The organism is Micromonospora sp. BL4 (assembly GCF_003667505.1).
Taxonomy (GTDB): Bacteria; Actinomycetota; Actinomycetes; order Mycobacteriales; family Micromonosporaceae; genus Micromonospora.
This window is the reverse complement of record NZ_RCVJ01000105.1, coordinates 112,842-158,883: the sequence shown is the minus strand read 5'-3', so window position 1 is coordinate 158,883 and position 46,042 is coordinate 112,842. Positions and strand designations below refer to the sequence as shown.

The window sequence follows — 46,042 nt, the reverse complement described above, 5'->3', positions numbered from 1 at the left end:
GACTCCTGATTGTCGGATGTCGGCCCCAGGTCGCCGATCGCCGGGAACGACGTTTCCGGCGCCCGGTCCGTCCAGACCGGCGGAAGCATGGCACCAGATTCGGCGGGTAGGCGGGGTGCGTCCCGGGTCGCTGGCACGCGGCTCCGGGCCGACGGAGGGAGCGGGCTATGACGGGTAACAACCCGAGCCGGCCACCACAGGGTGCGACCGGCACCGCACAGCAGGCTCGGCAGGAGGCGTCCCGGGTCGGACAGCAGGCCGCGCAGGCCGGTGGACAGGTGGCCCACACTGCCGCCGAGCAGGGCGGGCAGGTGGCCGCGGAAGCGCGCCAGCAGGCCCGGAACCTGACCGGGGAGGCCACCGGCCAGCTCCGTGAGCAGGCCCGGTCGCAACAGCAGCGGGCTGTCGACGGGCTGCGCGACCTGGGCCAGGGGCTCAACTCGATGGCCGAGCGGGACGGTGACTCCGGGCTGGCCGGCCAGGCGGTCCGCCGGGCGGGGGACGCCGCGCAACGGGCCGCCGGCTGGCTGGACGGACGGGAGCCGGGGGACGTCCTGGACGAGGTACGCACGTACGCCCGACGCAACCCGGGGGTGTTCCTGGCCGGCGCGGCGGTTGCCGGACTGCTGGTCGGGCGACTCACCCGTGGTCTGACCAGCGGCGGCGGCGCAGGGATGTCCGGCGGCCAGGCGGGCGAGTACGAGCATCCGGACGGGGGTGGACCGCGGCCGTACGACCGTGCACTCGACGAGCGGTACCAGCCTGATCAGCCGTACATGGGTACGGCTCGGGCGCAGAACCTCTCGCCGGCCGATCGGCCGCAGCGGGACCTGCCAGGCGGGGTGGCGCCATGAGTGCCCCCGAGAAGGAGCGGGCCCAGGCCTCGGTCGGCGACCTGCTGGGTGACGTCACCCGGGACCTCTCCACGCTGATGCGCAAGGAGGTCGAGCTGGCCAAGGCCGAACTCCGCGAGGAGGCGAGTCAGGCCGGCAAGGCCGGCGGCATGTTCGGTGGGGCCGGGCTGGCCGGGTTCCTCGCCGTCCTGTTCGTGTCGTACGCGGTGTGGTGGGGGCTCTCCAACACGATGGACCAGGGCTGGGCGGCGCTGATCGTCGCCGTGATCTGGGCGGTCGTGGCCGGTGGCCTCTTCATCAACGCCCGGAGCCAGCTCCAGCGGGCACGTGCGGTGCTGCCCCGGACGAAGCAGACCGCCCGGGAGATGCCCGACGCCCTGCGGGGTCGGTGAACGAGTCGGAAGGGAGAGGATCATGTCCAGTGATCCGGATCGGATCCGGCGGGAGATCGAGACCACCCGCGACGAGTTGAGCAATGACGTCGACGCACTGGCCGACAGGGTCAACCCGCGTCGGATCGCGGGCGAGCGCGTCGGGCAGGCCCGCGATGCGGTCACGCGAGCGAAGGAGAAGGTGATGGGTAGCTCGAGCCACATGGGGCAGGAGGCCAGCCAGCGGATGTCGCACGTCGCCGGCTCGGTACGCGACGAGACCCGGTCGCTCGGACAGCAGTCCCGAGGGGCCATGGGCTCCGTGCGGGACGAGGCGCGCTCGCTCGGGCGGCAGTCCCGGGAGCAGACGCAGGGCAACCCGTTGGCCGCCGGCGTGGTCGCCTTCGGCGTCGGGCTGCTGGCCGCCTCGCTGCTTCCGTCGACCGGGCGTGAGCGGCAACTCGCCGGCCGCGCGCGGGGCATGGTGAGTGAGCACTCCGACCAGCTGCGCGGGCAGGCGAGCCAGATCGGCCACCAGATGCAGGACAACCTCCGGGAGCCCGCGCAGCAGGCGGCGCAGTCGGTGCGGTCCACCGCCGAGCAGGGGATGTCCGCGGTACGCGACCAGGGCCGCTCGGCCGCCGGGCAGATGCAGGGGCAGGCGCATGCGGCCGCCGACGACCTCCGGCAGCGCTGACCCGGCCGGGCGGCGGGGCTGGCACCGATGATGCGGGTACGCTCCGCGTCCGTGCCAGCCCCGGGCCGGCTGGTGAACGAGGACCTGGTCTTCCGGTTCGGCCCGCTGGTCGGGGTTCTGGACGGCGCGACCGTGCCGGAGGGCTTCGACACCGGCTGCGTGCACGGGCCGGAGTGGTATGTCCGGCACCTGGCCGCCCGGATCGGCGTGGCCGAGGCGGCACGCCCGTCGGCCAGGCTGACCAGCAACCTGGCCGCGGCCATTCTCGCCGTCCGTGCCGACCACGGCGGGCAGTGCGACCTTGATCATCCCGGCACCCCGTCCAGCACCGTCTGCCTGCTGCGTGAGTGCGGCGACAAGGTGGACTACCTGGTGCTCTGCGACAGCCCGCTGGTGCTGGACACCGGCCAGGTCAGCGTGGTGACCGACGACCGGCTGGAGGCGTCGGTGGCCGAGCTGCGCCGGACGGTCGCCACCGTGCCGGCGGGCGCGGACCCGGTGACCCGCTTCCGGCACGCCGTGGGCGTCCAGCGGGAACGGATGAACCGTACGCACGGCTACTGGGTGGCGGCGGCCGACCCGGACGCGGCCTTCCACGCGGTGACCGGGACGGCGCCCCTGCGGGGGCCGGCTGCGGTGCGCCGGGCGGCGTTGCTCAGCGACGGCGCGTCCAGCGCTGTCGACCAGTTCGGGCTGACCGACTGGGTGGGGCTGCTGGACATGCTGAGCGTCGAGGGCCCCGGCGCGTTGCTCGACCGGGTCCGCGAGGCCGAACGCGACCACCCCGACCGGCTGCGCCGGCACAAGCCCACCGACGACGCCTCGGTGGTCTTCTGCGAGTTCGGGCCGGAGACCTGAGGGCCCGGCGACTCCGCCGGGTAGCAACAGAGCGTGAGGTGGACGGTCGGGCGGTCCGACCGGTCGGTACCGGTAGCCGGACCGCCAGTGGATGCCCAATGGGGTGGACTTCGGCCGATGAGGGCGGCAGACTGCGGCACGTGGCGGGTGCGGTCCGGTTGGAGCCGGTGGATGAGCAGAACCTGGAGCCATTGCTCTCCGTAGCGGCTGCCGAGGCCGAGCCCGGCGATGTGATGCCTCCGGTCGAGGCTCCCGCCGGTTGGTCGCTCGCCCGCCGGGAGGCGTTCCGGGACTTTCACCGGGCGAGCTTCGAGGGCCTGGACGGCCCGACCCGTTCCCAGATGTACGCGATCCTCGTCGGCGGCGAGGTGGTGGGCATGGTCCGGATGACGCGCTGTGACGAGCCCGGCACAGTCGAGGCCGGGATGTGGCTCGGTCGCTCGGCGCGCGGACAGGGGATCGGCGCGAGTGCTCTGCGCGAGTTGCTGAACGCCGCGGCCCGGGCCGGCATGCGGGCCGTGGTGGCGGAGACGACAGCGGACAACGTCGGCGCGGTCGGCGTACTGAAAAAGTGCGGTGCCACCTTGCGCCAGGATGGTGGCAAGGTGCGCGCCGAAATCTGCCTTGATTCGACGCCGCCAGCGCTCTGAAGCGATTCTGCGCGTTCGTCTCCTCTGTCGTTTCTCCTGGTGGTTGCCGCCTGGACGTCCGTTCTGGGGCGTCCATTCCCGCATTTCCTGATGGCGTTCTCCGATACGGACGTAAATTGTCGGAACGGTTTCGGTGGAATGCCGACGGGTACTGCCCGGCGGGTCCGCAGATACGGGACGCCTGATCGAAGGCATGCTTCGCGCTATTCCCCGGTAGCCCTTCTCTGGCCCCCAGTGGCAGGCGTCCGGACCCCCGGGGAAGAAGGAGAACCGATGAAGACCGGAACACGAATCGGGTTGGCGGTGGGCTTCGGCTACCTGCTGGGCCGCCGACGCAAGCTACGTACCGCACTCACCCTCGCCGCCGCGGTGGCCGCCGGCCGCGCCAGCCGGGACCCCGGTGGGCTGCTGAAGCGGGGGAGCGACCTGCTGCACTCGTCCCCCCAGCTGGGCAACCTGGGCCGGCTCGGCGGGCCACTGGTCAACGCCGGCCGATCCGCCGCCACCGCGGCTGCCGGCAGCGGCGTGGACGCGCTCACCGGTCGGCTGCGCGGTTCGGCCGACGCGCTGCGTCGCCGGTCCGGAGGCCAGGGCGGCGCCCGGGACGATGACACGGGCCACGACGACGACACGGGCGGCGACGACGGCACCGACCGCGACACGGCGGACCGGACCGACCGGGACGACGCGTCGGCCGGGCAGCGGCGGGGGCGGTGACCATGGCGAACTCCAATCCGGGTGGGCTCGGTGACAAGGTCCGCGGCCAGTTGGCCGACGAGGTACGCAACCTGGCCGAGGCGATCGGCGAACGGGCGATGACGGCGGTGACCGAACGGATCACCGGCGCGACCGGCCGGCTCAGTGAGTACGCGCGCCAGGGCGGCGGACCCGGCCTGATCGCCGCCGCCACCGGTGCGCAGAAGCTCGCCGAGGGCGGCTCACCGATGAAGGCGATGGTGCATGCCGGGATGGCCGGCGGTAAGGAGAAGGTGATGTCGGCTCTCGGCCGCGCGGGCGGAAAGAGCGGCGGCAAGGGCGGCAAGAAGAAGGTCACCAACATCGTCGAGACGATCGAGGTCGGCGTGCCGGTGCGGGCCGCGTACAACCAGTGGACGCAGTTCGGTGATTTCCCGAGCTTCATGAAGAAGGTCGAGAACGTCGACACCGATTCGGACGAGAAGCTGACCTGGAAGGCGCAGGTCTTCTGGTCGCACCGGACCTGGGAGTCGACCATCGTCCGGCAGGTGCCGGACAAGCTCATCCACTGGCGGTCCAAGGGTGAGAAGGGCTCGGTCGACGGCACCGTCAGCTTCCACGAGATCACCCCGGACCTGACGCGCATCCTGGTGGTGCTGGAGTACCACCCGCAGGGCCTCTTCGAGCACACCGGCAACCTGTGGCGCGCCCAGGGCCGGCGGGTGCGGCTGGAACTGAAGCACTTCGTCCGGCACGTGATGACCGAGGTGGCACTCGACCCGGACCAGGTGGAGGGCTGGCGCGGCGAGATCCGCGACTCCCAGGTGGTCAAGGACCACGAGACGGGCCTGCGCGAGGAGCGCGAACGGGACCAGCGCGGCCCGGAGCGACGCGGCGGGCCCGGCCCCGAGACCGACGAGTTCGCCGAGGAGGAGCCGAGCGGGGAGGAGCCGCCGCGGCGGCGGCCCGCCGGGCGGCTGCGCCAGCGACCACCCCGCCGGCCGGTCGAGCCGGAGTACGACGAGGAGTACGAGGCGTACGAGGACGGCTACGACGAGGGGTACGCGGACGAACCCGACGAGGAGCCGCCGCCGGCGCCGCGTCGCCGCGCTCCCGAGCGGGCACGACGCGCCCAGCCGCGCGAGGAGCCGCAGCGGCCCCGGCCACCGGTGCGACGCGGACCGGAACCGCCGCGCCGGCCCGTGGTGCGCCGCCGCCGGGAGGAGGACGAGTGACGCTCGTATCCGACGAGGGCGGTGCCGGCGGGGCCCTGGAACGCGTGGGCTCCGCCGCCGGCGGGCTCGCCGACGTGGTGGAGACCGTGCTCGACAAGGGCGTGGTGATCGACGCGCAGGTGACCGTCGGCGTCGTCGGCATTCCCCTGGTGGAGATCAACGCCCGGGTGGTGGTGGCGAGCATCGAGACGTACCTGCGGTTCGCCGAAGCGGTCGACCGGCTGGACATCGCCCCGGAGGAGGGTGAGGGACTGGCCGGCCTGGTCGGCGGTGTCACCGGCGCCGTCCGGGACGTCACCGACTCGGTCGGGGAGGTCACCGGCAACGTGCGGGACCTCGGGAGGAGTTGACGTGGCGGACGAGACGGGACTGTTCATCTACGGCCTCGTGCCGGCCGACGTGGAGGCGACGCCCGACGCCGCCGGGGTCGGCGAACCACCCGGCGAGGTGGCGGTGATCCGGCACGGCGACCTCGGAGCCCTGGTCAGTGAGGTGCCGTTGGACGCGCCGCTGGGCCGCTCGGCGGACCTGCGGGCGTACCAGGAGCTGCTGGACGGGACGGCGGCGGTGGCGCCGGTGCTGCCGGTGCGGTTCGGCACCGTGGTCACCGGGCCGGACGCGGTGGTCGACCTGCTCCGGCCGCACCACGACCGGTTCGCCGCCGCGCTCGCCGAGTTGGAGGGCCGGGTGCAGTACGTGGTGCACGGTCGCTTCGACGAGCGGACGCTGCTGCGTGGGGTGCTCGACGAGAATCCGACCGCCGCCGGGCTCGCCGAGCAGGTACGCGGCCGGTCCGAAGCGGCCAGCCGCGAGCCACGGATCCGGCTCGGGGAGCTGATCAGCCAGGCGGTGGAGCTGCGCCGCGAGGCGGAGAACCGGCGCCTGCTCGACGCCACGGCCGAGTACGTCGTGTCCGCCCAACTGCGCCCTCCCAGCCACGAGCTGGACGCGGCGCACCTGGCGCTGCTGGTCGACACGGACCAGGAGGCCGCCCTGGTCGACGCCCTGGAGGAGTACGCGCAGCACCGTCGGGGCCTGCTGCGAATGCGGTTGCTCGGCCCGCTCGCCCCGTACGACTTCGTCAGCGCGCACCAACTGGCGGGCTGACCGGTGGACCTGCTCTGGGCGCTGCTGACCCTGCCGTACGCGCCGGTGCGCGGCCTGACCGCGGTGGTCGGGGTGGTTGCCCGGGAGGCCGAGTCGCGGCAGCGGAACCCGGTGAACGTCCGGCGCGAGCTGGAGGAGTTGGACGCGGCGGCGGCCGCCGGTGAACTGAGCGCCGAGGAACGCGACCGGGCCGAGCAGCGGGTCCTGAACCGGCTGACCGGAGGCGCCGGCCCAGCCGGAGCACGGCCCCGCCCGCCCCGGCGTGGTCCGGCACGCGAGGGAGGTGCGCGCGATGACCGACGAAGGCGTCCGGGCTCGACGGCGTGATCCGGCTGCCGAGGACCATCCCGACGACGAGTACGTCGAGCCGGTGTCGGCGGCCGAGGCGGCTCGGGCGGGGCTGCGGCAGCTGGTCGAGGTGACCGGCCGGGAGCCGTCCGGGACCACGTCGCTGGAGGCCACCGAGGACGGCTGGCTGGTCGGGGTGGAGCTGGTGGAGGCGCACCGGATTCCCGCCTCCGTCGATCTGCTCGGCCTCTACGAGGTGGAGCTGGACATCGAGGGTGGTCTGCTCGGCTACCGGCGGGTGCGGCGCTACCAGCGCGGAAAGGGTGAGGTGGGCTGAAATGACCGCTGCGCAGCCGCCGTCGGTGGTGCAGAACTCCGGCCAGGTCCTGCCCGCCGGCCACGAGCCGGCCAACCTGGGCGACATCCTGGAGCGGGTGCTCGACCGGGGCATCGTGATCGCCGGTGACATCCGGGTCAGCCTGCTCGACATCGAGCTGCTGACGCTGAAACTGCGGCTGGTCATCGCGTCGGTCGACACCGCCCGGCAGATCGGCATCGACTGGTGGGAGCACGACCCGTGGCTCAGCTCGCGGGCTCGGCCCCCGGTGGAGCCGGGACCGCGTGACCCGGAGCAGGTCGAGGCGGAGCGCCGGCCCCGGGTGGCGGCCCGGGCGCGCCGCCGGGACGCCGAGTTGGAGGAGTGGAATGAGTTCGACGGTTGAGGTGGCCGCTGACCGGCCCGCCCCGGTCGCCGGGGCCTGGCTGCACGGCGTGGTCCGGGATGCCGATCCGGCGGCGTTGGCGGTGATCGCCGGGATGGACGGCGCGCCGGTCCGGGCGGTGTCCGCCGCCGGCCTGGTCGCCGTGGTCAGCACCGCGCCGCTGGACGAGTACGGCGAGCAGCCGCTGCGCCGCAACCTGGAGGACCTGGCGTGGCTGGAGCGGGCGGCCCGGGCGCACCACGGCGTGGTCGAGGCGCTGGCCCGTCGGGGGCCGGTGGTGCCGGCCCGGCTCGCCACCGTGCACACCGACGACGAACGCGTGGCCGGGTCACTCGCCGCCCGCCGGGCCGAGTTGGTCGCCACCCTGGACCGTCTCACCGGACGCGGCGAGTGGGGTGTGAAGGGTTACCTGGGGCCGGGCGTGGCCACCGCGAGCGCCGAACCTGTCGGGGCCGGCGGTGTGGGGACGGCGTACCTGCGGCGGCGGCGGGCGCAGTTGACCGCCCGGGAGGAGGGTCAGCAAGCGGCGACCGCGGCGGCGGACGCGGTGCACGCCGCGCTGTGCGAGCTGGCCGTGGCGGGCCGGCGGCACGCGCCGCAGGACCGGCGACTCTCCGGGGCGTCCACCCCGATGGTGCTCAACGGGGCGTACCTGGTGGACCTAGTGGCGCTGTCCGGCTTCACCGACCTCGTCGACGCGTTGGGCGCTCGGCATCCGGAGATCCGGCTGGAGCTGACCGGGCCGTGGCCGGCGTACTCCTTCGTCGCGGAACGGCCGGAGCCGGCGCTCACCGTGCGGGAGCCGTGGTGACGTCCGCGCTCGCACCGAGCAGCGCGGACGATCCGCTGGCCTACCGGCCGGTCGCCCTGGTGGACCTGCTCGACCGGGTGCTCGCCACCGGGGTCGTGATCAGCGGCGACCTCACCCTGGCCATCGCCGACGTGGACCTCGTCCGGATCTCGTTGCGTGCGCTGGTCGCCTCGGTCGGCGCGCTGCCCCCGCCGGAGCACGCCGGATGACCGGGCGGAGCGAGGCGGCGGACCTGGCCGCCGCGCTGGGCGGGGAGTCGTGGCAGCCGCCCCGGGTCACGCCGCTGGACCGTCGGATCGCGGTGGACCGCGACTCGGTTGAGCGCGGGCTGGCCAGCCTGGTGCTCACGATCGTCGAGTTGCTGCGGCAGCTGATGGAGCGGCAGGCGCTGCGCCGGGTCGACCTCGGTGACCTGACCGAGGAGCAGATCGAGCGGATCGGGGTGACGCTGATGGCGTTGGAGGAGCAGATGGCCGGGCTACGCGACCACTTCGGCCTGGCCCCGGAGGACCTCAATCTGGACCTCGGCCCACTCGGTCCGCTGCTCCCGACCGACTGACGGCCGGCGGCAACCCCCGACGGGGTCGCCGCCGACCAGTGGATCAGGCGCGCACCCGGACGATGTCGTAGTCGGTGTCCGGCGTGGACTCCACGTCGAACCGGCCGTTCACCACGTACAACGCCGAACCGAGCAGGTCACCGGTGGCCGGCGACCGCAGCTCCGGGCCGGTGATCTCCCGCTGCACCGCCCCGGCGGTGTACCCACCGTTGAGTCGGACCACCGCGATGACGTTCGTCAGGTTGCGGATCACGTAGAGGGTGTGACCGCGCAGCACCAGGCCGTCGGCCCGCTCCACCGAGTAGCCGCCCAGGTCGACGAGGCGGCTGTGGCCGGTGCGCGGGTCGATGCGTACCAGCCGGCCGGGCAGCATCTGCGCGACCAGCAGGTCCCCGTCCGGCAGTTCCACGATCCCGTTGTGGTAGGCGTCCGGCGTCGCAGCCGGTCCGCTGAGCGACAGCACCCGGAACGCCGTGGCGGCCGGCAGGCGGCCACCGTGGCCGAGCGGCACCACGTACAGCACCTGCTTGCCGGAGTCGGTGAAGTAGACCGCCCGCTTGGTGATCACCAGGTCGTTGACGTAGCTGCCCGGCTCGTCGGCGAACTGGTAGTGGGCCAGCAGCTTGCCGGTCCCGGCGTCGTAGACGCTGGCGCCGCCACCGGAGAAGTCGGCGGTCCACAGCCGGCCCTGCTGGTCGAGCTTCAGGCCGGCCTTGTCCTTGCCCGGCACGGCCGGGATCAGCACCGAGCCACGGCCGGTACGTAAGTCACCGCGCCACACCGCACCATCCAAAATCGAGCTGACGTACACGGTGGTGCCCCGTCCGATCGTCAGCCCTTCGGGGGTGAACCCGTTGGGCAGGGCGATCCGGGCCGGGAACGGCTTCGCCGGATGGGCCGCTGCCGGCGAACCGACCGTGGTGAGGGTGGCCGCCGCCACCAGGGGAACGAGGAGGAGCGAAAGCAGCTTGCGCAAGAAACACCGCCTGACGTCGTTGTGGATAACTCCACTGAGGAATGTGACGTCCTAGGAACACCCTGGGTGCGACGGAAGGTTGACTCGCGGATCAGTTTGGTCCGGTCACCCTCGCTCGGCCGCGTACGCGGCCAGCCAGGCGACCTGGGCCGGGTCCAGCGACGGACGGACCCGGCGTCGCGCCGTGGCGACGTGCGCGGCGGTGACCGTGGCCGCCGCCAACGACTCCCGCATCGCGGCCAGCGCCGCCTCCCGGAGCAGCGCCGCACAGTCGGCCGCGGAGAATCCGTCCAGCTCCCCGCCGAGTGCGGCCAGGTCGACGTCCGGCGCGAGCGGCACGTTCCGGGACGCGGCCCGCAGGATGTCGGCCCGGGCCGCGCCGTCCGGCGGCGGCACGTAGACCAGCCGTTCCAGCCGGCCCGGCCGCAGCAGCGCCGGGTCGACCAGGTCCGGCCGGTTCGTCGCGCCGACCACCACCACGTTGCGCAGCGTCTCCACACCATCCAGCTCGGTGAGCAGCGCCGCGACCACCCGGTCCGTGGTCCCCCCGTCGGTGGCCTGGCCACGGACCGGCGCCAGCGCGTCCACCTCGTCCAGGAAGATCAGCGTCGGGGCCGCCTCCCGGGCCCGGCGGAACAACTCACGGACCGCGCGTTCGCTCTCGCCCACCCACTTGGAGAGCAGCTCCGCGCCCTTCACCGAGAGCACGTTCGCCCGACCCGAGCCGGCCAGCGCGGTGACCAGATACGTCTTGCCGCAGCCCGGCGGCCCGTAGAGCAGCACACCGCGCGGCGGCTGCACGCCGAGCCGGGCGAAGGTGTCCGGGTAGGTCAGCGGCCAGAGCACCGACTCGCTCAGCGTCTGCTTCACCTCGACCAGATCACCCACGTCGTCCAGGGTCACCGAGGCCAGCTCCAGCGTGGACGCGGCCATCGTCGTCGGCCGGACCACCTCCAGAGCGGCCGTGAAGTCGGCCATCGACACGGTCGGCGTCTCGGCCGACTTCTGCCGCAGCGCGGCCCGTACCCCAGCCTCCCGGACCAGCGCCGCCAGGTCCGCCGCGACGAATCCGGGGGTACGCCCGGCCACCTCGTCCAGCCGGACGTCGTCCGCCAGCGGCACCTGCCGGGTCAGCACGGTGAGCTGCTCGCGGCGCAGCGCCGGGTCGGGCAGGGGGATGCTGATCCGCAGGGACAGCAGATCCGGCGCGCGCAGCGCCGGGTCGACCGCCTCCGGCCGGCCGGTGGTGCACACCACGGCGGCACCGGAGCGGACGGTCTCCGCGAGCACCTGGCGGAACACGGTCGCCACCGGGCCGGGCTCGTCCGCCGGGGCGAGGGCCTCCACATCGGTGACCAGCAGCACCGCCGGCCCGCCGGCGCGGACCGCCGCCGCCACGGCACGAAGCCGGTCGGCGGCGGCCTGGTTGGCCAGCGCGGCGACCTCGGGTGCCCAGAGCGGGTGGACGCGGGCGCCGACCCGGGCCGCGACCGCCCGGACCAGGGCCGATTTGCCGGAGCCGGCCGGTCCACCGAGCAGCACTCCCAGCGAGACGGTGGTGCCCAGCCGGCCCAGCACCTCCCGATGGTGGAAGCCGAGGTCGAGCAGCTCGGTCAGCTCCTCGGCCTGGGCCCGCAGCCCGGGCAGCTCGTCGACGTCGGGCGCGTCGTCCTCCTCCAGCGGGTCCACGGCCGCATCGGTCGGAGCCGCAGCCGGCCGGTGCCCGCCGGGGCCCCCGGGGGGCCGTTCCGCCGGGGCGAGCCGGCCGGGAACAGCGCCGTGGGTGACCGGGCCGTGCTCCCAGCCGACCAGCGTGTCCATGGTGACCAGCGCGCCCGCGGCGGGCTCGACCGCGACCACGGTGAGCAGGGTGCTGGTCCAGGCGAACCCGACCGTGTTGGCGAGGCTGCGTCGGGCCGCCTCGATCAGGCTGCGCACCGAGGCGTCCGGCAGCACGTCCTGCGGCAACAGCGAAACGTCGTCGCCGGGCGTGACCACCTTGCCCAGCAGAGCGAGCCGGAGCATCTCCGGGCTGACCGCCGCCACCACCTCCACCGGCCCGGCCAGGGTCACCCGGCTCGCCGGGATCAGCGACGCCGGGATCACCCGTACCTGGCCGCCGTCGTGCAGGCCGAGGTTGCCCAGCGTCAGGTCGTCGGCGTACAGCAGGGCGGCGCCCGCGCCCGGCCCGGCCGCCGCAACGATGCCGGCCGTCTCCCGTCGGCCGACCAGCCGGACCGGGTCGCCGGGGCGCAGCCCCAGCGCGGTCAGCACCTCCGGGTGCAGCCGGACGACGCCGCGCCGGGCGTCCAGCGCCGCCGGCCGCAGGCTCGCCGTGAGAGTCAGGTCGGGTTGGGCCACCGCCCGACCGTAGCCGCCGTCAGCCAGTCCCGCGGTCAGCGCCGGGGATCCAACTCGTCCAGCAGCGACGGGTCCCGCCGGATCAGCTCGGCCAGCCGGGCGGCCGGGTCCGGGGTCAGACCGTTCGGGCCGGGAGCCCAGGCCGGCACCGTCCGGCCGGACAGCGGCCAGGCCGGCGGGGGCTCCACCGGGGCCGCCGAGGGCTCCGGACCGACCGTGACGTGCGGACCGTCCCAGGAGATCAGCAGCGGGTACGTCCGCCCGCCGTGCTCGACACGGACGGTCACCGCCAGCCCCGGGTGAGCGCCGACGACCTGGCGTACCGCCTCGGCCACCTCCTCGACCGGGCCCCAGCCGGAGACCTCGCCGGGGGTGTCCCGCCCCGCGTGCCGCCCCGGCCCGCCGTTTCGGGCGTCGGTGCGGCCACCGCCCGGGTCGGCCGGTCCACCGGCCGGACCCGGCGATGCGTGCTCGTCGCGATCGTGGGCCCGCCGACGCAGCGCCTCCTCGCGCCGGGCCAGCCGGGCCAGCGTCTCGTCCAGGTCGCCCCTCACCAGATCACCCCTTCCCGCCACGGCCGGAGCCGGTCGGCTCAGGCCCTCCTGTCCCGGGTGGCCCGGTCCAGCGCACGGTCCAGGACGACCAGCAGGGCGTCCCGCACCGAGAGCCGGTCCCGAGCGTCGAACTGCACCAGAGGTACATGATCTCCGATGGCCAGCGCCCACCGGATCTCACCCAGCTCCAGGGCCACCCGTCCGTCGAAGGCGTTGACCCCGACCACGAACGGCAGGCCGGCCCGCTCGAAGAAGTCGATCGCCGGGAAGCAGTCGTCCAACCGGGCGCTGTCGACCACCACCAGCGCGCCGAGCGCGCCCCGGGCGAGGTCGTCCCACATGAAGCCGAACCGTGCCTGCCCGGGAGTGCCGAACAGGTACAGCTTCAGGCTTCGGTCGATGGTCACGCAACCGAAGTCCATCGCCACGGTGGTGGTGGTCTTGCTCGACCGGCTGCCCCGGTCGTCCACCCCGATCCCGGCGCTGGTCATCTCGGCCTCGGTGGTCAGCGGCGCGATCTCGGAGATCGCCCCGACCGTGGTGGTCTTGCCGACCCCGAACCCGCCCGCGATCAGGAGCTTGACCGGAACGGGTGGCGCGGCCGGCGGCCGGTGGGCCGGCGGTGGCGTCGCCCCGCTGCTGGCCGGCAGTCGGTACGGGGGAGGTGGCACGGCCGGTGGCGGGCCGGTGCGCCCGAGCACCGGGCCGATGCCCGGCGTGGTGCCGTAGCGGGCGGCGGCGCTGTTGCCGGCGAGTCCCCCGAGCGGGGCGACCGGCCATTCAGGAGATCGCACGGAGTCCATCAATCACTCGCAGGATGAGGTCGGGGTCGTAGGCGTGGTCGGCGTCGGTGACGTGCACGTCCAGGTGTCCGGCGGCACGCAGGTCGCCCACCAGGACCCGGGTCACGCCGAAGTGCAACCGGGTCCGTGCCGAGAGCTCGGCCACCGAGATGGGCTCGGCGCAGAGCGCGATGATCGCCATGAGCTCCGGCGCCAGGGGAGCGGGCGGCGGGGCGGTCCACGGGCCGCTGTCCGGACGGACGGTCACCTGCGTCTCCAGCCCGATCGCCGGGTCCGCGCCCGCCACCCGTCCGGAGGTGAGCACGAACGGCCGGGGACCCGCCGGCCAGCCGGCGCCCACCTCCGTCGCTGGTTCCGCCGACCCGTCGCCCTCGGTCGAGGGCGCCGCGCGCAGGTAGGGACGGATCCGGGCGCCAGGCCCCGGGTCCGGATCCTCACCGGCGACGTCCCGGGTCATTGCTGGACGGCGTTCTTCAGCTCGACGATCAGCCGCGGCGTGAGGGCGCCGCCGGCCCGTCCGGCGAAGAGCGTCATCTCGTACGCGACCGTGCCCAGGTTCGCCGACCGGTCCGCGACCACACCGAGCACGGATCCACTGCTGATCGCGCTGATCAGCAGGTAGCCGTCGGCCATGTCGACGATGACCCGGTTGAGGCCGCCGAGGGCGTACCAACTGGCCGCCCCGCCGGCGAGGCTGGTCATGCCGGAGACCACGGCGGCGAGCCGCTCCGCGTTGGACCGGTCCTTGATCGCCGACATGGCCATCAGCAACCCGTCCGAGGAGACCGCTATCGCCTCCAGCACCCCGGCCGTGCTGGAGGTGAAGGAGTCCAGCAGCCAGTTGAACGTGCGGGCCTCCGGGCTGAGGTCCCCGGCGGCGGCGCCGGACTGGCTCTGGTGGTCGACGTTGTCGTGCAGAAAGGGGCTGGTCACCGTGATGATCCTTCTTCGTTCCGGCGGTCTGGGCTGACTTCGCGAAGAGCGCGGGCGACGCCCGCCTCGAAATCGTTGAGGAGATCGCGGACCTCGGCCGGGTCGCCGAGGTGCGAGCTGGCCGGCTGGGCGGGCGGGGTGGCGGTGACGTTCGCCCCGGGCACCCGCCGGCTCAGCAGGGGCCGGCCCGGCGTCGCCCCGGTCGGGCCGGCGGTGTCGGCGACGGTCCCCGCCGACCAGTGCCCGGCGAGGTCACCGTTGCCGGGGGCAGCGGCGTTCAGCTCGGCCCGTCGTACGCCGGACTGGAACGCCTCGACGAGCGCGCGGGCGGCGGCCGGGTCGGCGCCGGTGGCGTCCACCGGCCCGACCGGCGCGGAGGCGGCGCTCAGGCTGGCCCCGGGCACCCGCTGCCGGACCGGCGGGCCGCTCGGCGTCCCCGATGGTTCCGGGCTTGCCGGGGCCGGACCCGGCACGGTGCGGTTGGGATTGCCGATGCCGGCGCCGGCGATGCCCGCGCCGCCACCTTTCGCCCCGCGCCCCGGTCGTCGGGGCAGGCCCGACTCGGTGAGTGGGAGGTCGACCGGTGCGGGTGGCGTCGTGTCGGCGGCGGCCGGTGCCCCGCTGCCGAACGCGTCCCAGGACGCACCGGACTCCAGGCTGCGGGTGGCCCGGCTGAGCAGATCCGGGTCGAAGCCGGCCGGTGCGGCGGTGGCCGTGAGGGATCGTGCGCCCCGGCCGTGACCGAGCGCGGCCGGCGAACGCCGGTCCCGTTCGGGCACGGCGGCCCGGGCGACGGTGGCCCCGGCCCGGTCGGCGCGTCGGAGCACCAGCGACGCCGGTGGGATCTCCAGCTGGGCCGTTACCCCGCCGCCGTCGGTGGCGGCCAGGCTCACCACCCAGCCGTGGCGGCGGGCCAACCGGCCCACCACGAAGAGGCCGAGCACCTCGGTCGGTGCCAGGTCGAGCCGCTCCCGCCGGGTGAGCCGTGCGTTCTCGTCGGCCAGTCGCTGCTCGCTCATCCCGATGCCGCGGTCCACCACCGTGATCCGGGCACCGAGCCCGGACGCCTCACCGGCCACCAGCACCCGGGTGTGCGGCGGGGAGAAGATGGTGGCGTTCTCCATCAGTTCGGCCAGCGCCAGGATGAGGTCGCCGACCACGGCCGGCGCGGCCGAGATGCCGGCCGGCACCCGCACCTCCACCCGGGTGTAGTCCTCGATCTCGCCGAGCGCCAGCCGGACCACGTCGGCCAGCGGCACCGGCGCGGTGTGCGCGTCCGCCCCGGCCGATCCGGAGAGCACCACCAGGCTGCCGGCGTTGCGCCGCAGCCGGCTGGAGATGTGGTCGAGCCGGTACAGGTGCTCCAGCCGACCCGGGTCGACCTCCTGCTGTTCGAGCCGGTCGATCAGCGCGAGCTGCCGGCCCACCAGGTTCTGGGTGCGGCGCCCGACGTGGCCGAACATCTGCGCCACGTTGCGCCGGCCGGCGACCTGCCGTTCGACCAGCCGGGCCGCGGTGCTCTGCACCCGGTCGAAGGCCCGGGCCAGGTCGCCGATCTCGTCGTTGGCCCGGATGTCCACCGGATCCAGCCGGACCGGCTGGGCGCTCTCCGCCTCGTCGTCGGTGACCCGCACCAGCTCGGCCTCGGCGACCCGCGCGACCCGGTCGGCGGAGCGGGTGAGGCGGGTCAGCGGCCGGGCCACCGTACGGGCGACGGCCGTGCTGAGCAGCACCACCACCGCCAGGATCAGCGCCGCGGCGCCTCCGACGAGGTACGCGGCGGTCAGCGCCCGCCGCTGCTCGGCGGTCACCTCGGCGAGTACGTCGGCGACCAGCTTCTTCTCGATGAACTGGCCGAGCCGGATCATCGACCGGACGGACGGGAACAGCGCGTCCAGTGGGATGTCGCGGATCGCTCCGGCCGGGTCCCGGGCGCTGGTGACCAGGAAGTCGGAGCTGGTACGGGCGGCCACCGCCACGTCGTTGAGCCGGGCCACCGTCAATTGCTCGGGCGTGATCAGACTGCGGAAGCGCTGGCTGTCCACCTGGAGGGCGGCCATGCAGGCCACGTACCCGGCGCTGGCCTGCGCGCTGCCGGTCGCCTTGACCAGCACGATCAGGGTGGCGCAGGCGCCCAGCCCCTCGTCGGCGCGCAGCAGCCCGTCCAGGGCCAGCACCTGGCGGCCCGGCCGGGTGTCGGTGTCCACGCTGAACGGCAGCCGCAGTGAGTCGATCATTCCCCGGTTGACCGGGCCGAACGCGTCCATCACCTGGGTCGGGCTGGCGGCCCGGGCGAGGACGGCGGTCCGCAGGTCGATGAGGCTGGACACGCCGTGCAGGGCGTGGTCGACCTGGTCGGTCAGCGCGTCGCTGCCCCCGGCCCGCAGGTCGGCGACGCGGTCGTCCACGTCGGCGGTCTTGCGGACCAGTTCGGCGCGTTCCACCCGGCCGAGCAGGAAGCCGACCGAGAGGATGCGTTCCTGCTGGAGGTCCTGCACCAGGCTGCCGACGCGGCTGGCGAGTCGCACCCGCTCGGCGATGTCGCTGGCGCGCTGGGCCGCGGCCACCCGGTCGAGCACCACGGGCACGGCGAGGCCGACCATGCTGAGCAGGGGGATGACCACGAGCAGCGCGAGCTTGCCGCGGATCCGGAGCCTACCGAGCAGCATCGGACGGTCCCCACTGGGCGGTTTCCGGGTCGCGGGTCGCGCCGACCGGTTGCAGCGGCCGCGGGTCACCCGGTCGACCGGTGTGGATCGCCGGCTGCCAGGGGTCGCCCGATGGTGGGAGGTCGGGGCTGTCGGCGCGCGTTGCGGGCAGCGTGGCGCGGCGGCGGGCGCGACGGCCGGCGGCGATGAGCAGCGCGGCGAGCCAACCCAGCAGCAGCAGGGCGGTCACCCCGGCCCCGATGGTCTGCCAGCGGTCCCGGTCCAGCGCGTCGATCCGCTCGATCAGCAGGGCGTCCAGCTCACTGAGGATGACCGGCTGGAGCTGGAGGGCGGCCGTGTGCGTGTCGAGTCGGGCGGCGGCCAGCCTGGCCGGGTCCACCGCGCCCGTGGCGGGGGCCGGGGCGGACGACGCGGCCAGCGCCTCGACCGAGCGCTGGTAGGTGTCCAGCGGGGTCAGCACGTTGGCGCCCAGGTCGGTGCTCTCCGAGCTGTCCACCGCGGAGCGCAGGTTGTCGACCAGGTCGGTGGCGGGCGTCAGCGCGGCCACCCGCAGTCCGGTCAGCTCGATCAGGCTGCGGGCCTGCTCGGCGGCCGGCCGGCGAGGGGCGAGGGTGCCCAGGTCGGCGAGCCGGCCGGCGGCCACCAGCGCTTCGGGCAGCTGCTGGCCGGCGCTGTCCTGGAGGAAGAAGGAGTCGGCGCCCGGGTCACGAACCAGCCCGGAGCTTTCCCGGACCTTGCGGTGCAGGGCCAGCAGCAGATCGGTGACCTCGCCGTACGCGGTGTAGGCGGACTCGGGGTCGGTGGGGCTGCGGCCGTTCAGCGCCTCCAGTTTGGTCCGCAGGCCGGCCCAGCGTTCCTGGCTGCGCAGCTCGGTGCCGATCCGGGCATCCACCGCGGCGGCGTCCTCGACCGCGCGGGTCAGCGCCTCGCGGGGGGCGGGGCGACCGTTGACCGCGGCGGACTGGGTCTCGATCAGGGCGTCGGTGACCGGGGCGAGGGCACGGAGGTACTGCACGCCGAGCCGTTCCCGGGCGGCCAGGTCGCGGTTGTCGCCGGTCTGCCGCCAGGTCTGCACCAGGAGCAGGCCGATCGGCGCCAGCAGCGCCGTGACGAGCAGCAGCGGCAGTAGTCGGCCCCACCTGGACGGCCGTCGACGGGCCCGCGGCGCGGGGACTGTCATGTGTGTCTCCTCCGGCTTCGGGCGGGGGGTCGGCGCGGTGGCGGGTTCGCCGACGAGTCCCGTGCACCGGACCGGAAAACTAGCCGAATCGCCCGTGGGCGAACCGGCTGCCGGTGAGTCAGGTTTGCGTCAGTTCGAGCGATGTCACCGTTCGTCCGTGTTGCGGGCACGCTGTGTCCCATCGGCGGGTGTGACATGAAGGGATCGAGGTGGATATCCGCCGAAGATCGGAATTCACGTGATCCGAACTCAACTCACTGTGCCGCCTTCGACGGTGCGCGGTCGCACCTCGTCCGACCGCCGATCGGAGCAACCGGACGGACGTACGGCGGATCTCAGCCAACGCTCAGCCTGTGGCCCGTACCGTGTGCCGCATGAGATCGCCGTCGCCGGCCGCGTGGTTCCGGCGTGCCCTGCCCACCCGCCGCCGAGCGATCGCCGCAGCGGCGGTCGTCGTCCTCCTGGCGGCCGCCGTGACCTGGGCGGTGTGGCCGCAGGGGCCGGGCGTACGCACCGAGAGCGCGATGCTCACGGTCCGTTCCGGACCGTCCGGCGACCAGCCGGTGGACCTGGACACCACCTTCTACCTGCCGACCGACGCCTCGTCCGGTCGCAAGGTGCCGGCGGTGCTGTTGGCGCACGGGTTCGGCGGCACCAAGGAGTCGGTGCGCTCCGACGCGGAGGAGTTCGCCGGGCGCGGCTACGCGGTGCTCACCTGGACCGCGCGGGGCTTCGGCCGCAGCGGCGGCGAGATCCACCTGGACAGTCCGGACCACGAGGTACGCGACGCGCAACGGCTGCTGGACTGGCTGGCCGCCCGCCCGGAGGTGCGCACCGACGGCGCCGGCGATCCGAAGGTCGGCGTGGTCGGCGGCTCGTACGGCGGTGGGCTGGCGCTTCTGCTGGCCGCCCAGGACCGCCGGGTGGACGCGATCGTCCCCATGATCACCTGGAACGACCTGTCCCGGGCGTTCCTGCCGGAGAGCACCGGCGGGGCGCCGACCGAGGGCGTGTTCAAGAAGGGCTGGGCCGGTCTCTTCTTCGGTGGGGGCGGCAACGTGGGCAGCGGCCCGGCCGGGCTCTCCGGCGGGACCGCCGCCCAGCCGGAGGGCGCGCCGGCCTCCGCCGGCCCACCGAGCCCGGGGCCGGGCGCCGGTCCGGGTACCGGTCCGAGTGGCGCCCCGGCGGGTGCCGCCGACCCGTCCTGCGGCCGGTTCGCCGCCGACGTGTGCGCCGCGTACCTGCGGATCGCCACCACCGGTCGGGCCGACCAGGCCGCCGTGGACCTGCTGCGCCGGTCCAGCCCGGCGGGCGTGCTGGACCGGATCAAGGCGCCCACCCTGCTGGTGCAGGGTGAGGCGGACACCCTCTTCCCGCTCGGCGAGGCGGACGCCAACGCCGAGGGCATCGCCGCCGCCGGCACGCCGGTGCGCGTCGCCTGGTTCACCGGTGGGCACGACGGCGGCGCGGGCCCCCGTTCGGACTCGGACCGGGTGAAGTTTCTGACCGTCCAGTGGCTCGACCACTACGTCAAGGGGGAGGGCGACGCGCCCGGCGACGACTTCACCTGGTCGCGGATCGCCGGTTTCGACGCGCTCGACCGGGGCCTGGTCGCCACCGGCTTCCGCCGCGCCGACTACCCGGGCCTGACCGGCACCGCCCGTCGGGAGGTCGTGGTCACCGGCCCGGCGCAACCGATCGCGAACCCGCCGAACGGCAACCCGGCCGCCATCTCCTCGGTCCCGTTCGCGGGCGGGCTCGCCTCGCTGCTGGACGGTGTGGCCGGCGACGTGCCCGGCCAACACGCCCGGTTCGAGTCGGCGCCGCTGACCGACGCGGTCGACGTGGCCGGCGCCCCCACCGTCACCTTGCGGGCCGCCTCACCGACCGGCGAGGCGGTGCTCTTCGTCAAGCTCTACGACGTCGACCCGGAGGGCGGGGCCACCCTGCCGAACGGGCTGGTCGCCCCGATCCGGCTCACCGGTCTGCCGCAGCGGGTGCAGGACGCCCGCCCGGTCACCGTGACGCTGCCCGGGATCGTCCGACGGGTGGAGGCCGGCCACCGGCTGCGCGTCGTGGTGGCCACCTCCGACCAGGCGTACACCACGCCGGCCCAGCCCACCGTCTACACGGTGGCGGCGGACGGCGCGGTCAGCCTGCCCACGGTCGGCGGGGAGCCGATCCCCACCACGGCGACGATCTGGCGCTGGGTGCTCGCCGGCCTGCTCGCCGCCATCGCGATCGGTCTCGTCGTGGTCGTGGCCGTGGTCCGCCGCCGGCACCGCCGCCAGGACCGGTCGGTGCATCCGGAGTACGCGGACACGCCGCTGGCCGTGCGCGCACTGCGCAAGGAGTACGCGGACGGCTTCGTCGCGGTGTCGAACGTGGACTTCGAGGTGCACCCGGGTCAGGTCGTGGGCCTGCTCGGGCCGAACGGCGCCGGTAAGACCACCACGCTGCGGGTGCTGATGGGGCTGACCCAGCCGACCGCCGGGGAGATCTACGTCTTCGGTCGCCGGCTGGTGCCCGGTTCGCCGGTGCTCTCCCGAATCGGCGCGCTGGTGGAGGGGCCGGGCTTCCTGCCGCACCTGTCCGGACTGGACAACCTGAAGGCGTACTGGCGGGCCACCGGGCGGCCGTGGGAGGACGCGCAGTTCGACGCGGCGCTGGAGATCGCCGGCCTGGGCGACTCCGTGCACCGGAAGATCAAGAACTACAGCCACGGGATGCGCCAGCGACTGGCCATCGCCCAGGCCATGCTCGGCCTGCCGGAGCTGCTGGTGCTGGACGAGCCGACCGACGGGCTCGACCCGCCACAGATCGCCGAGATGCGCCGCGTGCTCCAGCGGTACGCCACCGACGGCAGGGCGGTGCTGGTCTCCAGCCACCTGCTGGCCGAGGTGGAGCAGACCTGCACGCACGCCGTCGTGGTGAACAAGGGCCGGATCGTGGCGTCCGGGCCGGTGGAGGAGATCGTGGGCGAGTCGCCGAGCGTCCTCTTCGACGTCACCGACCCGGTGGCGGCGCGGGCGGTCCTGGACCGGCTGCACGGGGTCCGGGTGCTGCCGGAGAGCGATGGTCAGCTGGTGGTCGACACCAACGGCACGGCCCGCAGCGACGTGGTGGCCGAGTTGGTGCGCGCCGGCATCGGTGTGGACCGGGTGGTGCCCCGGCGCCGCCTGGAGGACGCGTTCCTCGCCCTGGTGGGCGAGAACTCTCGGGGAAGCGGTGACCGGTGATGGCTGGCTCTTCCGTCGAGACGCCGATGGGCGTCACCGACCCGGCCGGCGCGGCCCGGGGCTACCGGCCGTCGGCGACGATGCCGTTCGCGGCGGAATTCCGTCGGCAGGCGTCCCGGCGGCGGACCCAGCTGGCGCTCGGCTTCATGGTGCTGCTGCCGCTGATCATCCTGATCGCGTTCCAGTTCGATTCGGGCGGCGACGACGACAACGGCCGCAACGAGTTCTCCAGCCTGGTCGAGCTGGCCACCTCGGGTGGCCTCAACTTCACTCTCTTCTCGATCTTCGTGTCGGCGTCGTTCCTGCTGGTGGTGGTCGTCGCGCTGTTCTGCGGCGACACGGTGGCCAGTGAGGCGAGCTGGGGCAGCCTGCGCTACCTGCTGGCGATCCCGGTGCCCCGGGCCCGGTTGCTGACGGTGAAGCTGGTGGTCGCGCTCGCGTACTCGGGGCTGGCCCTGGTCCTTCTGGCCGGCACCGCGCTGCTGGCTGGCACGCTGCGCTACGGCTGGTCGCCGCTGCGCAGCACGGTCGCCGCCGAGCTGGAACCCACCGAGGGGCTGCTCCGGTTGCTGGCCGTGCTCGGCTACCTGGCGGTCGTCCTGCTGGTGGTGGCCGGGCTGGCGTTCCTGCTGTCGGTGACCACGGACGCCGCGCTGGGCGCGGTGGGCGGCGCGGTGCTGCTCTGGATCCTGTCCAGCATCCTGGACCAGATCACCGCCCTCGGCGCGCTGCGCGATTTCCTGCCCACCCACTTCAGCACCGCCTGGCTGGGGCTGCTCTCCACCCCGGTGCAGACCGACGACGTGGTGCGCGGCAGCATCTCGGCGATCAGCTACGCGACGCTGTTCTGGGGGCTGGCCTTCTGGCGGTTCACCCGCAAGGACATCACGTCATAGCCGGCTGTCGGGCGGGCTCACCGACGACGGCACCGCGCTCGGTGCCGGCGGTGGGGCCGGGCGCGTCGGCACCGGCGTGGGCGGGTCGGCCTTCTTCCAGGCGCTGACGCCGATCCGGCCGGTGTTGCCCAGGTCGACGGGCCCGTCCGGGTCGACCTCCGCGGCCGGCTGCCCGGCAGCGGGCGCCACCGTCAGATACTCCCCGTTGGTGGCCACCACGGTCGGATCGGTGACCAGGTTGCGCCACAGCACCACGGCGGTGGCCCGCTCCTGAGGGGCGAGGGTGACCTTCCGGGGCGGCTGGTCGAAGCCCGAGGTGATCTCCTTGGCGCCGTTGACGACGCGCAGCATGATCGGCTCGCGCTGCTCGTCGAACAGGTGCAGCACCGGGTATCCGTTGAGCTGGTACGGGCGGTCACCGCAGTTGACCAGTTCGAGGCCGAGGGCACGCAGGCCCATCGCGGCGTCCGACCCGGTCGACCGGATCTGGATGCCGGACGCCGGACACTCGGCCATCGGGTCGGGGCTCGTGGACGCTCCGGGCGCGGTGACGCGTCCGGGCGTCGTGCGCGAGCCGTCCCCGGACTGGCCGCGATGATCGGCGGACTGACAGGCGCCGAGCGTGAGCGCCGCCGCGACCGCCGCGACCGTCCGGGTCGCCGTGCCGGCCCGTCGCCGTGTTGCCGTCCTGCGGAAGATCATGAGCCGATCCTCGCGTACGTGGCCGTCCCGCCCGCTGCTGGCTCGGTCGGACCTACTCCTGATGGACCTCTGGGGCTGAATCGTTTGCGACATCGCTCGATACCGTCGAGCCACCGACAGCGGCACCGCGGCCTGCGTAACCCGGTCATCGTTGGGCAGGTCAGCCGCCGCCAGCGCTCTGGCGGCGTGTCGCAGTCCTCGAGCCATGACTGCGGCGAGCGGTATACCTCAGAGTCATAAAAATGACTCTGAGGTATACCGCTCAGCAGTGACCCTGTGCCCGGCGGAGCCCGGGTCGAGGCGAACCGCGCCGCGGCGCGATGAGGCCGGGATCCCACCCCGTGTTCAGGGCAGCTTCACGGGCTGTACGGAGAGCCGCACGGGCTGTACCGTCACTTCGGGAGCGCTCCCATGGGCACCGCGATCGATGCGAGGTGATCCCTGGCACGGGCTGGCCAGGGCTGTTCCTGTCAATGGAGGTATCCATGAACGTCTCTCGGCTCGGCGGGCCGACCCTGTCCCTGTTCCGCATCGTGACCGGACTGCTGTTCACGTTGCACGGCCTGTCCTCGGTCTTCGGGTTGTTCGGCGGCAACCCGATGACCGGCAAGGCGGTACCGCTCGGCACCTGGCCGGGCTGGTGGGCCGCCCTGATCCAGCTCATCTGCGGCGCGCTCGTGCTGTTCGGCCTCTTCACCCGACCCGCCGCGCTGCTCGCGTCCGGCTCGATGGCGTACGCCTACTTCGTCGTGCACCAGCCGGACGGCCTGCTGCCTCTGCACAACGGTGGTGAGCTGGCAGCGCTCTTCTGCTGGTCGTTCCTGCTGGTCGCCGCACTCGGCTCGGGGCCCTGGGCACTCGACCCGCTGCTCTTCCGACGTCGCGCCGACGATCCGTCGCCACCGGTGGCCGAGCCCAGCCCGGTATCCGTCTGACCGCACCCGTGCCGCGCGTGGCCGGAGCCTCGACGAGGTGGCTCCGGCGACGCGCCGGCGCCGGCGGGGCGCCGGCGCCAGCGGGGCGCCGGCGCCAGCGGGGCGCCGGCGAAAGCGGGTGGTGTGGCGTCAGGCCGGCGGGCGGGGGGTGAGAACCGCGTCCAGCAGGCCGGGGTAGAGGCGGTCCAACTCGTCGCGGCGGAGCCGGACGTAGCGGCTGGTGCCGGCGGCGCGGGTGCGGGTCAGGCCGGCCTCGCGCAGCACCTTGAGGTGGTGGCTGCGGGTCGCCTTGGAGACTCCGAATTCGAAGGTGCCGCAGGCGTGCTCGCCGCCCTCGGCGAGCGCCCGCACGATCTGCAACCGCACGTCGTCGGCGAGTGCGGCCAGCACGGCGGTGACCGGTACGGCGGCCAGGTCGGGTTCGTGCGGCTCCATGTGAGCAGTGTAACCCTTGTTCGACAATCGTCGAACATCCTCCTAGGGTCGGTGTCGTTGGTTCGACGATACTCGAACATAGGAGCTGCCGATGCGATCCCGCGCCGCCGCCTACCCGCTACTGGCTGTGCTCAGCTGGGGAGTGATGTTCCCGATCCTGGCCAGTGCGCTTCCCCGGGTCGATCCGCTCAACCTGACCACCGCGCGCTACCTGCTGGCCGCCGTCATCCTGGTCGGCATCCTGCTGCTCCGCGAGGGCGCCGGCGCGCTGCGGCTCGGCGGCCGGGCGGTCGAGGTGGCGGTGCTCGGCGTGGTCGGCTTCGCCGGCTTCAACGTGCTCACCAACCTGGCGCTGGAGCACGCCGCACCGCAGCAGATCGCCCTCTTCGTGGCGACCACCCCCGTCATCACCCAGCTGGTCCGCTGGGTCCGGGACGGCGTACGGCCGAAGCCGCTCCTGCTGGCCCTCTCGCTGGTCGCGCTCCTCGGCGTCGGGCTGGTGATCACGCGCGGCAGCCTGGCCGGCGTCGGTCAGTTCGGTCTCGGCGGTCTGATGATGATCGGCGCGGTGCTCGGCTGGGGCATCTACACCCACGGCGCCGGCCGGTTCGGCGGTTGGTCTCCGCTGCGGTACACCACCCTCACCGCGCTCGCCGGCACGGCCGCCATGCTCGCCGCGAGCGTGCTCGCCGACGGAATCGGCTGGCAGCACGCTCCGGGCGGCGCCGACCTGGTGGCGGTTGCGCCGCAGCTGGCGTACGTCGTGATCCTGGGCGCCGTGGTCGCGGTGCTGGCCTGGAACACCGGCGTGCAGCGGCTCGGCGCCGCCAACGCCGCGCTGTTCATGAACCTGGTCCCGGTGACCACCTTCGCGGTGCAGATCGCCCGCGGCTACCGGCCGGAGCCGGTCGAGCTGGTCGGTGCCGCGATCACCATCGCCGCCCTGGTCGCCGCGAACCTCGTCACCCGGCCCCGCACCGCCTCCGCGTACCAGGCGAACGCCGTCACCGACCCCGTCGCGGTGATCGACCCCGTCGCGGTGGTGCGCGCCCGCTGACCCACTCACTGGGATCTGCGCTGGAGGCTGCGCCCGGCTTTGCCTAGACTCGACGGCACAACTGAATACCTCATCCAGAGGGGCTGAGGGATACGGCCCGACGACGCCCCGGCAACCACCCCGCGCGCTCACCGCTGAGCGACCCGCGGGGCAGGTGCCAATTCCGTCCCCGCCGCACCGTGCGATGCGGGGAAAGATGAGAGGACCCTCGACATGACGTCGACGCTCGCCGCCTCCGGCATCGACACCTCCGCCAGCCCCGCCCGCGCACTGGTCTGCCGTGCCTGCTCGGCGCGTTACCCGCTCGCCGCCCAGCACGCCTGCTACGAGTGTTTCGGCCCGCTGGAGGTCGACTACGACACGGCCGCCCTGGCCACCGTCACCCGTGCGCAGATCGAGTCCGGCCCGAACAGCATCTGGCGGTACGCCGCGCTGCTGCCCGCCGGTCAGGACCCGGCCACCCGGGTCACCCTCGACCCGGGGCTCACCCCGCTGGTGGCGGCCCCCAACCTCGCCGCCGAGCTGGGCATCACCGCGCCGCTCTGGGTCAAGGACGACAGCGCCAACCCGACCCACTCGTTCAAGGACCGGGTGGTCTCGGTGGCGCTCACCGCCGCGAAGGCGCTCGGCTTCACCCGGTTCGCCTGCGCCTCCACCGGCAATCTGGCCAACTCGGTGGCCGCGCACGCCGCCCGCGCCGGGGTGCCCTCGGTGGTCTTCATCCCTAGCGACCTGGAGCAGGGCAAGGTCATCACCACCGCCGTCTACGGCGGCGAGCTGGTCGCCATCGACGGCTCGTACGACGATGTGAACCGGCTCTGCGGGGAGCTGGTGGAGACCGACGAGTTCGAGGACACGGCGTTCGTCAACGTCAACGTCCGGCCGTACTACGCCGAGGGCTCCAAGACGCTCGGCTACGAGGTGGCCGAGCAGCTCGGCTGGCGGATCCCGGCCCAGGTGGTCATCCCGATGGCCAGCGGTGAGCTGCTCACCAAGATCGACAAGGCGTTCTCCGAACTGGTCGAGATCGGTCTGGTCGAGGCGCCGGCCGGCGGCTGGAAGGTCTTCGGCGCCCAGTCCGCCGGCTGCAACCCGATCGCCACCGCCCTGCACGCCGACACCGACACGATCACCCCGGTCAAGCCCACCGGCATCGCCAAGTCGCTCAACATCGGCGACCCGGCCGCCGGCCTCTACGCTTTGGAGGCGGTCCGCCGCACCGACGGCTGGATGGAGTACGCCGACGACGACGAGATCCGCGCCGGCATCCGACAGTTGGCGCGTACCACCGGGGTCTTCGCGGAAACCGCCGGTGGGGTGACCGTGGCGGTGCTGCGCAAGCTGGTCGAGTCCGGTCGGCTCGACCCGACGGCGGAAACCGTCGTCTTCAACACCGGGGAGGGCCTGAAGACCATCGACGCGGTGGCCCACCAGGTCGGTCCGACCCACCACATCAAGCCTTCCCTCCGCGCCGCCCGGGACGCCGGCCTGCTCGGCTGACGTCATCCGCACCGGCTATGTGCGGGCGTGATCGACTCCGTGTCGCCGACCCGGCGGTATCAGGCGACCTGGAAGCCGCAACATCGGCGACACGGAGTGGATCACGCGCTGGGGCTTGCGTGGTTCGGGCGGTTGCGTCCGGTGAGTGGGGGATGGTGGATCGCCCGGATGGGGGACCGGGCCGATCCGCCGGGTAACTGGGTTTTAGCTGTGAGTGTGGAAAACCCGCCGCTCTGGACTTGACGGCAGGAACCGGACGGCGCAAGATGCTCCGTGCGGGAGGGCATTTCGCCGGAGACTTTTGAAGTTCTTGCGACCCAACGCCGGAGGCGTTGTGCGAGTGTCCCTCCCGACCACGTCCGATCAGGCCAGCGAAAATTCGCTGGCCTGATCGCTTTTCCGGGGTGCACGCTCAGCGGCATGACCATCACCATCGCGTCGTTCGACGGCGCCGACCGCGCCGCGGTCGACGAGGCGTACCGGATCGGCGCGGCGGCCAACGAGGTCGACCTGCCGGACTTCCCGCCCTTCTGCCGACGCCGCTTCGACGCGCTGTTCCACACGCCGATGCCCGGTACCGAATCGCTCTGGGCGCTGGCCCGGCTGGACGGCGCTCCGGCCGGCTACCTCCAGCTGGACCTGCCGCAGCTCGACAACACCGACAACGCCACCGCCGAGCTGACGGTGCATCCCGAGCTGCGGCGCCGAGGCGTCGGTCGCGCACTGCACGAGTACGGGGTACGCCTGCTCCGCGAGCACGGCCGCAAGCGGGTCGTCGCGATGACCGTCTCGGCGCTGCCCGACGGGCCGCCGCGATCAGCGGCGGGAGACGCGTTCGCCGCCGCGACCGGAGCCCAGCCCGCGTTGGCCGAGGTGCGTCGCCGCCTCGACGTCGGCCAGATCGACCGGATCGCCCTGCGCGCGGCGCTCGCCGAGGCCCGGCCGCGGGCGGAGGGCTATCAATCCGTCTGCTGGCAGGGCTCCACCCCACAGGAGTACGTGGCGGACATCGCCTACCTGGACGGCCGGCTGCTCATGGATGCCCCCATGGGTGACGTGCAGTGGGAACCGGAGCAGGTGGACGCCGAGCGCATCCGTGGCAACGAGCGGGCCCTGGACGCCCGCGGTCGGCGGCGCTACCACCTCGGGATGCGGCACGAGGCGTCCGGTCGGCTGGCCGCCTGGACCCTGCTGGATGTGAGCGCGTCCGCCGACTGGCACGCCTTCCAGCAGATCACCATCGTCGACCCGGCCCACCGTGGGCACCGGCTCGGCCTCATCGCCAAGGCGGAGAACCTGCACCACCTGCTCACGCACCAGCCGGCGGTACGCGTGATCGACACCTTCAACGCGGCCAGCAACAGCTACATGGTGGCGATCAACGACCGGCTCGGGTTCCGCCCGGTGGACTCCTGGACCGACTGGCAGCTCACCCTCTGATCCGCACGGTCAGCCGTCCGGCCGGTCCAACTGTCCGCCCAGCTCGCGGACAGCAGAGTGGAAGTCCTCGTCGGGGGTGAAACCATGCCCCTGCACGGAGGGCGGCACGGTGTCGGTCGGCGGGATGAGCAACCCCTTGGGATCGCGTACCCGCCGGTCGACCCGCGCCGCCGGATCGTCGGGCATGGCCGGCGTCGGAGCGAACACCGGCCCGGCCACCGGGTCGGTGTACCGCCAGAGGTTGATCCACCGCCACGACAACTGGTCGCCCAGCTTCCGCAACACCTCGTCGTTGACGTACGCCGGAAAGACCCGGCGGTACCGACTCCCCAGGGGAGAGCCGTAGGTGAGCAGGGCGACCCGCCGCCGGCACTCGTCCGGGAGTTGGAGCACGGTCACGGCGATCAGCACGCTGCCGTGGCTCTGGCCGGACAGCACCACACCGTGCCCGTCGGCGGTGAGCTGCCTGACACGGCGGGTCAGCTCCGGAACCGCCCGCTCGACGTAGCAGGGCGGGGCGAGCGGATGCGCGGCGCGCGGCCAGAAGGTGGCCAACTCCCAGAGCACCCCGACCAGCCGGATCGCGCCGGACCGGTAGGCGAACAGTCCCATCCCGGCGAGGACCAGGGCGAACAGGCCGATCAGCAGGGCACCCAGGTCGGTCACGAAGACCACCGGGCGGGCCAGCGGCTCGTCACCGAGCGAGAGAGCGAGCGCACCCGGCCCGAGGCCGGTCACCGACAGTCCGGCCGCCGCCAGGGTGAGCACCGCCAGCACGCCGTACGCGGAGGACAACAGCGGCCCGAGTCGATCCGCCAGCCGGGCGTGCACGATCGCGTCCCGGACGGCTCGGGTCCGTTCCGGTGGCACCCGGGACGCTTCCGGGTAGTCCCGGCGGACCAGATCCTCGGCCGCCCGGCGGCGGCGGCCCCGGCCGATCCGGGGGGCGAGCAGCGCCGCCACGATCACCACGACCACCGCCAGGGAGAAGCCCAGGGTGACCCAGCGGTAGGCGATCGGCGGCGCCAGCGGTGGCGCGTCGGGGGGCAGCGGCCGGGCCGGCGTCGGGCTGGAACCACGGTCCAGGTACTCGGCGAGCCCGTAGGTCAGGCCCGAGGAGTACGCGACGCCCAGCCCGATCGCGACGGAGATCAGCACGGGCGCCCCGACCCCGGTGAGCAGGAAACGCGGCCGTGGTAGGTGACGGCGCTGCACCAGGACCATCAGGCCCAACACCGCGAGCAGGACCATCTGCCCGGCGAACAGCCCGGCCACCACCACGCCGTACCCGGGCAGCGTCCCCTCGGCCGACCACGGCGGCCGGGGCGTCAGCGCGTACCCCAGGGTCAGCGCGGTGAGCGCGACCGCCGCCCACCGGATTGTCGACACGCTGAGCTGGTCCTGCTCGCCGTACCGCTCGATTCGTGGCCGACAGAGCAGCACCACCGCGCCGCCGAGCAGCAGCACGTCCGCGGCCAGCAGCAGCCAACCGGGCAGGGCGGCGTCGTGCGGGGCCAGCGCCAGCAGCAGCGTGACGTTGAGCGTCCCGAGCGCCGCCGCGACGTGGACCGAGCGCAGCCGGCGCAGCAGGGAGCGGGTGTCCCAGAAGGCGGGCGTGTCGAGCCGGTCCGCGCCCACCCCTGGCGTCCGGGCGCTGTCCTCGGGAAGCTGCCAGGTCCGGGCGCCGAGCCGCCAGACCACGGCGATCGCGATGACCGGCAGCACGGCCAGCAACGCGAGGCGCTGACCCGGCGGCACGCCACCCAGCCAGGAGATCTCCCGGCGCCCGTCCAGGCACCTGGGGTAGGCCGCGCACTGCCAGGCGATCAGGTCGAGGGACACCCCGACGGTGGACAGCACGTACATCGCGGTCATCGTCGCGGCCAGCAGGCGGCACACCGCTCGCGCGGCGGCGCCGCTCCGGCCGGGGACCGGCAGCATCCAGACCGCGATGTTGCTGAGCATGAACGGCAGCAGCAGGACCAGGGAGAAGGTCCGCCGCGCGGTGCCACCGGTCAGCCTGCTCCAGCGGTACGCCTCCAGCGTCGCCCCGTCCGGCTCCGCCGGGTCGCCGAATCCGGGCCGGGGTCGGTAGAAACCCGCGTCGTCGTCCCCCGCGACCCGTACCACGATGGGCCGGTCGAGGATCGTCTCCGGACCCTTGTCGGCCACCCCGTGCACCCGGATCTCGGTGATCCCCACCCGTCACCCTTTCCCCTGGCCGGAGCCCGGCGGGTACCCGCTGCCGCCGGGACCAATCCCGGCCCTTCCGCCGGCCTGCTGCGCTGTCGGGCATTGGCGCTTCTGCTCCCCGACGCGGCTGCGGCATGATGGCGGGCATGACGGAGACCCCGCATCCCCTGTACGACAGGCACGCCGACACCCTCAACCGTGCGCTGACCGCGATCACGGAGCGGGGCTACTGGTCCGCCTATCCCGAATCCCCCAGCCCCCGGGTGTACGGCGAAACCGCCGCCGCCGACGGTAAGGCCGCCTTCGAGGCGTACCTCGGTGGCGACTTCCCCCTCGACCAGCCGGGCACCGGCGACCGGGTCGCCACCGAGGCGAGCCCGTTCGGCGTGGAGCTGGCGGTGCGCTACCCGCACGCCGGCCCCGACGAGCTGGTCCGCGCCGCCACCGTCGCGCTGCCGGCGTGGCGCCACGCCGGCCCGCAGGCCCGGGTGGGCGTCTGCCTGGAGATCCTCGACCGGCTGCACAAGCACATCTTCGAGCTGGCCAACGCGGTGCAGTTCACCAGCGGGCAGGCGTTCGTGATGGCCTTCCAGGCCGGCGGCGCGCACGCGCTGGACCGGGCGCTGGAGGCGCTGGCGTACGCGTACGCCGAGATGACCCGACACCCGGGCACCGCCGGCTGGGAGAAGGCCGCCGGCAAGGGCGACCCGCTGCGGATGACCAAGACGTTCCACGTGGTGCCGCGCGGGGTGGCGCTGGTGATCGGCTGCAACACGTTCCCGACCTGGAACTCGTACCCGGGGCTGTTCGCCTCGCTGGTCACCGGCAACCCGGTGATCGTCAAGCCGCACCCGCGCGCGGTGCTGCCGCTGGCCATCACGGTGAAGTACGCCCGGGAGGTGCTCGCCGAGGCGGGCTTCGACCCGAACCTGATCATGCTGGCTGCCGAGGCGCCCGGCGAGAAGCTCGCCAGCGACCTGGCCCTGCACCGGTCCGTGAAGATCGTCGACTTCACCGGCTCCACCGAGTACGGCGACTGGCTGGAGACGCACGCCCGACAGGCGGCGGTCTACACCGAGAAGGCCGGGCTGAACACGGTGGTCATCGACTCCACCGACGACTTCGCCGGCATGTGCCGCAACCTCGGCTTCACGCTGACCCTCTACAGCGGCCAGATGTGCACCACCTCACAGAACATCCTCATCCCGGCCGGCGGCATCGAGACCGACCAGGGGCACAAGAGCTTCGACGAGGTGGCCGGCGGGATCGCCGCGGCGGTCGGCAAGCTGACCGCCGACCCGGCCCGGGGCGTGGAGCTGACCGGCGCCATCGTCAACGACGGGGTGCTGGAGCGCCTGGCCGAGGTGACCAAGGTCGGCGAGCCGGTGCTGGAGTCCAGGGCCGTGGCGCACCCGGCGTACGCCGACGCGGTGGTGCGTACCCCGACGATCGTGAAGCTCGCCGCGGACGACGCGGAGACCTACGGCCGGGAGTGGTTCGGGCCGATCTCGTTCGCGATCGCCACCGAGTCGACCGCGCACAGCCTCGACCTGCTGCGCCGGACGGTCGGCGAGAAGGGCGCGCTGACCGCGGGGGTCTACTCGACCGACGAGGCGGTGCTGGACGCGACCGAGGCGGTGGCGGTCGAGGTCGGGGTGCACCTGTCCTGCAACCTCACCGGCGGGGTCTTCGTGAACCAGTCGGCGGCCTTCTCCGACTTCCACGGCAGCGGCGCCAACGCGGCGGCCAACTCGGCGCTGACGGACGGGGCGTACGTGGCGAACCGGTTCCGGATCGTGCAGTCGCGGCGGCATGTTTGATCTTTAGTTGCGGTTGAGGTTTCCGGGGGGAGCCCACCCGCTCCAGGCGGTCAGGCTTGATCCTTCCGCGGGCGGGCTCCCCCCGGAAACCTCTCGTGGCGCGCTGGTCGGGAGGCCGCCAGACCGTGGGTGGGCATCACCGGGGTCTTGCCTCTTTGATTGTTCTTGGGGTTGGGGTCAGGCTTTGCGGCGCATCTGGAGTTCGGTGAGCGCGGGGATGGTGGGGTGCGGGACGCGCACGCCGGTGTCGACGAAGCCGATTCGCTGGTACGCCCGGTAGGCCCGGTCGTTGCCGACCACCACCTCCAGCATCAGCTCGGGTCGCCCGCACGCCCGTGACCAGGCAGCCACCGCGTCGACCAGTTCCGCGAGCAGCCCGGTGCCCCGCCAGGCGGGGGTGATGTAGACCGCGTAGATGACGGTGAGACCGGATTCGGTCGGGGTGACCGTGCCCCCGGCGTGCCCGACCAGCCGGCCGCCCGGGTCCGCGACGAACTGCGCGGTGTCGGATCCGACCGCGGTGTACGCGATCCGGGCGGCGTAGTCGGCGTGCGGTCGGGCCGCCGCGTCGGCCACGGTCTCCAGGAAGGCCAGCGGCGCGTCGGCGAGCATTTCCAGGCGCAGCGCCCGCATCCGTGCGGCGTCCTCCGGCCGGACCCGGCGAACCTCCGCCTGCGATCGGGCGGCCCCGCGCGGATCGGTCTTCATGCCCGCATGCCTACCACAGCGGCGGACGGCGACTCGGACCGCGCGGTCACCCCCGACCGGGACAATCATCGGCGTGAATCGGGGTGATCGGAAACCGGGTCGACCGCCGCCGCCTGGGATGGCCCCGGCGCGTTCGGAATATGCCCGATTTGCGGTCGTGCGCGGCCGTCACTCCTCGTGTAGCGTGCGATTTCGGTCACCCGTTTCAGCGGCCGTCATCGATCGCCGGAGCGGTGGCCCGGAGGCGCCCGGCCCTGCCGCGCGCCAGGGCAGGCAACGCTGCGCAGAGTGAGGAAGTGCACCGTGGCACAGGGCACCGTTAAGTGGTTCAACTCCGAAAAGGGCTACGGCTTCATCGCCGTCGACGGCGGTCAGGACGTGTTCGTCCACTTCTCGGCGATCGAGATGGACGGCTACAAGGCTCTGGACGACGGCCAGCGGGTGGAGTTCGAAGTCGCCCAGGGACAGAAGGGCCCGCAGGCGGAGCGGGTGCGCGTCATCGCCTGAGTGGGTCGACGCCGGCGGGGCCCTGAGGGCCGGGGCTGCGTCACGCGGCCGCACCCTGGAAGATCGTGAACCATTCCAGCCGTCGCTGAGGAGGGTTCATGTCCGACCAGCCGCCCCCGGCCGTCCCACCCCCGGGTCAGCCCGACCCGTCCGGTCCGGCCGAAGGCCCTCCGCCCGGCACCCCTGCCGGCTGGGATCCGGGCGCGCCGCCCGCCTGGGGGCCGCCACCGGGCGCGCCGCCGCAGGGCTGGGTGTTCCCGCCCACCGGCGGCTACCCGATCGGCGCCGGGCCGTACGGCGGACAGCCCTGGTACCCGGGGCCGCCGGCCGGCGGGTGGTACCCGCCCGGCCTCGATCCGGCCGACCAGCTGGTCACCCCACCGGGGGCCGGGCTCAGCGGTTGGTTCGACCGGTGTGTGGGCGCGGTCCGGCGCGGCTGGCGATTGCTACTGCCCATCCTGCTGCTCACACAGGTGCTGCCGGCGGCGGTGCTGTCGGTGCTCTCGCTCGGGCTGGACCCGAGCGCGAAGTGGGAGACGACCGCCGTCGAGGGGTCGACCTCGCTGCCGGACAACTTCCTCATCGACCTGGCCACCGTGTTCCTGGTGGTCATCGGCGGCAGCCTGCTGATCGGGTTGGTGCAGGCCGTGGGCTGGGCGGCCGGCACCTGGGTGATCACCCGTCAGGCGGTCGGTGAGCCGGTCCGCCTCGGTGACGCGCTGCGCTACGGACTGCGCCGCGCGCTCGGCCTCTGGGGCTGGACGCTGCTGATCAGCGTGATCGTCGGCCTGGGCATCTGCTTCTGCGTCCTCCCCGGGGTCTACCTCGCCTTCGCGCTCAGCATGGCCGGGCCGGTCTACCTCTTCGAGCGGCAGAACCCGATCGGCCGGTCGTTCCGGATGTTCCACGACCGGCTCGGGCTGCTGCTGGGGCGGGTGGCGCTGGTGGCGGCGGTGGTGATCGTCGGCACTCTGGTCGCCAGCGTGCTGGAGGGGGTCGGCAGCGCCCCGTTCGGGGTCGACCCGCTCGCCACCCCGGGTTCCGCGATCGGCGTGGTGCTGGTGACCGCCGTCGGCGCGCTGCTGGCCCTCCCCGCGCACTTCGCGCAACTGGTGGGGCTGCTGGTGACGTACGCCGAGCAGCGGGCCCATGAGCGGCCGGTGAACGCCGCCGGACTGGCCGGGGAACTCGGCTGACCGAGGCCGTCGTGCTTGCACTCGGCAGGGGAGAGTGCTAAACAAGGTGTTGGCACTCGCATACCGCGAGTGCCAATGGTCGGGACGGTGGGGCCAGTTGCGCCGGCGTGGAGACGCCGGGGTGACATGGCCGGTCGTCGCGGGCTATCCGGCCCGGCCGAAGGACGTCGTCGTCGCCAGGTGGCGACGTCCCAAGGTGCGTACACCAGGCGGCCCATCCGGGGCACACAACTCGGGTGGCCCGTGAGTGTCCAGGAGGACAACGCCGTATGGCCAAGATGATCGCGTTCGACGAAGAGGCTCGCCGCGGCCTCGAGCGAGGCATGAACCAGCTCGCTGACGCCGTGAAGGTGACCCTCGGCCCCAAGGGCCGCAACGTCGTGCTCGAGAAGAAGTGGGGTGCCCCCACCATCACGAACGATGGTGTGAGCATCGCCAAGGAGATCGAGCTCGAGGACCCGTACGAGAAGATCGGCGCCGAGCTGGTCAAGGAGGTCGCCAAGAAGACCGACGACGTTGCCGGTGACGGCACGACGACGGCGACCGTCCTGGCCCAGGCCCTGGTTCGCGAGGGCCTGCGCAACGTGGCCGCCGGCGCCAACCCGATGGCCCTGAAGCGGGGCATCGAGGCCGCGGTCGCGAGCGTCTCGGAGGAGCTGTCCAAGCTCGCCAAGGACGTCGAGACCAAGGAGCAGATCGCCTCCACCGCCTCCATCTCCGCTGGCGACAGCACCGTCGGCGAGATCATCGCCGAGGCGATGGACAAGGTCGGCAAGGAAGGCGTCATCACCGTCGAGGAGAGCAACACCTTCGGCCTGGAGCTTGAGCTCACCGAGGGTATGCGCTTCGACAAGGGCTACATCTCGGCCTACTTCATGACCGACCCGGAGCGCATGGAGGCCGTCTTCGACGACCCCTACCTCCTGATCGTCAACAGCAAGATCTCGTCGGTCAAGGACCTGCTCCCGACCCTGGAGAAGGTCATGCAGTCGGGCAAGCCGCTGCTGATCATCTCCGAGGACATCGAGGGCGAGGCTCTGGCCACCCTGGTCGTCAACAAGGTCCGGGGCACCTTCAAGTCGGTCGCCGTCAAGGCGCCGGGCTTCGGTGACCGCCGCAAGGCCATGCTCGCCGACATCGCCATCCTCACCGGTGGCCAGGTCATCAGCGAGGAGGTCGGCCTCAAGCTGGACACCGTCGGCCTCGACATGCTGGGCCGCGCCCGCAAGGTCGTGGTGACCAAGGACGAGACCACCATCGTCGACGGTGCCGGTGACGCCGAGCAGATCCAGGGCCGGGTCAACCAGATCCGGGCCGAGATCGACAAGAGCGACTCCGACTACGACCGTGAGAAGCTGCAGGAGCGGCTGGCCAAGCTGGCCGGTGGCGTTGCGGTGATCAAGGTCGGCGCGGCCACCGAGGTCGAGCTCAAGGAGCGCAAGCACCGCATCGAGGACGCCGTTCGCAACGCGAAGGCTGCCGTCGAGGAGGGCATCGTCCCGGGTGGTGGCGTCGCGCTGGTGCAGGCCGGCAAGACCGCCTTCGACAAGCTGGACCTGGTCGGCGACGAGGCGACCGGTGCCAACATCGTCAAGGTCGCGCTGGACTCCCCGCTGCGGCAGATCGCCGTCAACGCCGGCCTTGAGGGCGGCGTCGTGGTGGAGAAGGTTCGTAACCTCGAAGCGGGTCACGGCCTCAACGCCGCCAACGGCGAGTACGTCGACCTGCTGGCCGCGGGCATCATCGACCCGGCCAAGGTGACCCGGTCGGCGCTGCAGAACGCCGCGTCCATCGCGGCGCTCTTCCTCACCACCGAGGCCGTCGTCGCGGACAAGCCGGAGAAGACCCCGGCTGCCCCGGCTGGCCCGGGTGGCGGGGACATGGACTTCTGAGTCCAGTTCCGACACCGAACGGGGCGGGCCGCTGACGCGGTCCGCCCCGTTCGTCGTCAGGTGGGTAGCGGGCGCTGATTGCGCCGCTTCTGCGCCCGGTCGTACGGCGGGGGCAGTTGGATCGGTGCGTCCACCATCTCCTGCGGCTCCTCGGCCACCGGCTCGCCGTTGGTGGTCATCTCGGCCAACTGCTCGGCGTCGCCGTAGTCGAGCCGGTCGAACGGCAGTTGGCCGGGGAGTTCGCCGACCGGTTTCCAGGTGACGGGCGGGCCGTCCTCGGTCTGGTCGTCATCCGTGGTCATGGCTGCCTCCTCTACCGAAACGGTAGGGGGCGTCGATGCCCGACGCGGGCGAATGGCACTATCTGGGTCTATATCCTATTCGCCCTTATTTGGTGCTCAGCGTCCGCCGGTACAGGAAGAAGACCCGCTCGATCCGGGCGCCGGCGCTGCCGGAGTAGAACGGCACCGGCCCCACCCAGCCGATCTGCGCCCGGTCCAGCCCCGCCTCCCGCTGATCGCGCAGACAGCGGCGCAGCAGCACCCCGCCGATGCCCGAACCCTCGGCGGCCGGGGCGGTGCCCATCGGTCCGAACCAGCTCGGCCGCGACGATCCGTAGGCGGCGAAGCCGAGCAGCTCGCCCGCCCGCTCCGCCAGGTGGCAGCCGGCGCCGTCGCGACCCACCGAGCCGGCCAGCTCGCCGTCCCACGCGCCACCGAAGGTGGACCGGGCGAACGCCGCCAGCGCCGGCAGGTCCGTCGGCTCCGCCCGGCGTACCGTGATCCCCTGCCCGGCCAGCCGCCGCTCGGCCGCCTCGGTGGACCGCAACGCCGGTGACCCGTCGTACGACAGGTCGGCGGTCATGTTCCAGGCGGTCCCGTCCTGCCGGTAGCCGAGCGCCAGGGCGGCGCAGACCGCCGGCGTGTAGCGCACGTCGATGCCCGGCCAGGCGTAGTACGGCGGGTTCCCGGCCAGCAGCACCTCGGTCACCCCGTGCCCGGCGAGCATCCGTTCGCCCCGCTCCAGCAGCGCCCGGCCGACGCCCCGACGACGCTGCTCCGGGAGCACCGCGACCAGGTCGACGTGCCCGAGAGCCGGGTCGGCCGACGACACCGAACCGAGCAGAACTCCGACCAGGTCCGCACCCCGGTACGCCCCCACCGCGACCACCGGCCGGTCGGCGGCGGCCCGAGGCCAGAGCGCGTCCACGATGGTGGCCGCCTCGGCGGCGTCCTCGGGCTGGTCGAGCGCCTGCGCACAGAGCCGCGCCGCGGCGGGGGCCAGGTCGGGGGTCAGCTCGCTGACGGTGATCTCGGCGTCCATGGTCGCCGACCCTAGATCACCGGGTGTTGGTTCGCGCTCCCGCCCGTCCTCAGCGCCGGGCGGCCCGGACGGCGGCGTACGCGTCGACCTGCCCGGACCCCGTGACGTTCGCCGGGCCGCCGCAGGCGTCGGCCGGGTTGCCGGAACGGTAGGTCGGCTGAGCCGGCGTCGCGGTGTCCCGCAGGATCTGCCGGGTCCGGGGCAGGTCGCCGACCAGCGCCGGGTTGGCCGACCACATCAGCGCGACCACCCCGGCCACCTGCGGGGTCGCCATCGAGGTGCCGTCCAGTGCGGCGTACCCGCCGCCCGGCATGGCCGACACCACGCCCACGCCGGGCGCCAGCACGTCCGGCTTGCCCGGCCCGCCCGGCACCGGCCCACGCGAGGAGAACTCCGCCACCCGCCGCTGTGCGTCCACCGCGCCCACGGTCAGCACGTCCGGATACGGCGCCGGCGGGTCGTCGATGGACGCGCACCACGGGCCGGTGTTGCCGGCGGCGGCGACCACGAAGATCCCGGCGGCGTCCAGCGCGGCGGTGGCCGGGCGCAGCACGTCGCGGTCGCAGCCCTCGATCGGCGGGCAGCCCCACGAGTTGGTCAGCACCTGCGGGGCGCGCTCCGGTCGGCCGTCCGTGAACGGGTCGCCGCCGGCCGGAAAGGGCGCCAGCATGAACTGGAGGCAGTCCAGGTAGTGGCCGGGGCTGCCCAGGTTGCGGTCCAGATTGACGCAGCCCACCCACTGCGCGTCCGGCGCCACCCCGATGCCGCCCCGCCCGACCGCGCTGCCCACCGTGTGGGTGCCGTGCCCGCCCTGGTCGGTCGGGGTCCGGGTGCCGTCCCACGGGTCGTACCAGGAGTCGTCCCCGCCGCGGAACCCGGCCCGCAGCGCCGGATGGGCGCCGTCCACACCCGAGTCCGAGCTGCCCACCACCATGCCCGAGCCGGTCACGCCGAGCTGCGACCACACCCGGTCGGCGCCGAGCTGTCGGATGTTCCACTCGGGGCCGGTGGGCGCGGCCGCGGTGCCCCGGCTCTGCCCGGCCGGGGCCGGCAGTGGCCGCAGTCGCTGGCTGACCAGCACCCGGGCCACGTCCGGGCGACGCGCGAGCCAGGCCCGCACCGCCGGACCGCCGTCCACCTCGACCGCGTTCACCAGGTAGTAGGGCACCGGATCGAGCCGGAGCCGCCGCACCTCCCGGCGCAGGTCGGTCTGGCTCCGGTCGGCGGTCGTCACGAGCCGCCGGTACACCTCCGCCGCCCGGGCGTCCCGTCCGGCCCGGCCGGGCGTGCCCGCCGGCAGGCCGCTCAGGTCGGCCTGCTCGCGCAGCACCACCAGCAGCCGCTCGCCGTGCAGGCCGGGCTGACCGGGCCCGAGGTCGACCACGCCCACCGCGATCAGCAGCACCGCCGCGGTGACCGCCGCCACCCGCCGGTTCGGCGTGCGGGCCGTCGGCCGGGCCAGCAGCACCGCGTACCCGATGGCGACCAGGACCGCGACGGCCAGGCCGGCGCCGGCGGCGGCCGCCACCCAGAACGGCACGTCGCGGGTGCCGACCAGCAGCAGGGTGATCTCTTCCGGATCGGTGAAGGCCAGCGGGCCGAGCGTGGCCAGGCCCACCAGCCAGCCGGTCGCGGCCCGGCCGGCGTGCACGGCGTCCGTCGCCCGGTCGGGCGTGTTCGCCCGACCGTCGGCGGCCGGACGCCAGGTCGCGGCCCACAGGGCCGCCAGCGCGAAACCCGCGGGCGGCAGGGTCAGCAACGCGGGCAGCTGCGCACCGGACTGGCCGATTCCCGCGGCGAGCAGCAGCAGCGCCACGCCGGCGACCAGGCCACCGACCAGCACGAGCCGGACCGGCCGGGGCGGCTGGCCGACCGCGAACCGGGACCAGAAGGGACCGTCCAGCAGCGTCGCGGCGAGCACCCCCAGCGCGGCCGCGGCCAGCAGGGCGAGCACGGTCTCCAGCAGCCCGCCCAGCGCGCCCAGCCAGACCCAGGGCAGCAGCAGAGCCAGCCCGGCGGCGACCGCGAGCAGCGGCACCGGGCCGGTCGTCGCACGGGCTCCCGAGCCGGCCGGCCCGGCGGACGCCGACCGGCGTGCCGACCAGCGCAGGACGAGCGCGGTGAGTGCCGCCGTAGCGGCCAGCGCGGCGAGGTACGCCTCGTGGTGCACCGGCGGTACGACCCGCAGCAGCGTGAGCGCCCCGAGCGCGAGCACGGCGGCCAGCCAGACCCGCCCGGTGGCCCGGACCGCGGCCGACCGGGGCAGCATGGCCAGCAGCAGCGCCGGCGTGCCCACCAGGACGACGGTGGCCAGGCCCAGCGCCGGCCAGAGCCAGCCCACCCGGTCCCGCCCGAACCCCAGCAGCACCTGGTCGGTGAGCCAGCCACCCGTCTGGGTGGCCACGGTCACCGCCACTGTCCAGCCACCGGCCAGCACGGCCGCGACCACCGGCCACGGGTTGGACCGGCCCGGGAGCGACGGCTGGTAGGGCGGCGGTTGACCAGCGGGTGACGAAGGGCCGACCTGCATGACTCGCACAGTACGGGGCCGGCGGCGCATGCCGGCACGGTGGCCACGGCGGTTACGGTGGACAAATGCGCGACCCCAACATCTCCCGCTCCGTCGCCGGGCAGCTCTCGCCGGTACGCCGGGCCGCCGACCTGCGCCGACTCCGCGCGGAGCGCTTCGACGTGCTGGTCATCGGAGGCGGGGTGACCGGCGCCGGCGCCGCCCTGGACGCGGCGTCCCGCGGTCTGAAGGTCGCCCTGGTCGAGGCGCGCGACCTCGCCGCGGGCACCTCCAGCCGGTCCAGCAAACTCATCCACGGCGGCCTGCGCTACCTGGAGCAGTTGGAGTTCCACCTGGTCCACGAGGCGCTCACCGAGCGGGGGCTGCTGGCCACCCGGCTCGCGCCGCACCTGGTCCGCCCGGTGCCGTTCCTGGTGCCGCTGCCGGCCGGCAAGGGCCTGCGGGATCTGCCCGCCCGGATCTTCCGCCGCTCGTACTACGGCGCCGGAGTGGCCACCTACGACGCCTTCGCCGGAGTCTTCGGCGGTGGCCGGGGCATGCCGCTGCACCGGCACCTGACCCGGGAGGGGGCCCGGCGGATCTTCCCGAGCCTGCGGGCCGACGCGCTGGCCGGGGCGATCCGCTACTACGACGGGCAGGTCGACGACGCCCGGCTGGTGGTCACCCTGGCCCGCACCGCGGCCAGTCTCGGCGCCACCGTGGTGAGCAGCGCCCGCGCGGTCGGGTTGATCCGGCAGGCGCGCGAGGTGACCGGCGTCCGTGTCCGCGACCTGGAGGCGCCGGCCGGCTCTCCGGACGCCGAGTTCGAGGTGCAGGCCCGCACGGTCATCGCCGCCACCGGCGTGTGGAGCGACGACATGTCCCGGATGCTCAACGACGTGGGCCTGCGGCCCGGCATCCGGGTGCGCGCCTCCAAGGGGGTGCACCTGGTGGTGCCCCGCTCGGCGATCACCGGCGAGACCGGGCTCATCCTTCGTACGGCGACCTCGGTGCTCTTCGTCATCCCGTGGGGCGGGCACTGGATCATCGGCACCACGGACACCGACTGGCGACTGGACCGGTCCCACCCGGCGGCGTCCGCCCGCGACATCGACTACCTGTTGGAGCAGGTCAACGCCGTGCTGGAGCGGCCTCTGACCACCGCCGACATCGAGGGCGTCTACGCCGGGCTGAGGCCGCTGCTGGCCGGTGAGGCCGACTCCACCTCGAAGCTCTCCCGTGAGCACGCGGTCTTCGAGCCGATGCTCGGGCTGCTGCTGGTCGCCGGCGGCAAGTACACGACGTACCGGGTCATGGCCTCGGACGTGGTGGACCGGGCCGCCCGCCGGCTGGGCGGCGCCCGTCCGTCGCGTACGGCCGACCTGCCGCTGCTGGGCGCGGACGGATACCCGGCCATGTGGCGGGACCGGGCCGACCTGGCCCGGCGGCACGGCGTGCCGGTGGGCGTGGTGGAGCACCTGCTGGAGCGGTACGGCACGCTCACCCTGGATCTGCTGGCGCTGATCGACGCCGATCCACTGCTCGCCTCCCCGCTGGCCGGGGCACCGGAGTACCTGGCGGCGGAGGTCGCCTACGCGGCGCGGGCCGAGGGTGCGCTGCACCTGGAGGACGTGCTGACCCGGCGGACCCGGATCTCCTTCGAGACCAGCCACCGGGGGCTGGAGTCGGCGGAGCACACCGCCGAGCTGATGGGCGCGGTGCTCGGGTGGGACGCGGTCACCCGGGCCCGGGAGGTCGAGCACTACCGCGCCCGGGTGGAGGCGGAACGGCAGTCCCAGCTGATGCCGGACGACGCTGCGGCGGACGCGGCCCGGCTGGGCGCTCCGGACGTCCGGGGTTACGCGGCCGACCGGGGTGGCGACGACGATCAGGCCGCGTTGCGTCCGTCCGCTCGGTGACGAAAAGGAACGTTACCGAGGGGTAACCATCGATACCGGCCCGGATGGTGGTTTCGGCTGCTATCTACGGTGGGGTAGGTTCCGCGCGTGCATTCCCGCGCGCGCTCCCGCCTGCTCATTCCGCTTCTCGCCATGGTGCTCGCCGGCGCCCTCACCGGGTGTTCGCTGTTCGACCGCGACACCGGGAGCCGCCCGGCGGCGCAACCGCCGGTGGGTGCGGCCGCCGGCGGGCCGGCGCCCGAGATCCCGACGACGGTCGCCGCGGGTCAGGTCAGCCTCCTGCAGCGGCTCGGCGCGGACGGCCCGATCCGCACGCTGAGCGTCGAGCGGGACGGCACCTGGCAGTGCCTTGACTGCGCCGGTGACGGCGTCACCTCCCGGGGCACGCTCGCCCCGGAGCAGACCGAACGGCTCCAGGTGCTGCTGGCCGACCCCAGGCTGGCGAACGAGACCGATCAGGCCCGGCAGTACCGGGTCACCTGCATCGACGCGCTGACCTCCAGCCTGCTCACCTCCGCCGGGCTGATCACCTCGCAGGACTGCCCGGGCGAGGAGCGCCCGCCGGTCTCCGGGGAGATCCTGCTGCTGCTGACGCAGGCGACCCCGGCCGAGGTCGTCGGCTGATCGCGCACCGGGGCGCGGGTCGCCCCCCGATCCGGTCAGAGCACCTTGCCGGGATTGAGCAGGCCGGTCGGGTCCAGCGCCGACCGGATCGCCTGGTGCACCCTGACCCCGACCGGGCCGATCTCCCGGGCCAGCCAGTCCCGCTTGAGCAGCCCCACCCCGTGCTCGCCGGTGCACGTGCCGCCCAGATCCAGGCCGAGCCGCATGATCTCGTCGAACGCCCGTCGGCCCCGCTCCACGCTCGCCGGGTCGGCGCGGTCGACCACGATGTTCGGGTGCATGTTGCCGTCCCCGGCGTGCCCCACCACGCCGATCGGCACCTCGCACTCCGCCGCGATCCGGGCCACCCCGTCCAGCAGCGCGGCGAGCGAACCGCGTGGCACCGCCACGTCGTCGATCACCAGACCGCCGTTGCCGCCCGGGTACGCGTCGGCGGCGAACTTCTCCATCGCCGGGTGGGCGAGCCGCCGGGCCTGCAGCAGCGCCGCCGCCTCCACCGCGTCGGTGGCCGCGTAGACCTCGTCGGCGCCGGCCGCCTCGCACACCTCGGCCAGGCCGGCCAGGTCGTCGGCCGCCCGGCTGCCGGTGTCCGCGGCGGCCAGCAGCAGGGCCTGCGCGTCCGTCCGCAGCCCCATCGGCTGGTACGCCTCGATGGCCCGCAGGTGGGTCTGGTCGAGCAGTTCCAGCAGGCTGGGAGTGAGCCCCCGGGCCGCGATCGCGGCCACCGCCGCCCCGGCCGCCGCCGTGGACGGGAAGACCGCCACCAGGGTCAGTGAGTCGGCCGGCGCGGGCCGCAGCGCCACGGTCACCTCGGTGATCACCCCGAGGGTGCCCTCCGAGCCGACGAAGAGCCGGGTCAGGTCGTAGCCGGCCACTCCCTTGGCGGTACGCCGACCGGTGCGCAGCACCTCGCCGGAGGCGAGCACCACCTCCAGGCCGAGCACGTACTCGGTGGTCACGCCGTACTTGACGCAGCACATGCCGCCCGCGTTGGTGGCCACGTTGCCGCCGATGGTGGACGACTCCCAGGAACCGGGGTCCGGCGGGTACCAGAGCCCCTTCCTGGCCACCGCCGCGGCGAGCGTCGCGTTGACCACCCCCGGCTGGACCACCGCGATGCGGCTCACCGGGTCGATCTCCCGGATCTCGTCCATGGCGACGGTGCTCAGCACCACCGCGCCGTCCACCGCGTTGGCCGCGCCGGCCAGCCCGGTCCGCGCGCCCTGCGGCACCACCGGTACGCCGTGCCGCGCCGCCGCCCGAACCACCGCGACCACCTGCTCGGTGCTGCGCGGACGGGTCACCACGAGCGGGGTGCCGGCCGCGCACAGGTCGGCCTCGTCCCGCTCGTGCATGCGCAGCAGGTCCGGGTCGGTGAGCACGGCGTTCTCGCCCAGAGCGGCGCGCAGCTCGTCGAGGAGTGGGGTGGGGGCCATGCAGCTGAGGCTAGGTCGCCGGCCGCCGATCATCAACATGATCGACTGCGCGGGCTAGCTTGGCACCATGCTCTACCTGGACCGGCCTGCCTGGCCGTGGCGCGGTCGGCTCTGGTCACACCTGATCAGCGACGTGTCGTACGCCGAGCTGCACGCCTTCGCGGAGGCGCTGGGCGCCCCCCGGCGCGGTTTCGACCGCGACCACTACGACATCCCGGCCGACCGGTTCGCGGCGGCGGTGTGGCTCGGGGCGCGCGTGGTGCCGAGCCGGGAGCTGGTCCGGTTGCTCCGCGACGCCGGCCTGCGTCGCCCGAAGCACCTGGTCAGCCCGCGCCCACCGGCGGTTCGGTGAGCGTGGCCAGCTCGCGGCGCAGGTTGGCCCGGGCCGGCTGTTCCCAGCGGCTCGCCAGCGGCGGCAGCCGGAACAGCGCGGGCAGCGCCAGCAGCCCGGTGAGCACCGCGGCCCGCCCGGCCCGGAAGGCCGGCTCCGGCACGTGCGCGTACTCCTGCCGGACGGCGGCCGCGTAGCGGTCGTACGCGGCCGGCGCCGCGCCCAGCACGGCGAGGTCCGCGTCGCAGAGCAGGGCGCCGTCCCGGTCGCCCGGCGCCACGGCGTGACCGGCGGTGAGCAGCACCAGCCGCCGCACCTCGGCCAGCGCGGGCGCCGGCACGCCGAGCCCGGCGAGCACGCTCGCGGCCAGCGTGGCACTGTCCCGTTCGTTGGCGTCGCCCGCCGCCCGCGGGTCGTACACCGCGTCGTGGCACCAGGCCGCCAGCCGGACCAGGTCGGCCCGGTCGGCCAGCGCGGCGTGCCGGTCCACCACGTCGAGGACGGCGGTCAGGTGGGCAACCGTGTGATAGTGCCGGTGCGGCTCCCGCCATCGGGCGAGCAGCTGCTCCCCGGCCCGCGTCGAGCCCGCGCCGGGCTTCGCCCCGGCGCCCCGGGCTGCCGCCCGCCACCGGTCCAGCAGATCGGCCATCGTCCGAGTCTGCCGCATCCGGCCGTCGCGGCGCGGATCGGGAGGATTCAGCGGGCCCGCCTCGGGTAGTCGCGCCCATGGCCGTGGCCCGGGACAAAAGAGCTCCGTTGGTGCGGCGTACCGCGCTGCGTGAAGGGCTGGTGGACGTCGACGGCGCACGGATCGCCGAGGCCACCGAGGAACTGCGGCATCGCAGCAAGGCAACCCTGCACGACCGGCTGCACCGGGTGCGGATGGCCGGCGGGCTAGCGGTGCAGGCCGGGCTCGCCGCAGGGCTGGCGTACTTCATCTCGCACCGGCTGCTCGGCAACCCGCAGCCGGTCTTCGCGCCGATCTCCGCGGTCGGCACCCTGGCGGCCTCGGTCGGCCAGCGGTTCCGCCGGACCGTGGAGCTGATCGCCGGGGTG

At 73.7% G+C, this 46,042-nt stretch carries 45 protein-coding genes, 1 pseudogene and 1 riboswitch (1 of these 47 running past the window's edge); of the genes and pseudogenes, 29 read left to right on the top strand and 17 right to left on the bottom strand.

Translation table 11 applies throughout. The features are described from left to right. Nucleotides 1-167 precede the first annotated feature (167 nt). From EAD89_RS10865 to EAD89_RS10795, 15 genes and pseudogenes are all read left to right on the top strand, one after another. The gene (locus EAD89_RS10865) at nucleotides 168-854 is read left to right on the top strand and encodes a hypothetical protein (RefSeq protein ID WP_121652259.1); all 687 of its coding nucleotides are present in this window, start codon (nucleotides 168-170) and stop codon (nucleotides 852-854) included. Next, complete coding sequence (locus EAD89_RS10860; RefSeq protein ID WP_121652258.1) at nucleotides 851-1,246, top strand: phage holin family protein; 396 nt, start codon at nucleotides 851-853, stop codon at nucleotides 1,244-1,246. Before EAD89_RS10865 ends, EAD89_RS10860 begins: the two co-directional genes overlap by 4 nt. Before the next feature lie 22 nt (nucleotides 1,247-1,268). After that, nucleotides 1,269-1,922 carry a DUF3618 domain-containing protein gene (locus EAD89_RS10855; protein ID WP_121652257.1) on the top strand — a complete coding sequence of 218 codons (654 nt, stop codon included), beginning with the start codon at nucleotides 1,269-1,271 and terminating at the stop codon, nucleotides 1,920-1,922. A 51-nt stretch (nucleotides 1,923-1,973) separates the two neighbouring features. After that, nucleotides 1,974-2,780, top strand: a complete 807-nt coding sequence (locus tag EAD89_RS10850) for a hypothetical protein (protein WP_233578477.1) — start codon at nucleotides 1,974-1,976, stop codon at nucleotides 2,778-2,780. 140 nt (nucleotides 2,781-2,920) lie between these two features. Next, nucleotides 2,921-3,430 carry a GNAT family N-acetyltransferase gene (locus EAD89_RS10845; RefSeq protein ID WP_121675597.1) on the top strand — a complete coding sequence of 170 codons (510 nt, stop codon included), beginning with the start codon at nucleotides 2,921-2,923 and terminating at the stop codon, nucleotides 3,428-3,430. Nucleotides 3,431-3,703: 273 nt separating this feature from the next. After that, nucleotides 3,704-4,147 (top strand): hypothetical protein, encoded by a 444-nt coding sequence (locus EAD89_RS10840; protein ID WP_199733470.1) that lies wholly within the window; start codon nucleotides 3,704-3,706, stop codon nucleotides 4,145-4,147. A gap of 2 nt (nucleotides 4,148-4,149) precedes the next feature. Beyond that, the gene (locus EAD89_RS10835; protein ID WP_121675596.1) at nucleotides 4,150-5,361 is read left to right on the top strand and encodes an SRPBCC family protein; all 1,212 of its coding nucleotides are present in this window, start codon (nucleotides 4,150-4,152) and stop codon (nucleotides 5,359-5,361) included. Continuing rightward, a pseudogene (gene gvpJ / locus EAD89_RS31350) lies at nucleotides 5,358-5,576 on the top strand (gas vesicle protein GvpJ); the annotation flags it as partial. The gene EAD89_RS10835 and the pseudogene gvpJ (EAD89_RS31350), both read left to right, overlap by 4 nt. Before the next feature lie 136 nt (nucleotides 5,577-5,712). Continuing rightward, the gene (locus EAD89_RS10825; protein ID WP_121675594.1) at nucleotides 5,713-6,468 is read left to right on the top strand and encodes a GvpL/GvpF family gas vesicle protein; all 756 of its coding nucleotides are present in this window, start codon (nucleotides 5,713-5,715) and stop codon (nucleotides 6,466-6,468) included. Between the two features lie 3 nt (nucleotides 6,469-6,471). After that, the gene (locus EAD89_RS10820; RefSeq protein ID WP_121675593.1) at nucleotides 6,472-6,795 is read left to right on the top strand and encodes a gas vesicle protein GvpG; all 324 of its coding nucleotides are present in this window, start codon (nucleotides 6,472-6,474) and stop codon (nucleotides 6,793-6,795) included. Next, complete coding sequence (locus EAD89_RS10815) at nucleotides 6,761-7,093, top strand: gas vesicle protein (protein WP_121657175.1); 333 nt, start codon at nucleotides 6,761-6,763, stop codon at nucleotides 7,091-7,093. The genes EAD89_RS10820 and EAD89_RS10815 overlap by 35 nt, the downstream gene beginning before the upstream one ends. Before the next feature lies 1 nt (nucleotide 7,094). Further along, a complete protein-coding gene (gene gvpJ / locus EAD89_RS10810) occupies nucleotides 7,095-7,478 on the top strand; it encodes a gas vesicle protein GvpJ (protein ID WP_121657174.1) in 384 nt (127 codons plus the stop codon). After that, on the top strand, nucleotides 7,462-8,289 hold the full coding sequence (locus tag EAD89_RS10805; protein ID WP_121675592.1) for a GvpL/GvpF family gas vesicle protein: 828 nt from the start codon (nucleotides 7,462-7,464) through the stop codon (nucleotides 8,287-8,289). Before gvpJ (EAD89_RS10810) ends, EAD89_RS10805 begins: the two co-directional genes overlap by 17 nt. After that, nucleotides 8,286-8,498, top strand: coding sequence for a gas vesicle protein (locus EAD89_RS10800; protein ID WP_121657181.1), 213 nt, complete (start codon nucleotides 8,286-8,288; stop codon nucleotides 8,496-8,498). The genes EAD89_RS10805 and EAD89_RS10800 overlap by 4 nt, the downstream gene beginning before the upstream one ends. Next, nucleotides 8,495-8,848, top strand: a complete 354-nt coding sequence (locus EAD89_RS10795; protein WP_121675591.1) for a gas vesicle protein K — start codon at nucleotides 8,495-8,497, stop codon at nucleotides 8,846-8,848. The genes EAD89_RS10800 and EAD89_RS10795 overlap by 4 nt, the downstream gene beginning before the upstream one ends. A 43-nt stretch (nucleotides 8,849-8,891) precedes the next feature. Here the strand turns inward: EAD89_RS10795 and EAD89_RS10790 are convergent, their stop codons facing one another. From EAD89_RS10790 to EAD89_RS10755, 8 genes are all read right to left on the bottom strand, one after another. Further along, entirely contained in the window at nucleotides 8,892-9,824 is a 933-nt protein-coding gene (locus EAD89_RS10790) for an SMP-30/gluconolactonase/LRE family protein (protein ID WP_121675590.1), read from the bottom strand. 105 nt (nucleotides 9,825-9,929) lie between these two features. Beyond that, nucleotides 9,930-12,185: an AAA family ATPase gene (locus EAD89_RS10785; protein WP_121675589.1), complete on the bottom strand. Its 2,256-nt coding sequence runs from the start codon at nucleotides 12,183-12,185 to the stop codon at nucleotides 9,930-9,932. 35 nt (nucleotides 12,186-12,220) lie between these two features. Then, on the bottom strand, nucleotides 12,221-12,739 hold the full coding sequence (locus EAD89_RS10780) for a hypothetical protein (RefSeq protein ID WP_121657169.1): 519 nt from the start codon (nucleotides 12,737-12,739) through the stop codon (nucleotides 12,221-12,223). Between the two features lie 38 nt (nucleotides 12,740-12,777). Then, the gene (locus tag EAD89_RS10775; RefSeq protein WP_199733469.1) at nucleotides 12,778-13,542 is read right to left on the bottom strand and encodes an ATP/GTP-binding protein; all 765 of its coding nucleotides are present in this window, start codon (nucleotides 13,540-13,542) and stop codon (nucleotides 12,778-12,780) included. Beyond that, entirely contained in the window at nucleotides 13,520-13,999 is a 480-nt protein-coding gene (locus EAD89_RS10770) for a DUF742 domain-containing protein (RefSeq protein ID WP_121675588.1), read from the bottom strand. Before EAD89_RS10770 ends, EAD89_RS10775 begins: the two co-directional genes overlap by 23 nt. Beyond that, a complete protein-coding gene (locus EAD89_RS10765; protein ID WP_199723605.1) occupies nucleotides 13,996-14,475 on the bottom strand; it encodes a roadblock/LC7 domain-containing protein in 480 nt (159 codons plus the stop codon). Before EAD89_RS10765 ends, EAD89_RS10770 begins: the two co-directional genes overlap by 4 nt. After that, a complete protein-coding gene (locus tag EAD89_RS10760) occupies nucleotides 14,472-17,144 on the bottom strand; it encodes a nitrate- and nitrite sensing domain-containing protein (RefSeq protein WP_121675606.1) in 2,673 nt (890 codons plus the stop codon). Before EAD89_RS10760 ends, EAD89_RS10765 begins: the two co-directional genes overlap by 4 nt. After that, on the bottom strand, nucleotides 17,131-18,324 hold the full coding sequence (locus EAD89_RS10755) for a hypothetical protein (RefSeq protein WP_121675587.1): 1,194 nt from the start codon (nucleotides 18,322-18,324) through the stop codon (nucleotides 17,131-17,133). The genes EAD89_RS10760 and EAD89_RS10755 overlap by 14 nt, the downstream gene beginning before the upstream one ends. Nucleotides 18,325-18,698: 374 nt before the next feature. On the opposite strand from EAD89_RS10755, the gene EAD89_RS10750 reads away from it, so the two are divergent. Together EAD89_RS10750 and EAD89_RS10745 are read left to right on the top strand one after the other, a co-directional pair. Next, nucleotides 18,699-21,563, top strand: coding sequence for an alpha/beta fold hydrolase (locus EAD89_RS10750; protein ID WP_121675605.1), 2,865 nt, complete (start codon nucleotides 18,699-18,701; stop codon nucleotides 21,561-21,563). Next, entirely contained in the window at nucleotides 21,563-22,459 is an 897-nt protein-coding gene (locus tag EAD89_RS10745) for an ABC transporter permease (RefSeq protein WP_121656574.1), read from the top strand. The genes EAD89_RS10750 and EAD89_RS10745 overlap by 1 nt, the downstream gene beginning before the upstream one ends. Here EAD89_RS10745 and EAD89_RS10740 read toward each other — a convergent pair. Next, nucleotides 22,454-23,161 (bottom strand): DUF4232 domain-containing protein, encoded by a 708-nt coding sequence (locus EAD89_RS10740; RefSeq protein WP_121675586.1) that lies wholly within the window; start codon nucleotides 23,159-23,161, stop codon nucleotides 22,454-22,456. The genes EAD89_RS10745 and EAD89_RS10740 overlap by 6 nt on opposite strands. A gap of 485 nt (nucleotides 23,162-23,646) precedes the next feature. Between EAD89_RS10740 and EAD89_RS10735 the strand changes: the two genes are divergently transcribed. After that, a complete protein-coding gene (locus EAD89_RS10735) occupies nucleotides 23,647-24,096 on the top strand; it encodes a DoxX family protein (RefSeq protein ID WP_121656576.1) in 450 nt (149 codons plus the stop codon). Nucleotides 24,097-24,225: 129 nt separating this feature from the next. Here the strand turns inward: EAD89_RS10735 and EAD89_RS10730 are convergent, their stop codons facing one another. After that, nucleotides 24,226-24,531, bottom strand: coding sequence for a helix-turn-helix transcriptional regulator (locus EAD89_RS10730; protein WP_121675585.1), 306 nt, complete (start codon nucleotides 24,529-24,531; stop codon nucleotides 24,226-24,228). 91 nt (nucleotides 24,532-24,622) lie between these two features. Between EAD89_RS10730 and EAD89_RS10725 the strand changes: the two genes are divergently transcribed. The 3 genes from EAD89_RS10725 to EAD89_RS10715 all read left to right on the top strand — a co-directional run bounded on the left by EAD89_RS10725 (nucleotide 24,623) and on the right by EAD89_RS10715 (nucleotide 28,528). Next, on the top strand, nucleotides 24,623-25,588 hold the full coding sequence (locus EAD89_RS10725) for a DMT family transporter (protein ID WP_121675584.1): 966 nt from the start codon (nucleotides 24,623-24,625) through the stop codon (nucleotides 25,586-25,588). Between the two features lie 67 nt (nucleotides 25,589-25,655). Continuing rightward, nucleotides 25,656-25,791: riboswitch (SAM riboswitch) on the top strand. 10 nt (nucleotides 25,792-25,801) lie between these two features. Further along, a complete protein-coding gene (gene thrC / locus EAD89_RS10720; RefSeq protein ID WP_121656579.1) occupies nucleotides 25,802-27,088 on the top strand; it encodes a threonine synthase in 1,287 nt (428 codons plus the stop codon). A 420-nt stretch (nucleotides 27,089-27,508) separates the two neighbouring features. Beyond that, on the top strand, nucleotides 27,509-28,528 hold the full coding sequence (locus EAD89_RS10715) for a GNAT family N-acetyltransferase (RefSeq protein ID WP_121675583.1): 1,020 nt from the start codon (nucleotides 27,509-27,511) through the stop codon (nucleotides 28,526-28,528). A 9-nt stretch (nucleotides 28,529-28,537) separates the two neighbouring features. On the opposite strand, the gene EAD89_RS10710 is transcribed toward EAD89_RS10715, so the two are convergent. Continuing rightward, complete coding sequence (locus tag EAD89_RS10710; RefSeq protein ID WP_121675582.1) at nucleotides 28,538-30,730, bottom strand: hypothetical protein; 2,193 nt, start codon at nucleotides 30,728-30,730, stop codon at nucleotides 28,538-28,540. Nucleotides 30,731-30,867: 137 nt separating this feature from the next. Between EAD89_RS10710 and paaN the strand changes: the two genes are divergently transcribed. Further along, a complete protein-coding gene (paaN, locus tag EAD89_RS10705) occupies nucleotides 30,868-32,541 on the top strand; it encodes a phenylacetic acid degradation protein PaaN (protein ID WP_199733468.1) in 1,674 nt (557 codons plus the stop codon). Nucleotides 32,542-32,718: 177 nt separating this feature from the next. Here the strand turns inward: paaN and EAD89_RS10700 are convergent, their stop codons facing one another. Beyond that, the gene (locus tag EAD89_RS10700; RefSeq protein ID WP_121675580.1) at nucleotides 32,719-33,249 is read right to left on the bottom strand and encodes a GNAT family N-acetyltransferase; all 531 of its coding nucleotides are present in this window, start codon (nucleotides 33,247-33,249) and stop codon (nucleotides 32,719-32,721) included. A 303-nt stretch (nucleotides 33,250-33,552) separates the two neighbouring features. On the opposite strand from EAD89_RS10700, the gene EAD89_RS10695 reads away from it, so the two are divergent. The 3 genes from EAD89_RS10695 (at nucleotide 33,553) to groL (ending at nucleotide 36,844) form a co-directional block, all read left to right on the top strand. Next, nucleotides 33,553-33,756 (top strand): cold-shock protein, encoded by a 204-nt coding sequence (locus EAD89_RS10695; RefSeq protein WP_121656584.1) that lies wholly within the window; start codon nucleotides 33,553-33,555, stop codon nucleotides 33,754-33,756. A gap of 98 nt (nucleotides 33,757-33,854) precedes the next feature. After that, complete coding sequence (locus EAD89_RS10690) at nucleotides 33,855-34,952, top strand: hypothetical protein (protein ID WP_121675579.1); 1,098 nt, start codon at nucleotides 33,855-33,857, stop codon at nucleotides 34,950-34,952. Between the two features lie 269 nt (nucleotides 34,953-35,221). Next, the gene (groL, locus tag EAD89_RS10685) at nucleotides 35,222-36,844 is read left to right on the top strand and encodes a chaperonin GroEL (RefSeq protein WP_121653515.1); all 1,623 of its coding nucleotides are present in this window, start codon (nucleotides 35,222-35,224) and stop codon (nucleotides 36,842-36,844) included. 56 nt (nucleotides 36,845-36,900) lie between these two features. Here groL and EAD89_RS10680 read toward each other — a convergent pair whose 3' ends face one another. The 3 genes from EAD89_RS10680 to EAD89_RS10670 form a co-directional block, all read right to left on the bottom strand. Next, nucleotides 36,901-37,146: a hypothetical protein gene (locus EAD89_RS10680; RefSeq protein ID WP_074314935.1), complete on the bottom strand. Its 246-nt coding sequence runs from the start codon at nucleotides 37,144-37,146 to the stop codon at nucleotides 36,901-36,903. Nucleotides 37,147-37,231: 85 nt separating this feature from the next. Beyond that, nucleotides 37,232-38,167, bottom strand: a complete 936-nt coding sequence (locus EAD89_RS10675; RefSeq protein WP_121675578.1) for a GNAT family N-acetyltransferase — start codon at nucleotides 38,165-38,167, stop codon at nucleotides 37,232-37,234. Between the two features lie 49 nt (nucleotides 38,168-38,216). Beyond that, entirely contained in the window at nucleotides 38,217-40,697 is a 2,481-nt protein-coding gene (locus EAD89_RS10670) for a S8 family serine peptidase (protein ID WP_121675577.1), read from the bottom strand. A gap of 80 nt (nucleotides 40,698-40,777) precedes the next feature. Here EAD89_RS10670 and EAD89_RS10665 point away from each other — a divergent pair, with 80 nt between their 5' ends. Then, the gene (locus EAD89_RS10665) at nucleotides 40,778-42,595 is read left to right on the top strand and encodes a glycerol-3-phosphate dehydrogenase/oxidase (RefSeq protein WP_199733471.1); all 1,818 of its coding nucleotides are present in this window, start codon (nucleotides 40,778-40,780) and stop codon (nucleotides 42,593-42,595) included. Between the two features lie 87 nt (nucleotides 42,596-42,682). Continuing rightward, on the top strand, nucleotides 42,683-43,219 hold the full coding sequence (locus EAD89_RS10660) for a hypothetical protein (protein WP_121675575.1): 537 nt from the start codon (nucleotides 42,683-42,685) through the stop codon (nucleotides 43,217-43,219). 35 nt (nucleotides 43,220-43,254) lie between these two features. On the opposite strand, the gene EAD89_RS10655 is transcribed toward EAD89_RS10660, so the two are convergent. Further along, a complete protein-coding gene (locus EAD89_RS10655) occupies nucleotides 43,255-44,655 on the bottom strand; it encodes an FAD-binding oxidoreductase (protein WP_121675574.1) in 1,401 nt (466 codons plus the stop codon). 67 nt (nucleotides 44,656-44,722) lie between these two features. On the opposite strand from EAD89_RS10655, the gene EAD89_RS10650 reads away from it, so the two are divergent. Beyond that, nucleotides 44,723-45,007, top strand: a complete 285-nt coding sequence (locus EAD89_RS10650) for a DUF4031 domain-containing protein (protein ID WP_121653521.1) — start codon at nucleotides 44,723-44,725, stop codon at nucleotides 45,005-45,007. Here EAD89_RS10650 and EAD89_RS10645 read toward each other — a convergent pair. Then, nucleotides 44,979-45,635, bottom strand: coding sequence for a metal-dependent phosphohydrolase (locus EAD89_RS10645; RefSeq protein ID WP_199733467.1), 657 nt, complete (start codon nucleotides 45,633-45,635; stop codon nucleotides 44,979-44,981). The two genes, EAD89_RS10650 and EAD89_RS10645, sit on opposite strands and share 29 nt — an antisense overlap. Before the next feature lie 140 nt (nucleotides 45,636-45,775). Between EAD89_RS10645 and EAD89_RS10640 the strand changes: the two genes are divergently transcribed. Then, on the top strand, nucleotides 45,776-46,042 hold the beginning of the coding sequence (locus tag EAD89_RS10640; protein WP_233578485.1) for an aromatic acid exporter family protein. Its footprint extends 936 nt past the window's final position; 267 of the gene's 1,203 nt are visible here — the first part of the coding sequence; the start codon lies at nucleotides 45,776-45,778; its stop codon lies off the right edge, out of view.

Excerpts from the sequence above, each read along its gene's own strand:
- EAD89_RS10865 (WP_121652259.1), top strand. The coding sequence starts at position 168 with ATGACGGGTAACAACCCGAGCCGGCCACCACAGGGTGCGACCGGCACC.
- EAD89_RS10860 (WP_121652258.1), top strand. The coding sequence starts at position 851 with ATGAGTGCCCCCGAGAAGGAGCGGGCCCAGGCCTCGGTCGGCGACCTG.
- EAD89_RS10855 (WP_121652257.1), top strand. The coding sequence starts at position 1,269 with ATGTCCAGTGATCCGGATCGGATCCGGCGGGAGATCGAGACCACCCGC.
- EAD89_RS10840 (WP_199733470.1), top strand. The coding sequence starts at position 3,704 with ATGAAGACCGGAACACGAATCGGGTTGGCGGTGGGCTTCGGCTACCTG.
- EAD89_RS10835 (WP_121675596.1), top strand. The coding sequence starts at position 4,150 with ATGGCGAACTCCAATCCGGGTGGGCTCGGTGACAAGGTCCGCGGCCAG.
- EAD89_RS10815 (WP_121657175.1), top strand. The coding sequence starts at position 6,761 with ATGACCGACGAAGGCGTCCGGGCTCGACGGCGTGATCCGGCTGCCGAG.
- gvpJ (WP_121657174.1), top strand. The coding sequence starts at position 7,095 with ATGACCGCTGCGCAGCCGCCGTCGGTGGTGCAGAACTCCGGCCAGGTC.
- EAD89_RS10805 (WP_121675592.1), top strand. The coding sequence starts at position 7,462 with ATGAGTTCGACGGTTGAGGTGGCCGCTGACCGGCCCGCCCCGGTCGCC.
- EAD89_RS10795 (WP_121675591.1), top strand. The coding sequence starts at position 8,495 with ATGACCGGGCGGAGCGAGGCGGCGGACCTGGCCGCCGCGCTGGGCGGG.
- EAD89_RS10775 (WP_199733469.1), bottom strand. The coding sequence starts at position 13,542 with ATGGACTCCGTGCGATCTCCTGAATGGCCGGTCGCCCCGCTCGGGGGA.
- EAD89_RS10770 (WP_121675588.1), bottom strand. The coding sequence starts at position 13,999 with ATGACCCGGGACGTCGCCGGTGAGGATCCGGACCCGGGGCCTGGCGCC.
- EAD89_RS10760 (WP_121675606.1), bottom strand. The coding sequence starts at position 17,144 with ATGCTGCTCGGTAGGCTCCGGATCCGCGGCAAGCTCGCGCTGCTCGTG.
- EAD89_RS10755 (WP_121675587.1), bottom strand. The coding sequence starts at position 18,324 with ATGACAGTCCCCGCGCCGCGGGCCCGTCGACGGCCGTCCAGGTGGGGC.
- EAD89_RS10750 (WP_121675605.1), top strand. The coding sequence starts at position 18,699 with ATGAGATCGCCGTCGCCGGCCGCGTGGTTCCGGCGTGCCCTGCCCACC.
- EAD89_RS10745 (WP_121656574.1), top strand. The coding sequence starts at position 21,563 with ATGGCTGGCTCTTCCGTCGAGACGCCGATGGGCGTCACCGACCCGGCC.
- EAD89_RS10740 (WP_121675586.1), bottom strand. The coding sequence starts at position 23,161 with ATGATCTTCCGCAGGACGGCAACACGGCGACGGGCCGGCACGGCGACC.
- EAD89_RS10735 (WP_121656576.1), top strand. The coding sequence starts at position 23,647 with ATGAACGTCTCTCGGCTCGGCGGGCCGACCCTGTCCCTGTTCCGCATC.
- EAD89_RS10730 (WP_121675585.1), bottom strand. The coding sequence starts at position 24,531 with ATGGAGCCGCACGAACCCGACCTGGCCGCCGTACCGGTCACCGCCGTG.
- EAD89_RS10725 (WP_121675584.1), top strand. The coding sequence starts at position 24,623 with ATGCGATCCCGCGCCGCCGCCTACCCGCTACTGGCTGTGCTCAGCTGG.
- thrC (WP_121656579.1), top strand. The coding sequence starts at position 25,802 with ATGACGTCGACGCTCGCCGCCTCCGGCATCGACACCTCCGCCAGCCCC.
- EAD89_RS10715 (WP_121675583.1), top strand. The coding sequence starts at position 27,509 with ATGACCATCACCATCGCGTCGTTCGACGGCGCCGACCGCGCCGCGGTC.
- paaN (WP_199733468.1), top strand. The coding sequence starts at position 30,868 with ATGACGGAGACCCCGCATCCCCTGTACGACAGGCACGCCGACACCCTC.
- EAD89_RS10700 (WP_121675580.1), bottom strand. The coding sequence starts at position 33,249 with ATGAAGACCGATCCGCGCGGGGCCGCCCGATCGCAGGCGGAGGTTCGC.
- EAD89_RS10690 (WP_121675579.1), top strand. The coding sequence starts at position 33,855 with ATGTCCGACCAGCCGCCCCCGGCCGTCCCACCCCCGGGTCAGCCCGAC.
- groL (WP_121653515.1), top strand. The coding sequence starts at position 35,222 with ATGGCCAAGATGATCGCGTTCGACGAAGAGGCTCGCCGCGGCCTCGAG.
- EAD89_RS10680 (WP_074314935.1), bottom strand. The coding sequence starts at position 37,146 with ATGACCACGGATGACGACCAGACCGAGGACGGCCCGCCCGTCACCTGG.
- EAD89_RS10675 (WP_121675578.1), bottom strand. The coding sequence starts at position 38,167 with ATGGACGCCGAGATCACCGTCAGCGAGCTGACCCCCGACCTGGCCCCC.
- EAD89_RS10670 (WP_121675577.1), bottom strand. The coding sequence starts at position 40,697 with ATGCAGGTCGGCCCTTCGTCACCCGCTGGTCAACCGCCGCCCTACCAG.
- EAD89_RS10655 (WP_121675574.1), bottom strand. The coding sequence starts at position 44,655 with ATGGCCCCCACCCCACTCCTCGACGAGCTGCGCGCCGCTCTGGGCGAG.
- EAD89_RS10650 (WP_121653521.1), top strand. The coding sequence starts at position 44,723 with ATGCTCTACCTGGACCGGCCTGCCTGGCCGTGGCGCGGTCGGCTCTGG.
- EAD89_RS10645 (WP_199733467.1), bottom strand. The coding sequence starts at position 45,635 with ATGGCCGATCTGCTGGACCGGTGGCGGGCGGCAGCCCGGGGCGCCGGG.